Here is a 57,671-nt window from a genome sequence, read left to right on the forward strand (position 1 = left end):
AGAGCCAGAGCCAGAGCCAGAGCCAGAGCCAGAGCCAGAGCCAGAGCCAGAGCCAGAGCCAGAGCCAGAGCCAGAGCGCCAATTTTCGAGTCACCACTCAAGCTACGCAGAAATACGCGCGGCTGAGTTTGAGGTTCCTAACCTTGAGGATGTTCAGAAACTACTCAGTCGTTTAGAGGCGACCAATGTTGTTGATGAACTGAACCTTGATGAGTTGATGGATCAGAACACCCAGAAAATCGCCCAGCAAGCAGATATGCAAATGTTTGATGCCGCGGTTGAGTCTGTTCAAGTGTTCGAAGAACCAGAGATTCAGGATTGGAATCTTCCAGAACCCGATTTATCAATTGTTGTAGAGCCACCTGTTGAATCGCAGCAAATTGAAGAGTTACAAGCTGAACCGTTAGCGACGGAACAAGCAGAAGTTAAGGCTGTTGAGCCTGAACTTGACGTTCCTGAGCCCGAGACAGTTATTGAACCAGAAACTCAAGCCGGAGGTGCTGACCAGTTTACCTCTTGGGAAAGTACGGTTCGCAAAGAAGACTTTCAAGTCTTGTATTTTGATGTAAACGGCGTGACCTTTGCGGTGCCACTTGATGAGCTTGGCGGCATCCATCGCCTTGAAGAGTTAAGTCATATCATTGGTAAGCCAGCTTGGTATTTAGGTTTACAAACCAACCGTGATAGTCAGCTAGATGTGGTCGACACCGCAAAATGGGTGATGTCTGAGAAACTATCAGGTGACGAATACAAAGAAAACTATCAATATATAGTGATGCTTGGAGAGAGCTTGTGGGGCCTTGCGGGTACTGAGCTAAAAGGCACCGAGCTACTTAATACAGATAAAGTACGTTGGCGAGAAATGGCAGGGAAACGCCCATGGCTCGCTGGTATGGTAAAAGAAAAAATGTGTGCTTTGATTCATGTTGAAGCATTAATCGCCATGCTAAACGCAGGGCTAGATGTAAAAGCATTAAGCTAGTCATAAGCATTAGGCTAACAATAAGCATCAAGTTAATAATAGTGGTCGGTAACGACGGCAAGAGGATTATCTATGTCTCATATGAGTGAAGTTGAAGTAAGAAAAGAGCAAACGAATGATGAAGTACTTCAATGGGTGACTTTCCAGCTAGAAGAAGAAACTTACGGCATCAACGTAATGCAAGTACGTGAAGTACTGCGTTACAGCGAAATTGCTCCAGTACCGGGTGCTCCAGATTACGTTCTAGGTATTATTAACCTACGTGGTAACGTTGTTACTGTTATCGACACTCGTTCTCGCTTTGGTTTGATGCAAGGTGAAATCACAGACAACACTCGTATCATCGTTATTGAATCTGAGCGTCAAGTAATTGGTATTCTAGTAGATAGCGTTGCTGAAGTGGTTTACCTACGTTCTTCTGAAATCGACACAACGCCAAGTGTTGGTACTGATGAAAGTGCTAAGTTCATCCAAGGTGTAAGTAACCGAGATGGCAAGCTGCTTATCTTAGTAGATCTAAACAAACTACTAAGCGAAGACGAATGGGATGAGATGGCTCACCTGTAATGTTTGAAGCGCTTCCTTTAAGCCCTGCTGCCCTGATATCAGGCGTTGGGGTTTTTACGTTATTCATCGTGATTTTGATTAGCAAAGTAAAACGTGCGATTCAAAAGCAGCTCGATCAGTCACGTCTGCAAGTTCGTAACTTGGATAAAGAGCTTCAAAAATCGAGTAAGCAATTACTTGAGGTTCGCTCTGTTGTGGTTGGCCTTGGCCAGAAAGTGACGGAACAGCAAGATCTGATAAAGCACTTGAATGAACGTATTGTTGAGCTGGAACATGCTGACACCGATGGACGCTTGTACACACGTGCAACGAAAATGGTTCAGCTTGGTGCCGGGATTAACGAACTGATCGAAGAGTGTGAATTACCTAAAGCGGAAGCTGAGCTGATGATGTCTCTGCAGAATAAGCTCGCGGGTAAGGAAAAAATCCCTTCGTTAAGAAGTAATCCTTCATCGTACGATGAGCAACCCGATGCCTCTCGCGAGCGCAGAGACCCGCCTCGACGTCGTTAAAATGAGCGCTTAATTCGTATTGAGCAATTGATGTTTATTACGTATTCCTCTTAAAAGAAGCTTCGGCTTCTTTTTTTATGTCTAATCGATCTATATAGAACGATGTTTATAAGTGCTTGTATCTACGACAATATCTTGTTTGTTGATGAAAATGTGTAAATTGTGATGCGGTGGTAACAGTTTCTTACCGACTTTGTTCTATCGAAAACGCCTAGTCCTGTTTTGTCACCATGTTGGTGTGCTACTATAGCGCTCTCATTACTCGACTAAATTTACCTATGCTAGAAGTCTCAAATTTAACTGCTATTCGTGACGACAGGGTTCTGTTTGAATCGTTGTCTTTTCAATTGAAACCAGGTGAGCTGGTTCAGGTTGAAGGTCGTAACGGTACTGGGAAAACGACACTCCTTAGGATTATTACTGGTTTAGGCGATCGCGATGACGGCACTATCTCTTGGGACGGTGAGTCTATTGAATCGAGTCGAGATGTTTATCATCAAAATTTACTTTTTCTTGGTCACCAAACAGGCGTAAAGCGCGAGCTTAGTGCTTATGAGAATCTGAGCTTTTATCAGTCTATTCACAGTGGCGGTACCAGCAAAGAAGAGCTTTACCACGCGCTGGCTCAAGTGGGGCTTGCGGGCAGAGAAGACGTACCTGCAGGGCAACTTTCAGCAGGCCAACAACGCCGAGTTGCGTTGGCTCGCCTTTGGTTGAGCAAGCAAATGTTGTGGATTCTCGATGAGCCGCTGACTGCCATTGATAAGCAGGGCGTGAAAGTTCTCGAATCTCTTTTTTCTCAGCATGCAGACAACGGTGGCATTGTGCTATTAACTACGCACCAAGATATGTTTGCTGATAGCCCGAAACTAAGAAAAATTAAGTTGGGTGAGTAATATGATCTCTTCAATGACCACGATTATCCGACGCGAGCTGCTTATCGCGTTTCGACGTCAAGCGGATATCTTTAACCCTTTGTGGTTCTTCATCATTGTTATAACTCTATTCCCTTTGAGTATCGGCCCTGAGCCAAACCTACTTGCGCGCATTGCTGCGGGTATTGTTTGGGTGGCAGCTTTGCTCTCTGCACTGCTCTCTTTAGAGCGTCTTTTCCGCGATGATTTCCAAGATGGCGCCCTTGAGCAGATGATGCTGATGCCCATCCCGTTGCAGTTGGTAGTATTGTCCAAGGTCATAGCACACTGGTTGTTGACCGGGTTACCATTGATTTTAATCAGCCCATTGTTGGCTGTTTTGTTGTCTTTAGATTTTGATACTTGGCTCTCAGTTGTGTTGACCTTGCTGGTAGGAACACCCGCATTGAGTTTTATTGGTGCGATTGGTGTTGCGTTAACCGTTGGGTTACAGAAGGGCGGAGTCCTGTTAAGCCTGTTAATCTTGCCGCTTTACATCCCCATTTTGATTTTCGCGACGTCAGCGATTGACGCTGCGGCTTTGGGCGTTGCGTACAACGGCCAATTGGCGGTGCTTGGGGCAATGTTAATGGGTGCGATGACTATGACGCCTTTTGCGATCAGTGCCGCACTTAGAGTGAGTGTGAACTGATTGGGGTTCCGTTATCGTATAGCCAATGTGAACCAAACGTGTCGATTGGACTCATAGAGTCAGTAAAACTGAAAGTAAGACAAATAAAATTATTATAATTATAGCTTTAATAGCTGTAAGCAAAATGAAGTAAGAGTGAGATTACAACATGTGGAAATGGCTCCATCCCTATGCCAAAGCAGAAACCTCTTATCAGCTTGCTGGTAAACTTTTGCCATGGTTTTCGATCCTAGCGCTATTGTGTCTATCCGTCGGTACCGTGTGGGGGCTTGCATTTGCGCCTTCTGATTACCAACAAGGCGATAGCTTCCGTATCATCTACATCCATGTTCCGTCTGCAATCTGGTCGATGGGCGTATACATGTCGATGGCGATTGCTGCCTTTATCGGTTTGGTATGGCAGGTAAGGCTATCAGATATGGCCGCACTGGCGATGGCGCCTATTGGTGCTGTGTTTACCTTCATTGCGTTACTAACCGGCGCTGTTTGGGGTAAACCAATGTGGGGTGCTTGGTGGGTTTGGGATGCGCGTTTAACCTCGGAGCTGATTCTTCTATTCTTGTACTTGGGTGTGATTGCACTTCACCATGCTTTTGACGACCAAAAAACAGCAGCCAAAGCGGCAGGCATTTTGGCTATCGTTGGTGTCATCAACCTACCTATCATTCACTTTTCAGTAGAGTGGTGGAACACACTTCACCAAGGCGCGACGATCACTAAGTTCGACAAGCCTTCTATTTCAAGTGACATGTTATGGCCGCTTCTTCTTAACATCTTCGGCTTCGCCTTTTTCTTTGGTGCTGTGACTATGGTTCGTTTCCGTAACGAAATCATCAGTAAAGAAAGTCACCGTCCATGGGTTCGCAAGCTTGCGGCTGAAAAAGCGTAGTAGGGTAGGTAATTATGTATTTTGAATCTTTGAGTGATTTCTTTGCCATGGGAGGCTATGCCTCGTATGTATGGAGTGCATTTGGAATCACATTCCTCGCGATGATCATTTTACTGGTCGTAAGCGTTCGTCGTGGTAAGCAATTACTAAATGAAGTACAAGCTAAGATTGATCGTCAAGCTCGTATCGATGCAGCAAAAAATATGGAGAACACTCTATGAACCCAAGACGTAAAAAGAGGCTGGGCATTGTCTTAGCGATCTTTTTTGGTATCAGTGCGACTGTTGGATTGATGGTTTACGCACTTAACCAGAACATGGATCTGTTCTACACACCAACTGAGCTGGTCAACGGCAAAGATGGTAAGAAACCTGAAGTTGGTCAACGCCTACGTATTGGTGGCATGGTCGTAGTCGGCTCTGTAAGCCGTGACAATGAATCACTACGTGTTAGCTTTGATTTGCAAGATGTAGGCCCTAAAGTAACAATTCTATACGATGGCATCCTTCCTGATCTTTTCCGTGAAGGCCAAGGTATTGTTGCTCAGGGTGTTCTTAAAAATGCAACGACAATCGAAGCGTTTGAGGTGTTGGCAAAGCACGATGAAGAGTACATGCCTTCTGAAGTTGCGGAAGCAATGAAGAAAACCCATGAGCCTTTGCAATACACGACTGAACAAAAAGAAGGAAATGCTCAATGATAGCCGAGATCGGCCATTTTGCGATGATCCTGTCCTTGGGACTTGCATTGCTGCTAAGCGTGCTCCCATTGTATGGAGCCGCTCGAAATAACACATTACTGATGAACAGCGCACGACCGTTGTCGTGGGGTATGTTCGGATTCTTAGCGATTTCGTTCTTTATCTTGTGTTACGCGTTCTACACAAATGATTTTACGATTCAATACGTAGCAAGTAACTCGAATAGCCAACTGCCTTGGTACTACCGAATTACTGCGGTTTGGGGCGCTCACGAAGGTTCATTATTGCTTTGGGTTCTTATCCAAGCGGGTTGGACGGTTGCTGTAGCGACGTTTAGCCGTGGTATGCCTCAAGAGTCTGTGGCTCGCGTACTGGCTATCATGGGTTTGATTACGGTCGGCTTCTTGCTGTTCATTATCGTAACGTCTAACCCGTTCCTACGTACATTGCCTTTCTTCCCTGTAGATGGCCGAGACTTGAACCCACTACTGCAAGATCCGGGTTTGATTATTCACCCGCCAATGCTTTACATGGGTTATGTAGGTTTCTCTGTTGCGTTCTCTTTCGCAATCGCTTCTCTAATGAGTGGTCGTCTTGATACGGCATGGGCTCGTTGGTCGCGTCCTTGGACAATCGCAGCTTGGTTATTCCTAACGGTAGGTATCGCACTAGGTTCATGGTGGGCTTACTACGAACTTGGCTGGGGCGGCTGGTGGTTCTGGGATCCAGTAGAAAACGCTTCATTCATGCCTTGGTTAGCTGGTACTGCACTGATGCACTCACTAGCGGTAACCGAAAAGCGTGGCACATTTAAAGCTTGGACAGTATTGCTGGCTATCTCGGCATTCTCGCTAAGCTTACTAGGTACATTCTTAGTTCGTTCGGGCATCTTGGTATCGGTTCACGCATTCGCGTCGGATCCTGCTCGTGGTATGTTTATTCTAGGTTTCCTAGTCTTTGTTATCGGTGGTTCACTGCTGCTGTTCGCCGTTAAAGGCGCATCGGTTCGTGTTCGCGGTAACTTCGATCTGGTTTCTCGTGAAAACGCACTGCTTGGTAACAACATCTTACTGATTGCAGCGCTTGTCGTTGTATTAGTCGGTACGCTACTGCCATTAGTTCACAAACAGTTAGGCTTGGGCTCGGTATCTATCGGTGCACCATTCTTTGATATGTTGTTCTTCTGGTTAATGATCCCGTTCTCGTTCTTGCTTGGTATCGGTCCTCTGATCCGCTGGAAACGTGACAACCTGTCTAAGCTTGTTAAACCAATGCTGATTTCAGGTGCATTCTCACTTGGTTTGAGTGCGCTAATGGTTGCTCTACTGGCTGACCGCTTCAGTGGTACTGCGTTTGCTGGTTGGGTAATGGCGTTCTGGATCATCTTCATGCACGGCTTTGAGCTGCATGAGCGTGCGACTCACCGTCATACATTCCTGAAAGGTCTAACTAAGCTACCTCGTAGCCACTGGGCAATGATGTGTGGTCACATTGGTTTAGCCGTGACAGTTATTGGTATCGCGATGGTGCAAAACTACAGCATCGAACGTGATGTACGTCTGGCGCCAGGTGAAAGCTACCAGCTTGAAGAGTACAGCTTCCTGTTTACAGGGGTTCGTGACAAAGATGGTCCTAACTACGATGGTTACATTGCTGACTTTGAAATTACTAAAGAAGGCAAATACATCAACACGCTTCACGCTGAAAAACGTTTCTACACCACAGCTAAGTCTATGATGACAGAAGCAGCGATTGACCGTGGCGTAACGCGCGACCTTTACATCGCAATGGGTGAACGTTTAGACGACAACAAGTCTTGGGCTGTTCGTATCTACTACAAACCATTTGTACGTTGGATCTGGGCTGGTTCTTTGATCATGTCGATTGGTGGCGCTATTGCTATCAGTGACCGTCGTTACCGTTTCCGTAAGCCAACAAAAAAGTCGGCTGAAGAGCAGGAGGCTTAATTCGAATGAACAAGAAGATTTTATTCATTCCATTGATTGCGTTCATGGTTCTAGCTGGAATCTTTGCAACGCAATTAATGCGCAACCAGTCGGGCGATGACCCGACTAAGCTTGAATCTGTATTGATTGGTAAGCCTGTTCCTGAGTTCGGTCTAGAAGACTTAGAACAACCAGGTAAGTTTCATGATCAAGCGATCTTTAAAGGCGAGCCACTGCTTCTTAACGTGTGGGCGACTTGGTGTCCTACTTGTTATGCAGAGCACTCTTACCTGAACAAGCTCGCGGATCAAGGCGTTAAGATAATTGGTCTTAACTACAAAGATGATCGCAACAAAGCGGTTGGTTGGTTAAAAGAGCTGGGTAACCCGTACCTAATTAGCCTGTTTGACGGTAACGGCATGCTAGGTCTTGACCTTGGCGTATATGGTGCACCTGAAACTTTCCTAATCGATGCTAACGGCGTGGTTCGCTACCGCCATGTTGGTGACGTGAACCCAACTAACTGGGCATCGACGCTTGAGCCGATGTATCAAGAGTTGTTGGAGGAATCGAAATGATTAGAAAGGCACTGATTACTCTATTCGCTACGTTCGCAATCTCAGCGACAGTTTCTGCTGCGCCTATCGAGTTTCATGAATTTGAAACTGTGGATCAAGAACAGCAGTTCAAAGAGCTGAGCAATACGCTGCGTTGTCCTAAATGTCAGAACAACACGATTGGTGATTCGAACGCTGAACTAGCGGTCGACTTACGCCAAAAAGTGTACGAGATGACAAAAGACGGCAAGTCGAAGCAAGATATCATTGATTACATGATTGCTCGCTACGGTAACTTTGTGACTTACAATCCACCACTGACACTAGCAACATCGATCCTTTGGATTGGACCGTTTGCGGTGGTTGTGTTTGGATTTGGTTTGATTATTTTACGAAGCAGAAAGTCAAAATCAAAAGCAGCAGTAGAGTCAGATAAAGACTGGGATGCAGACAAAGAAGCTCGCTTAAAAGCGTTACTCGATGAAGAGAACGACGGAGATAAGAAGTAATGACTCTATTTTGGATTTCTACCATTATCCTTTCGCTAGCGGCAATTTTCTTAATTGTTCTGCCTTTCATTAATAAGAAGGCAAACAATGATGAAATGCTTCGCGACGAGTTGAACAAAGCATTCTATAAAGACCGTCTTGTCGAGTTAGAAGTAGAAGCAGAGGAAGGTCTTGTTGATAACCAACAAGAACTGATCGCTGATTTGAAACAGTCTCTGCTCGATGATGTTCCTGCACAAGAAGAGATGAAGAAGACTCAAATCTCTACGCTTGGTGTGGTTGTACCTTCGATCATCCTTGTCGTCGTTGTGACTTATGGTATGTACTTTAAGTTCGGTGCATTGGACAAAGTTCAGCACTGGCAAGAAGTGAGCTCGAACCTTCCTGAACTGTCTAAAAAGCTGATGTCATCGGAAGGTGGTGCACTAACGGATGATGAGCTGGAAGATTTGACTCTAGCGCTTCGTACTCGTCTGCATTACCAGCCAAAAGATTCAACAGGTTGGTTGCTGCTTGGTCGTATTGCACTGGCTAACCGCGACGCTGAAACAGCAAAAGATTCTATGGAAAGAGCTTACAAGCTTGAACCTAAGAATGAAGATGTTCAGTTAGGTTTCGCACAAGCTCTGATGCTTTCACCTGATGAAGCTGATCAAAACCAAGCTCGTTTGATTTTGAGCCGTTTGATTCAAAACGATTATGTCGACCTTCGTGTGTTCTCACTGCTAGCGTTCGATGCGTTTGAGCGTCAAGACTACCCGGGTGCTGTGAAGTACTGGAGCATCATGCAGCAGATGATTGGTCCACAAGACAGTCGCTATGAAATGCTTTCGCGCAGTATTGAAAGTGCTCAGAAGAAAATGGGCGACACTATGGGTGTTGACCAAGGTAAGACTGTTGCTGTAACGCTCGATCTATCTGCAGACGTGAATGCTGACCCTAACTCAGTGTTAATTGTGTCAGTGCACAGAGCTGATGGTTCTCCAATGCCTATCGCAGCGGCACGCTACCCACTAGGGACTTTCCCGCGTACTGTTGTTCTTGATGACGGCAACAGCATGTTGGAAGGACAAGAGCTGTCTAGCCTTGAAACTCTGATGGTTAGAGCTAGGCTTGATACAGACGGCAACGTTTCAACTCGCGAAGGTGATTGGTACGGTGAAAGTGAAGTGGTTGAACTGGGTGCTCCAGTGACCATTGATATCAATAAGCAATATTAATCATCACTTTGCATAGGTGTTAGCTATTCCGATTTGCAGATAAACGGTATAGACTTAGCCAAACAATTGAGGCCAGCGATTGCTGGCCTTTTTTATTTTTTGAATTCCTTATGGAAAAGGTGATATGTCTGCCAGTGTTTTAAGACTCTCGAGTTTACTTTTTATCACAAGCTTAACGGTTGGGTGTTCAAGTGCGCCGGACGAAAGTGTTGACGATGATAACCTCGAAACCTCTGAATACGTCGAAGAGTCCCACCCGAATGATCCTTTTGAAGGTTTCAACCGAGCGATGTGGGATATCAACTACGAATATCTAGATCCTTATTTAGTTCGCCCTGTTTCCCTCGCTTATGTTGACTACACCCCTGTGCCAGTGCGTTCTGGTATCTCCAATTTCCTAGCCAACTTAGACGAACCATCAAGCATGGTGAATAACCTTATTATGGGCAATGGTGAAAAAGCACTCGACCATTTCAATCGTTTTTGGATTAACTCAACGATTGGTTTGTTAGGCTTGATCGATATTGCCAGCGAAGCTGGGATCACAAAATACGACGATAAGTCGTTCTCTGATGCGATTGGCCATTACGGGGTAGGGAATGGTCCGTACTTCATGGTGCCGGGTTATGGTCCACTAACGACGCGAGAAGTGACTGAAACCGTCGATGGTTTGTATGTGCCTCTGTCGTTCTTGAACTTCTGGGCAAGCTTAGGCAAGTGGGCATTTGAGGGCATGGAAACACGTGCTCAGTTAGTGTCACAAGAGGCGCTGTTGGATAATTCTCCTGATCCATATGCATTAACGCGTGATGTTTACATTCAACGTCGTGATTTCAAAGCCGAGATTGAACCTGAAGAGGTCGACCTTGAAGAAGAAGACTTCATCGATGGTTATCTAGAAGATTACTAGAAACACGATTTAGAGAACCGATAAAAGAAAGGCTCGATGTTGAAAACAACATCGAGCCTTTTTAATGATTATGACTTTAGATTAAGTCAAACAGATTAGAAGCGGTAGTTAGCTTGGATACCCACTAGCCAAATACTACCAGTTACTTCACCTTCGAAGTCACCACCAAATGGCGCAGAACTTGCGTCATCTTCAACCATTTTTGCGTCTTTCGCTAGGATGTAAGTGAAACCAGCGTCTAGTGTTAGTTGCTCAGACCATTGGTAGCCAGCACCAATACTTAACCAAGTGCGGTCTGTTTCCGGAATCGTCGCAGTACGGTGTTCATCGCTTACCGCTGAAGTGTCGTACGCAATACCAGAGCGCAGAGCTAACTTAGGTGTCATTTGGTAAGTTGTACCGATCGCAAAGCGGTAGTTGTCTTCCCAGTTCTCTTGCTTGATATCTTGAGTTCGAGCAGGACCGAATTCAGGGATGTCAGCTACTAGTTCTTCAAAGCTGCTCCAATTAGTCCAGTTAACGCTCGCATGTACAGCGACTTTATCTGATAGTTGATGGAAGCTTGCAAGCTCGGCGGTTGCTGGCAATGCAAGTTGCATTGAGCCGTTATATTTTGACTTCACAGGAGTACCTAAAGCGCCAGCAACAGCATCAAAAGCGACACCATTTGCGTGCCCCTCAAGCGTTAGGTCTACTTCTGACTTGTAGGTAAAACCAAGGCGGTTGTTTTCATTGATCTGCCAAGCGGTACCAACTTGCCAGCCCCACGCTGTGTCATCACCTTCCATGTATTTTAAAGCTGTACCTTGAGGCATAGGAACTAGAGAGTTAACTGTAGATACCGCTCCAAAGCTACCTTCAGCCATGATGTAACGAATACCACCACCAATAGATAAGCTTTCAAGTACTTGGTAAGCCGCGTTTAGGTTTAGCTCCATTGTGGTAACACTTGCTTCGTTACCGTGGTTTGCGCCACCAAAGTCTTTACCTAGGTCTGTTTCCATACCGTAGTTAGTGCCAGCAGCAAAGCCTAATGCGAACTTGTCGTTGTACTTATGAGAAACATAAAAGTTTGGGATTACTGCACTGTGCGCAAAATCGCTAGAATTTGACGAAGTAGATTGTCCCATCATGGACGTAGAAGTACCGTCGATATCGATGTTAGGGTCAACATAGATAGCACCAACAGAAACCTGAGTGCCTTCTAGGTAAGTCAGCATAGCAGGGTTGCGCCATTGTGCGTCTGCACCGTCAGCCATTGCAGCTTCACCCGCGTATGCGCGGCCTAGGCCTGTTGCCGAGTATTCTGCTAGTTGAAAACCTGCCGCGTGAGTCACAGTAGAAGTCGAAAGTAGTCCAACTGCCACTGCAGCAGATAGAAGAGTCTTATTCATTTTCATTATTATGTTCGCTGAATCATAAGTATTTAGTGGCGTGATTCTACTTTTAGAGTCATTACTTTAAAAATGAAATTCGAATAAAACAGTGTTTTAGGGATTTAATGAGTAAATGTGTTTAATTATTAGAGAAATAATCTAAATGTTTCGGCTGTGTTGCGAAGTTTGAGCGTACACTTGTAGTCATATATTGACCTTGCAGGCTACAGTTGTAAGCTTAAATTGAAGTGGGTCAGTGGTTTAGGTAATAAAAAAGGGTCGCATAATGCGACCCTTTGGGGGTAACTTATTAACTTATATTAGAAGCTACGGCTGTACTGCAGGCCTAGTAGGATTGCATCAGCGTGTGTAGTCGCACTAACTGACGATGCTGTAACTGGAACGCCAGGTGCAACTTCAACTACAGTTGATTCATTAACTTTAACGTCATCACCTAATAGGTATGTAAAGCCAAAGTCAACGTTTGACTTATCATCAATATGGTAAGTAAAACCAGCTGACAACCATTGGCGATCTGAATCTGGTACAGAGATTGAGGTCAACTCATCTTGTGCGCTTGTGTCATACATGTAGCCAGTACGAAGAGTCCAAGTATCGTTCAGGTAGTATGTGCCGCCAATTGCATAGTGCCAACCATCTTGCCATTGGTATTGTTTTTGGTAACTAGAGCCAAGTGGTGAGCCGTCTAGGTTATCAAAGTCGATTTGGTCAAAGGCGCTCCAACCAATCCATTGAACAGAATAGTGAACAGCAAACTTAGTGTCTTCAATTTTGTGGTAACCAGAGAACTCAGCCATGTCTGGTAGAGGAAGAGTGATCTCTTGTCCTTTATCATCTTTAGCTGTGATCTCAGGGCTGTAACGGTAAGAAAGACCGAAGCGGTTGTTTTCATCTAACTCATAAACGGTACCAACGTTAAAGCCTACCGCCCAACCGTCAGCTTCATCTACGTTCACAAGATCTACTCCAGCTAGACCAGGAAGAGTTTGACTACCAGTGCGTTTCATTGTGCCTTGACCGTAGATAAGATCTAAGCCTGCACCAAAGCTCCACTGATCGTTTAGACGGTATGAGCCTGCTAAACCGAAGTTTATGCTCATTACATCTGTTAGACCGCCGTACTCAGTAGCAACATAATCGTCAGAAAACTCTGTTTTAGTACCAAAGTTTGAATATGCGTTAACGCCCCAAGCAAATTTTTCGTTCACTGGTACTATTAGGTGAATATTCGGAGCAATAGAAGTATCACCTACATCATCAGTATTACCTACTGCTACAGGTTGGTTACCATTACCTAAAGATGTGTATTCAGCATCTTTAACTTCGATCATAGAAGTAATGCTTTCAAAACCAAGAGAAAGCTCAGTTTTGTCAAACAGTGCCATTGCTGCAGGGTTACGTGCCATTACTGACGCGTTATCTGCGATTACTGCATCACCAGCGAAGGCACGGCCGATGCCGGTAGCTGATTGTGCGTTAAGTTGGAAACCTGCTGCCATCGCTTGTGAAGACGCCAGTGTAATTGTTACTGCTAAAAGAGACTTTTTAAACAGACGCGTGTTGTTGGTAGTCATTTATTCATTCCTTTATATATCCGCCTCTACAGGGCGATTAATTTGAGCAATTGCTCAATGGTGGCTGATCCTATTCGCAAGTATACGATATACAAATCCGACCATTGGAAATTTTGAGTGGAAAATTATGGAAATGACGCCTATCTGGCACGAAAATGGTGCGAAATACTGTTTTTTAGAGTTTTAACTCTAGAGGTATTGGTGGTGTGAATGGTTTTTCGGTTTATTTATAAATAAAGCCCAGCAATATCAGTAATATAATTGCTGGGCCTTTTGTGGCGGGGCTTTAAGAGCGAATTAGCTCATTGGTTTGATCATTTTTGTCAGCTTTTCGGCGATTTTGGAAACATCCTCACCATTTTCACCCACAAGGATTAAGCTGCTACCATCGACGGGTGTTACCGAGCCGGACATGCCTTTTTCATCAAAGTCGATAGGTTTATCTGTCGGAATACTGGTTAAAAACAACGTTACTTTGCCTTTTGCGCCTTGGAAGACCATATGTACTGCGTTGGATTTACCAAAGCCACAGTGGTTTAGGTAATAGACGTGGTAAGGGAAAGCATCATCAAACTGAAAAGCAAATGGGTTCATTTTTGCGTTGATTTGCTGCGATGTGACCTGTTCATCGATGGAACTAACAAAACTCTTTTCATCAACAACATGCTTCATCGCTGTATCAACCAAACTAGCTTGAGCTGGTGAAACGAATGCGTTGCCCCAATTCACTTGGCCAACTAATAAACCAGCAACAAACGCTACCGAGGCAGCCATTGCCATTGCTCGTCTCGCAAACGTAGGCCTTACTACTTTGCTTTCTTCGCTTGAGGTCTGATTGAACAGAATACGATCAGCAAGATCGTCTGGCACATCCACATTCATCGCAGAGTGGATCTGTTTATCAAGCGCTAGTACATCGTCTAAGAAGTTACTATTGGCTTCACTATTCGCGGCCGCATCAACAATATCTTGTGTACGTTGTTTAGGTTCCGACAATACACGACGACGAAATTCCAAATCATCCATTATGTTGCCCCCTCTCTGCCTCTTCTGTATCCAACAGCTCTTTCAACTGATTTCGAGCTCTGAATAAACGTGTCATCACCGTGTTTTTGTTGAGATCGAGAATATCGGCAATCTCATCACCACTAAAACCACCAATCACTTGCAAGAAGAGAGGTTCACGGTAATCAATTTCAAGTTTCATGATCTGGGCTTGCAACCACTGATGCTGATGGTGCGGGTCATCACTGACACTAGCATCGTTACCGTGATCGTCGATATCAACCAGATCAAACTGTTTGCGTTCAAAACGTCGAGCGTTCTCGCGTCTCAAGATAGTAATCAGCCAAGATTTAGCGGCTTTTTCGTCTTGAAGGCTATCGAGTGATTTCCATGCACGAAGGCAAGTTTCTTGAACTAAGTCTTCGGCAATGCTTTTGTCTTTGCATAACCAATAGGCGTAGCGAAAGAGGTCACGATGATAGGCACGCACGAGTGCTTCGTATTTTCTTTGTTTGTCCATATCAGAGTTGACCGGACGCTTGGCTGTTTTCTTTCCAAACATTTTTATTATTGACACACGAGCCTCCATAATTGCTCTGCGTATAGCTGTCCTCTATACGTTGTGCTTCGTTTTTATATTTTTAGAGCTAACGATCGGCAGGAAATCGTAAAATCACATTAAAATTGATCTACTTCAAAATCTAAGGCCTCGAACCCGTTATAGTACACCTTGTCGTCTAGTTAGTCATTCGTGGCTAGCATGTTGAGCAAGACGACACTTCCTTTTGAAGGCTGACTTTACTTTCTCCTAATCAGGAAACTGATTATTTCAATTGGCGCTAAGTTAATTGCTTTATATACATTCCGACCACACAGCTTTGTGTGGTTTTTTTTTGCCTCAAGAAAACCATTCTCTACATTGCGATAGCAGTCCTGGCTTACAATCGTTTAGTCTCTTACGACAACCTTTCCCCCAAAAAGGTTCGCCTGAATGTGCAGTTATATTTTCAAACAGTGAGATACTCGTATCACGTTTATTTAAACGCCCGTTTGATTTAATTAACAACTTCTTTACAATGCTTCAGGTCAGACCTCTTAACTTTAAGGAGAAACCATGGGCAAACAGGAAGTCAAAACGCGTTCTGGAGAACGTGTTGCCGTTGTCGCTGGATTACGAACCCCATTCGCTCGTCAGAGTACAGAATTTAGCCAAGTGCCTGCGGTTGACCTAGGCAAAATGGTTGTGAGCGAAATGCTTGCAAGAACGGATGTCGATCCTGCGCTTATCGAACAAGTTGTGTTCGGCCAAGTCGTGCAAATGCCAGAAGCGCCGAATATTGCGCGTGAAATCGTGTTGGGCACAGGCATGGACATCAATACCGATGCCTACAGTGTCACACGAGCATGTGCGACCAGCTTCCAAGCGGCAGTTAACGTGACTGAAAGCATTATGGCTGGCACGATTGATGTCGGTATTGCAGGCGGTGCGGACTCTTCTTCTGTATTGCCTATCGGTGTATCGAAAAAGTTAGCGGCAAATCTATTAGCGCTGAGCAAAACGAAAACTATGGGTCAAAAGCTGAAGATTCTTAAAACGCTTTCAGTAAAAGATTTGATGCCAGTACCACCTGCAGTTGCAGAGTACTCGACCGGTTTATCCATGGGACAAACGGCTGAGCAGATGGCGAAGACCCATGGTATTACTCGCGAAGCTCAAGACGCACTTGCTCACCGTTCTCACTCTTTGGCTTCTCAGGCATGGAAAGAAGGCAAGATTAAAGACGAAGTGATGACGGCATTCCCGGCGCCTTACAAAAAGTACTTAGCGGAAGACAACAACATTCGCCACGACTCAACGGTTGAAGGCTACGCTAAGCTGCGTCCTGCTTTTGATAGAAAATACGGCAGTGTAACGGCAGCCAATGCTACGCCGCTGACTGATGGCGGCGCTGCGGTGATGTTGATGCGCGAAGGTAAAGCGAAGGAGCTAGGCTTAGAAGTACTCGGCTATATTCGTGGCTACGCATTCTCAGCGATTGGTGTTGAAACAGATATGTTGATGGGGCCGACTTACGCGACCTCTCAAGTATTGAAGAACACGGGGCTAGAGTTGTCAGACCTAACGCTTATCGAGATGCATGAAGCGTTTGCAGCTCAAGTTCTGGCGAATGTAAAAATGTTTGCGAGCGATGAGTTTGCTCAGAAGAATCTTGGCCGTGACAAAGCGATCGGTGAGATTGATATGGAGAAGTTCAACGTGCTGGGTAGCTCAATTGCTTACGGACACCCGTTTGCTGCAACTGGTGCGCGCATGATGACTCAAACATTACGTGAATTGAAACGCCGCGGTGGCGGCTTGGCACTGAACACAGCGTGTGCGGCTGGTGGTTTAGGTGCAGCAATGATCTTGGAGGTAGAATAATGTCTACGACTCTTGATGCAACAACAGAAAAAGAAACAGTCGCTCAACCAGATTCAACGTCTGCGACTGAATCAACCCAAAAGAAAACGACAGCATTTTCTCTTAACATCGATGACCAAGATATTGCTTGGTTGGCGATTGATGTGCCAAACGAGAAAATGAACACGCTACAAGCGGCTTTTGCTGAAGAAATGAAAGCGATCTTCGAGCAACTTAAAGAAAAGCAGAGCCGAGTTAAGGGCTTAATCGTTCATTCTCTTAAGCCAGATAACTTTATCGCTGGCGCTGATGTAAGAATGCTGGATGCTTGTAAAACGGCTGATGAAGCGCAGTCTTTAGCTCGCCAAGGTCAAGAGATGTTCCAAGCGTTATCTGATCTTCCTTACCCAGTTGTTGCTGCGATTCATGGCCCATGTCTTGGTGGCGGTTTAGAGCTCGCATTAGCGTGTGACTACCGTGTGTGTACCGATTCAGATAAGACGCGTCTTGGTCTACCTGAAGTGCAACTAGGTTTGCTACCAGGTTCTGGTGGTACGCAGCGTCTTCCTCGTTTGATTGGTTTGCTACCGTCACTCGATCTAATCCTAACGGGCAAGCAACTGCGCGCTAAGAAAGCGAAATCACTTGGTGTTGTGGATGCTTGTGTCCCTGATACCATTTTGCTTGAAGTAGCAAAAAGCTATGTTGAAAAGAATACGGGCAGTAAAAAAGGTAAGCGTCTGGCGTCGAAAAGCCAAGCGTCGACTAAAGAAAAGCTGATTTCACGCACGGGCCTTGGTCGCAAAGTGATTTTTGAACAGGCTTCAAAGAAGACGAATCAGAAAACACGCGGAAATTACCCAGCAGCAGATGCGATTCTAGACGTCATTCGTTATGGCCTAGAGAACGGCTTTGATAAAGGCCTTCAGTACGAAGCGAAGCGTTTCTCTGAACTAGTGATGACCTCTGAGTCAAAAGCCCTTCGTTCGATTTTCTTTGCAACCACCGAAATGAAAAAAGAACATGGCGCAGACGCAGATCCAAAGGCAGTTAAGCGTGTTGGTGTACTGGGTGGCGGCCTTATGGGCGCAGGTATTAGTCATGTAAGCGTTGCAAAAGCGAAAGTACCTGTTCGTATTAAAGACGTATCAAATGAAGGCGTTTTGAACGCGCTGAACTACAACTTCAAGTTGTTCGATAAGCAGCGTAAGCGTCGCATTCTGAGCCGAGCTGGTCTTGAAAGTAAGATGCTTCAGCTTTCTGGTGGTATCGACTTTACAAGCTTTAACCACACCGATGTGGTGATTGAAGCGGTGTTTGAAGACCTCGATCTTAAGCAATCAATGGTTGCGGACATCGAAGCCAATGCCAAGCCAGAGACGATTTTCGCGACGAATACTTCTTCACTGCCGATCCATAAGATTGCGGAGAAGGCGCAGCGACCAGAAAATGTGGTTGGTCTTCACTACTTCAGTCCTGCTGAGAAAATGCCACTGGTTGAGGTTATTCCTCATGAGACAACCTCAGAAGAGACGATTTCAACGGTTGTAGCATTAGCGAAGAAGCAAGGCAAAACGCCGATTGTTGTTAAAGATACGGCAGGTTTCTATGTGAACCGTATTCTTGCTCCGTACATGAATGAAGCCGCGCATTTGTTATTAGCGAACGAGCCGATTGAAAAACTCGACAGCACGTTATTGGACTTCGGTTTCCCGGTTGGCCCAATTACCTTATTAGATGAGGTCGGTGTGGATATCGGCGCGAAGATTATTCCTATTCTAGTGAATGAACTTGGCGATCGTTTCCAAGGCCCAGATGTGTTTGATATTCTATTGAATGACAACCGTAAAGGTCGTAAGAGTGGTAAAGGTTTCTACACCTACAAGGGTAAGAAGAAGGAAGTCGATAAGTCAGTTTACAAGTTGCTTAAACTGCAACCTGAACCTAAGTTGAGCGATAACGATATCGCAATGCGCTGTGTGTTACCGATGCTAAACGAAGCGGTTCGTTGTCTAGATGACGGCATTATCCGTAGCCCTCGTGATGGCGATATTGGTGCTATTTTTGGTATCGGTTTCCCTCCGTTCTTAGGTGGTCCGTTCCGTTACATGGACCAAATCGGTATTAAGTCACTGGTTGAGATGATGAACGATTTTGCTGTGAAGTACGGTGATCGTTTCGCGCCATGTGATGGCCTACTGACGCGTGCTGGTTTGGATGAGTCTTTTTATAAGTAACTCTCTAACTCATTGATTACGAAGCCTACATCAAGCGATTGATGTGGGCTTTATTTTTATGCAGACATATTAGAGGTATGAGATTCCCGACTCAGTCATTCTTCCTTCTCGAGAATGACGTGGGAGAGTGATGTGTTCTGTCTGGTAGCGTTGGCTTGGTGTGGGAGATTCCCGATTCGGTCGTTCTTCCTTTTCGGGAATGATGTTCGAGAGATAAAAAGTAAGTTATTACGTTGATTAGAAAGGTGGTCAAACATACGTCAATCAAAACTATCGTCATCTCCTAAAGCGACGAAGGAGCGTAATAGGAGATCTGCTTTTATGTTGCATCCAATAAAAAAGGTTGATGCTTTCACATCAACCTTTGATTTCTAAAACACTCTTATCAACCAAGCTCAGTATCTTTCGGGCGCAACTGGAACTCATCAATAGAGCCAATCTCCACACCTGCCGACAACTTCTCTTCCTCATGATGGGCATTACCGTGCGCATGCATAATTAGACGATTTGCGGTGCGTGGTTTTAGTTGGCTCACCACAAAACGCATCATGTCTGAACGAGTTAACCCTTTAAGATCTTCCAACACACGCTCTCTCTGATTGAATTCCAAGTCCTTATTGCCTATCGCAACCCATAAGCGTTGAGCTCGTCCTCGCAAAGTCGTATCTGGTGTCGAAATCTGATTCCAGAGACCGCGTTTACTGCTGTGCCATTGGTAGTCGTTAAGCTCTAACAACACCATATAAAAGGCATTGAGGAACTCGTCTATCGAGGCTAATAAGTCTGCTGGAGCAGCATTCGGTGATTGTACATACAACACAATACCTGGGTGTCGGTTGAGTGGCATATTACCTGTGCCGACCATGTAACCTAGCTGCTGCTTGGTACGGATCTCATGGAAGAAGGTGGCTGACATCAAATGGTTCGCCAATGAATACAGCGCAATGTTTTTAGGAGAAATATCAGCGCACTGGTAATAAACCACGATTGCCGAATCATCTTGGTTACACACCACTTCACGCTGGAAGCTGCCGTTTTCACCTAGCATAATTAACGGGCGCAATGACTCTTCGTAGGCTTGGTCTTGAACACGTAGGGCATCTTTTAGCGTTTCCGCCATTTTATGTGCGTCGGCTTTTTTCCAGTCGCCATACACAAACATTTCTACGTGCAGTTCAGCCAAGATTGCTTGAACAAAAGAAGAGAGTTCATCGACCTCTATCGTTTCCAGCGCTTCAATTAATACAGAATAGGGCGGGTTATTTGGCTGAAGTATCCCTGTCATCGCATTAAACAGCTGCGAAATAGGGCGGTCTTGCGACGCATTATTCCAGTTTCTTAGCAATTGATGCTTAATCGTTTCGAAGCGTGTTGGACTAAAGTCGCGTGCTTGAAAGCGTTCAAGGATCATATTAAGCAATTGTGGTTGCTTCTCACTGAATCCAGAAAGTGTGAGTGTAACGCCGCCCTGATGGGTATACATGTTGTAACCCATTCCGGCGATTTCAGCTTGATAGGTATCTTTTTCAAGCGAGTCTAAGAACATTTCTACACACAAGCGCGTTTTAACGATATTTCTTGGGCTAGCGACTGAGTGTGGGCTGTCGATAGCAACATACACCACACCTTTAGGCACTCGAAATTGATGGTCTTGCAGGTGCCATAGCTTAAAGCCATCGAGCTCTTCTAACAGTTGTGGGAACTTAGCGTCACCTTCGAGTTCAGTAGGGTCTAGATCGTAGCAAATAAACGGGTTTTTGCTTGGGAGTTCAAACTGCCAACCGGGGTTAATGCATGCAAAGCATTGAACTTGTTCAGCGCTAAATGGTGTGACCGAGTAGGGCGTAAAATACCACTTCGCTTCTCTGTCATACTCGAATCCCTGAGCAACAATGGTCGCACGCATGTTGTCGACGGTTAAGTAAGGAAGCAAAGAGCGTTGCAACTCGTCATCGAAATGCGACATCTTGTAATCGCCATACACCACATCTTGCTCTTGATAGTGCTGCATATTGATAACAAGGTGGCTAACCACATCTAGTGGCCTTGCTGGCTCTTGAAAGCGGAAAGCAGACTCTAATACGGCACGTTTTTCTAGATAGCGCCACTCTTCTATGCCTTGTTGCTCGACTAATTTGATGTACTGAAATATCGCTTGGATGATGTTATCGGTTTTGGTTAAACCTTCAATGGTCAACGAGCAACTGACTGTGAAATCACGGTAGTTACTGCCGCTTGCGCCACCACCCGCAGAGAGGGATGTTATCCAACCTTTCTCTTTAAGTTGCATCATCAAACTGCCTTCACCTTCGTAACCTAACAGGTGGGCAAAGAACGACAATGGCTTAACGCCATAGTGCTCGTCCATGCTTGGCATAGGGAAGGTTAAGATCAGTTTGCGAACTTCTTTAATTGGCTCAACGCGGACTTGAACGCCAGTGCTTAACTCGCCAACAATTGGTACTTCAACCTTCTTGCCTTGTAGGTTGTGATTGGTGATCGAGCTAAAGCGATCCTCAACCCAGTTTTGCATTTCATCTAAAGATTGATTGCTAGACAATGTCAGCGTCATTAAGTCAGCAGAGTATTGTTGCTGGTGGAAAGCTAAGATCTCTTGTCGAATCGTCTCGCCGTTTCTGTCGCCCAACGTATCGATATTACCGACAGAAAACTTCGAGAATGGGTGATTGTGATTCACCAGTTCTTTGGTAACTTGGTACAAGCGTCGCGAATCGTCGTTGAGTTTCATCTTGTATTCGGAATCAACGGCTTGGCGTTCTTTATCTAATGCTTCTTCGTTGAACAGCGGAGCGGTAAAAAATTGGCTGAAGCGATCGAGTGCGGTTTCAAAGGCATTCAATTCAACATCAAAAAAGAAGCAGGTATGTTCTGTTCCTGTCCAAGCATTGTTGCTGCCGCCATGTTGGCTGATAAAACTTTGGAACTCTCCGACCTTTGGATACTTTTCAGTTCCTAAAAATAGCATATGCTCTAAGTAGTGAGCTAAACCCTCTCGGTCTGTAGGGTCATCAAAATGCCCCACATTGACGGCTAATGCGGCTGCTGATTTTTGAGCATTCTGATCTTGAACTAACAGTACACGTAACCCGTTATTTAAGGTTATGTAGCGGTATTGATGTTCATCATTTGGGCTTAAGTGCACAGGAGCATCTCCAGAGAAGGTGGTTTTTAAATTATGTACCCGATGATTCGGCGTGCAAACCTTGTGATCATATTTTGGGATATGAAGTGCTTTTTGGCGATTTCTAAATCAATTTTATCGATTTTTATCAGTAATTTATTTTCTTTTAACAAGATTGTTAAGAAAGTCGAACTCTTTGGCAAGTGACTTGATATAATTATTTATATTGACTGCGGTTTCTCTGGATTGAGAGCCAAACCTAAGTAGCGTTTCGCTGATATATGGGATATATCGACTTTCGACATGTTACGAAGACAGGATTGAACATGAAAATATTCATTATGCGCCACGGTGAAGCAGAACATTTTGCGAACTCGGATGCAGAACGAGCGTTGACCAAGCGCGGGAAAATGGCTTCTCTTGCAGTAGCACAAGCTGCAAATGAACAGGGGATTAGTCAATTCGATAAAGTGCTGGTGAGCCCATATTTAAGGGCACAAGAAACGTGGTTAGAGATCTCTCAGGCGTTTTCTGGAAAGAAAGTAGAAACCTGTGATGATATTACGCCTTATGGAATGTCCGACGATGTGTTTGATTTGACCTTAGCAATGGCTGAAGTAGAAAAACTAGAGACCATTTTATTTGTTTCTCATTTACCTCTAGTGGGCTACCTAACGGCAGAGTTTGCAACAGGCATGGCACCGCCTATGTTTCCCACTTCGGGCTTAGCGTGTATCGACTTCAACCTTGAGACACAAAAAGGTGAGTTGCTTTGGAACATCAATCCATAAGCTCGTTGAGCTCTGTTTGATGACAAAGTTGCAGACAATTAGAAAGGGCATCTCAATATGATTGGGATGCCCTTTGTTGTTTTTTGGTGAGAGAGAATTCGTAAACCAGAATTATTTCTCAGGAATCGATAATAGAACCAATAGTGCGCCATTGCCGCCAAACTCTAAAGGCGCTTGGTGGAAGGCCATCACATCTGGGTGCTGTGCTAACCACAAAGGCACCTTCTGTTTAAGGATGTGTTTACCGATACCGTGCTGAACACAGGCACACGCCACGCTCTCTTTTACGCAGTGCGCAATCATCGCGCCAAGCTCACGTTTGGCTTCTTGTTGAGTCATACCATGCATATCGAGATACACGTCAGGCACGTAGACACCACGACGGAGGCGCTTGACCTCATATTTAGAGACATCATCACGCGCATAACGTGTCGGACCGTCTTCGCTAAGATGCGGAATGAACTCATCCGAGAAATAAAACTCGCTATCACTGGCTTGTCTTGCCGTTCGAGTAATTTCTTTTTGCTTGGCATTTCTTTTTGGCTGCTGGACTATGGTATCCTGTTGCAACTTTTTAACGCCCTTTACTGCATCGTTGAACAGGGCGAAATCGTCATCGAAGTCGGTGTCTTTTTTGCTCATCAGGTTATGAATTCTAATTAGAAACGTAATTAGCAGTATTGTAGCGCTTTTCGGAGACAATTTTGGATAAGATTTTTGTAGAAGAAGCGGTATCAGAACTACACACGCTTCAAGATGTGATTCGTTGGACTGTTAGCCGCTTTAACGCAGCGGGCCTATTTTATGGTCACGGCACTGATAACGCGTGGGATGAGGCAGTACAACTTATCTTACCTACTCTTTATCTGCCGATTGATGTTCCTTCGCATGTGATGAACTCTCGTCTAACGAGCAGCGAACGTCTGCGTATTGTTGAGCGCGTAATCAAGCGTATTAATGATCGTACACCAACGGCTTACCTAACCAACAAAGCTTGGTTCTGTGGTCTTGAGTTCTTCGTTGATGAACGCGTTCTTGTGCCTCGTTCGCCAATTGGTGAGCTGATCGAAGCTCAATTCCAACCTTGGCTAACTGAAGAGCCAACTCGCATCATGGATATGTGTACGGGTAGTGGTTGTATCGCTATTGCTTGTGCTCACGCATTCCCTGACGCTGAAGTAGATGCGATTGATATCTCTACAGACGCATTGCAAGTTGCAGAGCAGAACGTTCAAGATCACGGCATGGAGCAGCAAGTGTTCCCAATCCGTTCAGATCTTTTCCGTGATTTGCCAAAAGAGAAATACAACCTGATCGTATCTAACCCACCTTACGTGGACGAAGAAGATATGAACAGCCTGCCTGATGAGTTTACTCACGAGCCAGAACTTGGCCTAGCTGCGGGTACAGACGGTCTGAAATTGGTTCGTCGCATCTTAGCTAATGCTCCAGACTACCTAACTGACGACGGTATTCTTATCTGTGAAGTAGGTAACTCAATGGTTCATATGATGGATCAGTACCCAGAGATTCCATTCACTTGGATTGAATTCTCTAACGGTGGTCATGGCGTATTCATGATCACTCGTGAGCAGCTTGTTGCTTGCGCTGATGAGTTCTCTATCTACAAAGACTAGGTTTCAATTATTAGGTTAGTGCCCCTCTCTTAGGGCTGTAAGCTTAGAACCTGAAATCTAGTAAGACGTTCGATTTGAAACGTTTTGTTTAAACGCCATGCATTGCTGCATGGCGTTTTTTATTGCCTAGATTAAAGATGTTTGTATTCATATCGAAGACGTTAAGTACAATATTTAGTTGATTAATATGAGGGCTTATTACATATTGGTGTTTAATATTTAGTCGTTTTAGTGAGTTAAGGAGGATTCACGATGAGCTTTGATACATGGATTTATTATTTATTAGCAGTGCTGATCTTAACGGCATCACCAGGCCCAAGTTCTTTATTGTGCATGACCAAAGGTGTGCAATCTGGCTTTAAATTATCGATATTTACCGCGTTGGGGAGCTTAACTGCGATTACTGGCATTCTAACCTTATCGTTTACCGGGCTAGGGGTAATTATTGCTTCGTCTGAAGTGGTATTTAATGTCATAAAATGGACTGGTGCGGCTTACCTTATCTTCATCGGCTGGAAATCTCTGCGCTCTAACCAACAAGATTATGACAAGTTACCGGATCAACAAGGCGGTGCTCAATCTGTCAAAGAAAGTGCTGCGCAGCATTACCTAAGTGGCTTTATTGTTGGCGCGAGTAACCCCAAAGCTATCTTGTTTTTTACTGCACTTTTTCCTCAATTTATTGACCCATCGATCGCTCTGGTTCCCCAGTTTACGGTGTTTGCTTTGACCTTCGCAGTCATGGAATTGTCTTGGTTACTGGTGTACGCCTACCTGGGGGCGAAGTCGTCAAATTGGTTGTTTGCGAAAGGTCGAGCTAAGGTCTTTAATCGTGTCACTGGAGGTGTCTTTATTGGGGCTGGTGCACTGCTTTCGACGACCAGTCGAGCATAACTTTCTGTTTTATCTGAGAAGTGAATGATTACAGAATATTCTTGATGCTGTCATAAAAGGTTAATATTAATATGCTTGCTGCTTTTGGCGAAAAGCCGATATATTGTAGTTACACCATCACGTTCTCAAGGAGAGACATATGCAGCATCAAGAAATGATTCAACACAGTAACTTTGGCGTAATCAGTCGTACTTGGATTTTCTCTACCCTTTCTCTAGTGGGTATTCTTGCTCTAATGTAGTCAGCTTCATGGCTCTATATTTTTAGTTTTTATTATGAAATCACTTGTTAAAAAGTCTTCAAAGTCAGAACTCTTTCTCTTATAAATGTGGCTTTTCTCATCAGGCTAGCCACTTAACTTTTTCTTAGTCATCTTCTTCTAGCAAGCTTCCCCCAATAATTTACTTCTAGTTGCCACTTTCTCGTTGTCACTTCTTGCCTTAAGTCACTACCTTCTTCCTGTGGACAGGTTTGTCACCTTATCTCTATAAACGAGCACCATCGCACTTCTGAAGTTGTTACGAAACTGTGATAATCTTAAGTTATCTTTTATCTACAGTGTATCTCTCATGTCTGTCTGGGATTCTATTTCATTTAACAATCGATTTACTGCATTACCTCGACTGTTCTATACCCCAATTCAACCTACACCGCTAAACAATGTTCAATGGCTCGCATGGAACCATAAGCTTGCGGATGAACTCGGCTTTCCGTCATTTGATGATGCTTCAGAAGAGTTGCTTGAAACGTTATCTGGCAATGTTGAACCTGAGCAGTTTTCGCCTGTAGCAATGAAATATGCAGGCCACCAGTTTGGTTCTTATAATCCGGATTTAGGTGATGGAAGAGGGCTGTTATTAGCTCAAGTTGTCGCGAAAAGTGGCGAAACGTTCGACTTACACCTCAAAGGTGCAGGTAAAACGCCTTATTCTCGTATGGGTGATGGGCGCGCTGTTATTCGATCAACGGTTCGTGAATACTTATGTAGCGAAGCGATGGCAGGGCTTAACATCCCAACCACACGTGCATTAGCCATGATGACCAGTGACACGCCAGTTTATCGTGAGAAGCAAGAGTGGGGAGCATTACTGGTGCGTGCATCTGAATCCCACATTCGTTTTGGTCACTTTGAACATCTGTTTTATACCAATCAGTTGGCAGAACATAAATTACTGGCTGATAAAGTTATCGAATGGCACTTCCCGGAATGCCTTGATGAAGAAAAACCCTACGCTGCCATGTTTAATGAGATTGTCGATCGCACTGCGGAAATGGTCGCGTTGTGGCAAGCGAATGGTTTTGCTCATGGCGTGATGAACACCGATAACATGTCAATTATCGGACAAACCTTCGATTACGGCCCATTCGCATTTCTTGACGAATACGACCCTCGCTTGATCTGTAATCACTCGGATTACCAAGGTCGTTATGCTTTTAACCAACAGCCAAGAATAGGGCTTTGGAACCTGTCGGCACTGGCACACTCACTTTCTCCGCTGGTGGATAAGGCCGACTTAGAGGCAGCTTTAGAGCAGTACGAACCGCAAATGAACGGTTACTTTAGTCAGATGATGCGTCGTAAGTTGGGGCTACTTTCGAAACAAGAAGGTGACAGTCGTTTGTTTGAATCTATGTTCGAGCTGATGTCGCAAAATAAAGTCGACTACCCAAGGTTCTTTAGAACGCTATCGAACCTAGACACCTTGTTGCCACAAGAAGTGATTGATCTGATAATTGATCGAGATGCAGCAAAACTTTGGGTAGATAACTACTTACAACGCTGTGAACTTGAAGAGAGCTCAGTGGCAGAGCGCTGCGAAAAGATGAGACAGGTAAACCCGAAATACATCCTCAGAAACTACCTAGCTCAGCTAGCAATAGATAAAGCTGAGCGTGGTGATAGCAGTGATATTGACGCATTAATGGTGGTGTTGGCCGATCCTTATGCGGAACACCCTGACTACGAACATCTTGCCGCGTTACCACCAGAGTGGGGTAAAGCGATGGAGATCAGCTGCTCGTCTTAAATAGGCTTATCAATGCAATACCAACAGATAGCGGTCGCTTAGTTGTGATCTCTATCTGTTTGTTCTTCTAATTTTATCAACATATCAATAATCAAATACTCGACCTGCCTATACACTATGTGAATAAGTTGTAAATTTAATAGGTTTGGGCGATGCCAACAAATACTCGAATTCTCGTGGTGGATGATGATCAAGAAATCCGCGAGCTGCTGGAAGAGTACCTGACAAAATCGGGTTTCGATGTCTCTTCTGTAGGAGACGGTGTTGAACTAGAAACTCATCTGCAAAACCAAGGTTACCCGGATCTGATTCTGCTTGATGTGATGCTGCCCGGTGACGATGGCTTTACCTTGTGTCAACGTGTCCGTAAGCAATCGAATGTGCCTATTATCATGCTGACTGCGGTGTCGGATGAAACCGACCAGATTATCGGGTTGGAAATTGGTGCCGATGATTATATTGCCAAGCCGTTTAGTCCACGTCAGTTAATGGCGCGTATCAAAGCGTTATTGCGCCGTGTTCAAGTGGTGGATGACAAGCCGAGTGATGCACTGCCAAAGCAGATTATTTTTGGTGATTGGACGCTTGATACGCTCGCACATCGAATTTCCCACAATGAACACTCAGAAGAGATGGACTTGTCGGGCAGTGACTTTTCTCTGTTGATGCTGTTCTTAACTCGTCCTAACGAAGTTCTCGACCGTGACACCATCTCTTTCGCTACCAGAGGCCGCGAAGCGTTGCCTTTTGAACGAGGCATTGATGTGCAGCTTAGTCGTCTGAGAAGCCGATTGGGCGACAGCGGCAAATACCCTCACTACATCAAAACCATGCGTGGCAATGGCTATATTCTCGCTGTGCCTGTTCAGTATGAGCACTGAGTATGATCTAATGTTTATCAAGTAATGCTAATGAAGTATCTCGTATGAAATGGTTAAGTCGATTAAAACCAAATTCCTTGGTCGCAAGAACCTTGTTGTTGACTCTGTTAGCGGTGGTGATTGCTCAAGGTATCGCAACCTCTATTTGGTATAGCGAATCTAAACATAAAGAACTGGAAGGGATTCGCTCAGCCTCATCTAGCATGGCGAACATGTTTGCTTCAACGGTGACTTTCTTTCAGTCTTTACCCGTCAAATATCGCCACATCGTGTTAGACCAAATTCGAAATATGGGTGGCACGCGATTTTTTGTCTCTTTCAATAAAGAGGCTTTGATTGTTGAATCGATCCCCGATACTCGCTTAAAAACCGCCTCGATTGAAGCGATAGAAAGTGTTTTGAGTAGCAAGCTCAATAAAGTGGAATCAGTCCGTGTTGATTTCTCTCGCCCTGAACATCTCCGTTTGCTTAAAAATGACATATATTTAAGCGATCTCCCGCGATCGTGGGCACATCATACTTTAACGTTAGAACCTCTGAATCCACCTATTTTGGTTGTTCAGATAGAGCTAGCCAGTCACGAATGGGTGTATATTGCCGCACTGTTACCAGCTCCCTATGTAAAACTTGATGACACCATTCTTGGTCGTGAACAGGTGATCTTTTTGCTCTCTTCAACGCTGATTCTATTGGTGTTGACCTACTTAATGATTCGCCGCCAAGTGCGCCCGCTTAAAAAGCTAGCAAGGGCAGCCAACGAAATGAGCATGGATATTCAGCAGCCTCCACTTAACGAAGAAGGGGCGACAGAACTGGTTACCGCAACCCGAGCATTCAACCGCATGCAGCAGCGGATTCGCCGTTATGTTGCCGACCGTGAGCACCTTTTCTCTGCTATTTCTCATGATTTAAAGACACCAATAACACGTCTTAGATTGCGGGCTGAATTGTTGGAGAGTGAAGTAAAGAAAGACAAATTCAATAAAGACTTGGATGAGCTGGAGATGATGGTCAAAGGTGCATTACAAGCGGTAAGAGATACTGACCTTCACGAAAACAACGCTATTATCGACCTCAATGAGATGATGCTCTCAGTGATTGAATTGCACAACCAACATCAAACCTTGGTTGAGTTTGAGCCCACTGTGGTTGAACCGCTAGTCGCTAAACCATTAGCCATTAAACGTGTGCTAACCAACCTTATCGACAACGCTGTGAAATATGGAACATCAGCTGAGGTCGTTATCAACAGTGATTCGGTGTGGGTTATCGTGACGATTCAAGACCACGGAAAAGGTATCCCTGAAGGCAAGTTAGAGTTGGTGTTTGAACCTTACTTTAGGCTTGCCACCGACGACCAAGGACACGGTTTAGGGCTCGGGATCTGCCGAAATATCCTGCACGGACACGGTGGAGATCTCATTATTCGTAACTCCCCTCAAGGCGGCTTAGAAGCCAAAGTCTATATCCCTAGAGGCCTAGAAGTGTAATGTAACAATTGTGTTACATTGAGCTTACCTTTTGTTTCAATCTTACAAATCAGAATAAGTAGACTCTGTATTGAACCGGACGTCGAGTCCGCTAAACATGGAAGATAATAATGAAAATCAATAAAACCCTACTTACTCTATCTCTTCTTGCTGCCTCAACATTTTCTCAAGCTGGTGAAGTGGAAGTGCTTCACTGGTGGACTGCTGGTGGCGAAGCAAAATCCGCTGCGGTACTGAAAGAGATGATTGAAGAACAAGGTCATACTTGGAAAGATTTCGCTGTTGCTGGTGGCGGCGGTGAAAGTGCGATGACCGTTTTGAAAACGCGAGCAGTATCAGGTAACCCACCATCTGCTGCGCAGATCAAAGGTCATGATATTCAAGAGTGGGGTGGTTTAGGTTTTCTTACGTCTCTCGATGCAACAGCAAAACAAGAACAGTGGGATGAGTTACTGCCAGAGGTTGTGACCAAAGTGATGAAGTGGGACGGAGAATATGTGGCTGTTCCTGTCAACGTTCACCGTGTTAACTGGCTTTGGGCGAATCCTGTTGTTTTAGAAAAATCAGGTGTTACCGTTCCAACCACATTAGATGAGTTCTTTGTGGCGGCAGACAAGATCAAAGCGGCTGGCTTCATTCCACTGGCTCACGGTGGTCAACCTTGGCAAGACGCGACAGTCTTCGAAGCGGTGGCGCTTGATGTACTAGGCAGTGAAGACTACAACAAAGCATTCGTTGATCTTGATATGGACGTTTTATCTGGCGACAAAATGGTGGAAGTATTCACCAAGTTTAAAAAGATGCGTGACTACATCGACAGCAACTCGCCGGGTCGTGATTGGAACGTAGCAACTTCAATGGTTATCAATGGTGAAGCTGCGATGCAGATCATGGGCGACTGGGCGAAAGGTGAGTTTACTGCAGCAGGTAAAGTACCGGGTAAAGACTACATCTGTGCACCAGCTCCGGGTACTGATGGCCAATTCACTTTCAACATCGATAGCTTTGCGTTCTTTGAACTAAGTGACAAAGAGAACCAAAAAGCGCAACAAGACCTAGCAAAAACCATTCTTACTAAAGATTTCCAAGAAGTCTTTAACCTAAACAAAGGTTCTATCCCTGTACGTCTCGATATGGATATGTCTAAGTTCGACCAATGTGCGTTGGACTCTATGGCAACCTTCAAAGCGAGTGCGGAATCTGGCGATCTTGTTCCGAGTATGGCTCACGGCCTAGCGACGACAAGTTACGCGCAAGGCGCAATTTACGACGTGGTAACCAACTTCTTCAATGAGAAAGATGCCGATCCAAAAGAAGCGGCAGCTAAGTTAGCGAAAGCAGTGAAAGCGGCTATCTAATCTAACTTGGTCTAACACCAAACCCCCAGGGTGGGTAGGCTCGTAGGGAGCCTATCTACTCTTCACTCCCAATTCTGATATGCGTGATGCTGATGTGGTGCCGAAAGGTAAGCCATTGGCTCGATTGTGCAACAAGGATAAGTTATGGAGCATGTTTTGACTGAGTCGACTCCAAAACCCACAAGGAGCCAGCCTGCACCGAAACCGAGTTTTGCTGACAGGTTGCAACATTGGCTACCTAAGATTGTGCTAGCGCCGACCGCGTTAGTGACCGTGGTGTGTATCTACGGCTACATTTTTTGGACGGCAGCGTTGTCGTTCACTAACTCTCGATTTCTACCGAGCTTCAACTTCGTTGGTTTAACCCAATATGAAAAGCTGATGGACAACGATCGCTGGATCACTTCAATCACCAACCTCGGCGTATTTGGTTTTCTATTTATGGCGATTGCTATCTTGCTTGGTGTCGGTTTAGCGGTATTGCTTGACCAGAATATCCGTCAAGAAGGAGCGATTCGCACTATCTATCTCTACCCAATGGCGCTGTCATTCATCGTGACAGGTACGGCGTGGAAGTGGATCCTTAACCCAGGTCTTGGCATTGAAAAGTTGATGCAAGACTGGGGATTTACTGACTTCAAGTTTGATTGGCTAGTCGACTCCGAAATGTCGGTATATACCTTGGTCATCGCAGCACTTTGGCAATCATCGGGCTTCGTGATGGCGATGTTCTTAGCGGGTTTGCGTGGTATCGATTCTTCGATCATTAAAGCTGCGCAAATCGATGGGGCAAGCTTACCCACTATCTATCTCAAAATCATTCTGCCTTGCTTGCGCCCTGTGGTTTTCAGCGCGGTGATCATCACGTCACACATTGCGATTAAGAGCTTCGACCTTGTGACGGCAATGACAGCAGGTGGCCCGGGTTATTCATCGGATCTTCCAGCGCTATTTATGTACGCACACTCATTCACTCGTGGACAGATCGGCCTAGGTGCTGCCAGTGCCATGATGATGCTTGCCGGTATCTTAGCGATTCTCGTGCCTTATCTTTACTCTGAACTTAGGGAGAAAAAGTCATGATGAATAACATCAATTTTGCTCGAATGTTTATCTATTCAGCACTGCTTTTCTTCTGTTTAGTGTACCTAATGCCACTGTTCGTAATGGTACTGACCTCATTCAAAACTCTGCCAGACATAAAGGCAGGTAACTTGATGAGCTTACCGAAAGAGTGGGTGTTTGATGCTTGGTATAAAGCGTGGGATACCGCTTGTACTGGCGTGAAATGTGAAGGCATCAAAGGCTACTTCTGGAACTCGTTCCAAATGGTGATTCCTGCTGTAGCGATATCAACATTGCTCGGCGCATTCAATGGTTATGTGGTCACTAAGTGGCAATTCCGAGGCTCAAATCTGTTCTTTAGTTTGTTGTTGTTCGGTTGCTTTATTCCGTTCCAAGTTGTGCTGCTGCCAATGGCAACCATGCTCGGCAAAATGGGTTTAGCAAACACAACTATCGGATTGGTGATTGTGCACGTTATCTACGGCATGGCGTTTACGACTCTGTTTTTCCGTAACTTCTATATCTCGATTCCTGATGAATTGATCAAAGCGGCAAAGCTAGATGGGGCGGGCTTCTTTACGATTTTCTTTAAGATCTTATTACCGATCTCCACGCCAATCATCATGGTGACGGTGATCTGGCAGTTCACCGCAATCTGGAATGATTTCTTGTTCGGGGTGGTCTATTCCGGCTCAGAAACTCAGCCGATCACTGTGGCATTAAACAACTTAGTCAACACCAGCACTGGCGTTAAAGAATATAACGTCGATATGGCTGCCGCGATCATCGCCGCACTGCCAACGCTGCTGGTGTATGTCTTCGCAGGAAAATATTTTGTTCGTGGCCTAACGGCAGGATCAGTAAAAGGATAATTACCCATGGCAACATTAGATTTAAAACAGATCCGTAAAACCTATCGCAACGCGGACAACGAAACGTTAAAGGGCATCGACATCAGTATCGATTCGGGGGAATTTTTGATACTTGTCGGCCCTTCGGGGTGTGGAAAATCGACCCTAATGAACACCATTGCTGGGCTAGAGAATATTAGCTCGGGTGAAATCGTGATTGATGGTGTCGACGTGGCACAAGTTGAGCCCAAAGATCGCGATATTGCTATGGTGTTTCAGTCTTACGCGCTTTATCCAAATATGACGGTACGCGGCAATATCGCTTTCGGTTTGAAGATTCGTAAGATGCCTCAGGAAGAGATTGATGCGGAAGTGAATCGAGTGGCTGAAATGCTGCAAATAGAGCAGTTGCTTGATCGTAAGCCGTCGCAACTTTCTGGTGGTCAGCGTCAACGTGTCGCGATGGGACGTGCTCTGGCTCGTCGCCCTAAGCTTTACCTATTTGATGAACCGCTTTCGAACTTGGATGCCAAGCTACGTGTTGAGATGCGTCATCAGATTAAGCGCTTGCACCAGAAGCTGAATACCACGATCGTTTATGTAACCCATGATCAGATCGAGGCAATGACACTGGCTGATCGCATCGCAGTAATGAAAGATGGTGAGCTGCAGCAGCTCGGCACACCGCAAGAGATCTACACCAAACCCAACAATATGTTTGTGGCTGGCTTTATGGGGTCACCGTCAATGAACTTCATTAAAACCATGGTGGATTTGGATGAGGAACAGAATCCGATCATTAAGGTGGTCGGTACCGCAGATCAAGAACACCACATTCGTTTGCCACAAAGTATGCGCGACCAAGATGGCAAAGAGTTGGTGATTGGGCTGCGTCCAGAACACATTACCGAACAGGAAGGTGATGATGTTTCTGCCTCCACAAAGCTAGACTTACAGCTGGAGGTATTGGAACCGACAGGGCCAGATACTATCGCTATGGTCAAAGTGAATGACCAAGAAGTCGCGTGTCGCTTGTCGCCGGAATTTGAGGTGTCGGTTGGGCAAATGGCACCACTGCATTTTGACCTATCCAAAGCTGTATTCTTTGATGCTCAGACGGAAGCGAGAATCGATTTCTAAGTGTTACTAGCAAGTTAGTTTCACCAAACACCTCATCGTTTGATGGGGTGTTTTTGTATTAAGACAGGTTAATTGTCACATTAATGATAAAAAACTCAGTAGAGTCTATGCTTGATGGGAGATTAATTTTTATAAAAAGGATGTCTGCAATGAGAGTCCAATTACTTGCAGGAGCAATGTCACTTGCTCTTCTTTCTTCTCCTGTATCTGCTGTTGTTAATCATGATTTGAGAGACAGTTATATTGTCGTTTTAAAACAGAGTGTATCGGAATCACGGGCGAATGATATCGCGCGCGAAGTTGCCAATGGGCGTGGTGTAGTTGGTCATCAATATAGCCATGCCTTGAAAGGGTTTTCTGTTAAGGTCCCAGAGCAAGCTCTCAAAGGTCTTAAAAATAGGTTCCCCGAGATTGATTACATTGAGCCTGATATCATCATGCATGCTTTACCGCGAGGAGGTAAACCTAATCGAGGCGGAGGTGGAGATAGTGTTGAGCGAGCTGTTCAGCAGGTTCCTTGGGGTGTAACCAGAGTCAACGGTGGTACTGTTGATATGAGTAATTCCTCATCTGTTGCTTGGGTTATAGACTCGGGTATTGACAGTAACCACCCAGATTTAAATGTAAACAAATCTAGAGGGGCAAACTTTACTCGCGGTAAGAAAAACAATACTAGCGATGGTAATGGTCACGGCACGCATGTAGCAGGAACGATTGGTGCGTATGATGACGGTTTTGATGTCGTTGGTGTTGCTCCTGGTGTACAGGTAATTCCAGTACGGGTGTTAGATAATAGCGGCAGTGGTTCAATGTCGGGCGTGATTGCAGGAGTTGATCATGTTGCTCGTTATGGTGACTCTGGTGACTGTGCCAATATGAGTTTGGGAGGAGCTGGATATTCAGCCGCCTTGGATAGCGCGATTAAAACGGCCGCTGCTCAAGGGATATTTTTCTCAATCGCAGCGGGTAATTCAGGGCAGGATGCCAGTGGGTTTACGCCAGCGAGTACCAACGGCACGAATATATTTACTATTTCCGCATTTGGTGAATCTAACGATAATTTCGCTTACTTTTCCAATTATGGCTCTGATGTAGATTACGCTCAACCTGGAGTCGATGTGTTATCGACCAAAACGGGCGGAGGAACAGTTTCTTACAATGGTACCTCAATGGCGGCTCCTCACTTTTGTGGAGTACTGTTAGCCACCGGAGGCTCATTCTCTTTGGATGGTGATGTGAATAATGATCCCGACGGGTCTCCTGACCCTATTGCAGTGAGTAATTAACTTGTTTGATAGTTTAAGTAGGTATAAAAATGCCGTTGTAGGCAATAAAAAGCGACCTGATGGGTCGTTTTTTATTGTGAATAATCATCGAGTAGACAGTTAATTATCATCAAAGCTGATATTTAGTGTGATGTGGCTATATAAAGCTGACGTAGAAACGCGTAGGATCGAGTCAACTTTAGACCAAATACTAGGTTGCACTTTGGTGCATAAACAGAAGAATACATGAAACTAACAGCAAAACCCTCAGCTAGTAACGCTTTACTTATTTCTATTACGACACCGGACTTCAAAGGTGACGAAGCAAAAGAGTCTCTTGCCGAACTTGCTCGCTTAGTAACAACCCTAGGGTTTAAAGTGGTTGGTACTCAATCGCAGCACCACAGTTCAGCTCAACGACAAAACGTGTTGGGTGCTGGTAAGCTTGCGGAAATTGCTCATCTAACTGGTTACCAAGGTTCGATTGAAGAAGCAGAAGATGAAGACTTCCTTGATGAATCAGGCCTATTTGATTCAGAAATCGACGAGCTAGATTTTGATGATCTTCCAACGGGCAATTTCCAATACGGCGCTGCTGATGTTGTGGTCTTTGACTGTGATTTAAGCCCATCTCAACTGCGCACTGTTGAGGCGAGTTTGGGTGTAGAAGTATTTGACCGTACTGGTATCATCATCGAAATCTTCAGCCGTCACGCTCGTACTCGTACTGCTCGTCTGCAAGTTGATATCGCTCGTCTAAACTACTTAGTGCCACGACTTCGTGAAACAGCTGAGGGTGATAAAGAGCGTCAAATGGGTCAGGGCGCCGGTGAAACTTCACTAGAGCTAGACCGTCGTAACGTACGTGACCAAATTGCTGCGCTTAAGCGTGAGCTAGTAAGCGTACAAGATGAAATGAAGACCCGACGCACAAGGCGCGCGGAGCTTTTCACTGTTGCTTTAGTTGGCTACACCAATGCCGGTAAATCTTCGATGATGCGTGCAATGACCGCAACCGAAGTGGTGGGTGAAGATAAACTGTTCGCAACGCTAGACACCACGGTTCGTGCGCTTCAGCCAATCACTCAACCGCGTATCCTTGTTTCAGATACAGTGGGTTTCATCAAGAAATTGCCACATGACCTGGTTGCTTCGTTCCACTCAACGCTAGCAGAAGCGCATGATGCTTCGTTGCTGCTTTATGTCGTTGATGCTTCTGACGTTTCATTCCGCGCACAACTTGATGTAGTGCACGACGTATTAGCTCAAGTGGGCGTTGAAGGCAGCGAAAAACTATTAGTGCTGAATAAGTGCGATAGATTGACTGAAGAGCAGCAATTAGAGCTGATCGAAGAATTCCCAGATGCGATGCTAACGTCAACTCGTGATCCTCTGGATATCACCAAACTGCACAAGTACATCGTTGGTGTTGCTGAAGAAGGCATGATCGAAGAAGAGATCACGATTCCTTATTCTGGCCAAGGCATCATCGGTGAGATTCGTTCAAACATGAGTGTGGTAAAAGAAGAGTACGACTACGAGTGTATTAAGTTGACCGTTCGCTCTAGTGAAATTGACTTAGCTCGACTGAAAAAGCGTATGCAGAAGTCTTAATCTTTTAGCTAGCTTAAGAAGAATGACCAAAAGAAAAGCGACCTGATAAGGTCGCTTTTTTTATTCGTTGAGTTAATTAACTCTGTATTGAAATGCCTACGCCATTCTTTGCGTCGGCTTCCAACGTGCTAGCTCTGGATCAAGCTTGATACCTTGTGAGGTCAGCAAGTTAACACGAGCCAAGTACGCCGCACCGTGCATCAAATGCTTAGCAAGATCGACCGCATTACGCTGTTGGTAATCGTCTAGGTAGCTGTCTTTCGCCCATGCGTTGAATGCGCCAAGTGCAGGGCCAGCCCATACTTGATAATCCATCTCACGACCTTGTTCGCCCGTGTTTGACCAACGGCTTGAAAGACCCAAGTACCAGCGGAAAATCAACGCCATTTTACGTTTTGGATTGCCTTCAGCACGTTCGATCTGTTTAGGGTCACGCTCGTTAAAGTGCGCCACAGTACCCGCCCAAATATCATCCAGAGTTGAACGGAATACCTGCTTCTCTAGCTTTTGACGTTCTTCAACTGGAATCGCTTCAATCGAGTCGTAACGTGTGTAGATCTCGTACAGCTTGTTTGCACGCATTGGGAATAAAGTACCGCGCTTAACCACTTGCAGTTTTACGCCCATTTCGAACATGTCTGCTGCCGGAGCCATAGTCACGTCAGCCATTTCGGTTGTCGAAAGCAGCTTACGTGTGTGCTCGCTCGCGCCAGCCTCAACACACGCTTGGTTGATAGAACCGGTAACTATGTATGCCGCACCCATGTTAAACGTTGCTAGAGCAGCGTCAGGCGTACCTACGCCACCACCACAACCGACACGTAGCGGTGTTTTGAATTGGTACTGAGCTTGGATTTGCTCTTTCAGGGCCAGAATCGTTGGTAGTAGAGTTACTAGCGGACGATTATCGGTGTGACCACCAGAATCGGCCTCTGCAGTAATGTCATCCGCCATAGGAACAAGCTGTGCTAGCTCCATCTGTTCTGCTGTGATTCGGCCTTCATCAACCAGAGCTTGCAGCATTTTCATAGGAGCAGGCTGCATGAACTTACTTGCGACTTCAGTACGGCTTACCTTAGCAATAACCTTGTTGCCAATCTGAATCTCACCTTTTGCATCGCGGCTAAGGCCCGCTGCACGGTAGTGAACGATTTGCGGTGTTAAACCTAAGAAAGCAGAAGCCTCAACCGTTTTCACTTTGTGCTTCAAAAACAGCTCAACACTGCCGCGTTCTAGCGCGGGTTCGCTTGGGCTGTGAATCAAATTAAACGCGTAAGGACCGTTTGGCAGTGCTGCTTGAATGCGGTTAATCGCTTGCTCAACACGAGACGGGATTAAGCCCGCCGCGCCAAATGAACAAAGAATGCCTGCCTGGCCAAGCGCAATCACCAACTCTTCAGATGAAATGCCATTTGCCATTGCGCCAGCATAGTAAGCGTATTTCACGCCGTGGCAGCGACGAAAATCTTCGTCGCCTAGGCTTTGCGTACCAAGAGCCGGAGCAAATGCGCTAACAGGTTGGCTGTTCGCCGAGCTTGCTGAATCGCCTGATGCAATCTCAGCTTGTTGGCTTACGCCCAAGCCTTTTTCTGGGTGGTTCACTACGTAACAAGCAAGGCTTAAATCTTTCAAGATTGTCGACATTGCTGCGTTATCGAAACGCGTTGTGTTCTCTTCGATCTGCCAAGGCCACGGAGATAGCTTTTCGTTATTGATTGTAGTTTGAGTTGTCATACTAAATTCTTTCCTAGTTCTCTGTCTCTGTCACTAATGGCGGCTTAAGCTCTACCGATAGCAGGGGCTTCTTCGATACAAATCGCGATGTCTTTCACTTCGTAAATACGCAGACCATCTTTACTCAGGTTTGCGTCGCCGACGATGATGCGTTTGCCGTCTTCGTCTTTAATCGCAGTGATGTGTACATCCAGAGACATCTGTTTGTTCAGAGGGTTAATCTGACCACGGTATTTCCATTTCACTTCCGATTGGATTTGACCAAATTTCGGATTGCGGAAACCAGCGCCAAGATCTTTGTTTAGCGCATAGGTTTGCATTAACTCGATGATCGCTTCGACACCTAGAGAGCCTGGCATTACCGGATCTTGATGGAAGTGGAACTGGAAGAACCAATCGCTTGGGTCAATTGTACGCTCAGCGTATAGGTAACCAAGGCCATCTTTACCACCATCGCTGGTGATCTGCACAGTATCGATAAAGTTCAAACGACCGCCAGCCAGTTGGTAGTGTTCTTGCACTTCACCAGTAGCAGAAACAGGTGCATTGAAGTAACGCGTCGTTTTGTCTAGCAGGTTGATGTTTACATCCGGCGTGCGGTTGTTATCAACGTGCCAAGGGTGAGTCACTTTACCGTTGTCCAAACCAAGTTGATCTTTCAGTGCAGCGCCTTTGAAGTAACCAAATACCGCTGTACCTTGGTAGAAAGGCACGCCGTCAGTGCTCAGTTCGAAGCTGAAGCTCTGTACGATGTTAGTGCCCATCATTACCGTTGAAAGTAGACGAGAATCGTTGGTAATCGTTTTGCCACGCAAGTCGACGTTACGCAGCATTTTGCCGCTGCCGTCTAGGTTACGGAAAAACAGCTCTTCACCTGGGAAGCCAAGCGTGGTGCCCATGTAGCCAGAGATAAATCCGTTTGGCTGCAGTGAAATCTCCATTAATACCGAATAAGGCATCAATGTGTGGTGGCTGTTTTCATCAAAGTACCATGCATTTTCTGGCACTTCGTATTCTGCGATACACGATGAAGGTTTCTTGAAGTCGCCACGCTTGCCATCAATCTCTACGACACGAGTGGTTAGCTGTAGGTCGCCACACGGAGTACGTGGTGGAATCATCCCACGGTAGATAGAGAAATCAGGGCCGAAACATTTCTCGATATCACCGGTTGCGAATTCGAACATGTGGTAAGGCGTGAACGGAACCGTATCGGGTGTGCGGTTCGGGTAATCAGGCGTAACCGGAGCTTCAACGTGTTGAAGTGGAATCACGCCTTTGTTTGGCGCTGTTGCTAGGTCTTCAATTTGAGCCATCAATGGCGCATTTGCTGAAGCTTGTTGGTTCACTGCTGGCGTATGGCCCAAGTTTTCGATAACAGGAGTCGCGACAGCTGTTTCTAAAGAAGGCAGGTAACGAGTACATTCGTCGTCTTCTTTGATCATCACACCCAAGTTTTGGAAATCAACAATCACTTTGCCGTTCAGTAAAATATCGATGTTAGCTTTCGCGTATGGGCGAGGGCTTAGACCAATCTCGGTCACTTCCATGCGGTAAGTCAGCTCTGCCGATTGTGGGAGAACTTGACCACGACAGCGTACTTGTTGAGGCGCATTTTCAAGCGGTTGGAAACGACCATTTTGAACAAGCGTATGCATGCCAAGGTGCATCATGAAGAATTGAAGCAGTTGACCACAACCTTCTGCCATCAAAGAGCCAGCCATTACTGAGTCATCTTTGAAGTGACAAGGGAAGTACCAGTGCTCAGGCTCTAGCTGCTTGTGACCTTCAATCAGACCAAGTCCCCATGTGCCGCCTTGCGGTTCAACACGGCTAACCTTTTCGATCATCATGAACTTCTCTGAGCTGAAGCACAAAGAAGGCTGGTGGCGATTGGATTGGTGAGTTGGACCAAAACACTCTGCAATGTTTGCAGTCAGTAGGTGGCGCAGTTCTTGGTGGTTAAACTGGGTTTTAGGACAATGCAACATAGGGTCGAAGCGTTGCTTAGTTGCCAGCTTACGAGCCTTGATTTCATCTTCAGTGTGAATCACACCTTTGCCATCGGCTAGCTCTTCATCAGTAAAGAAGCCTGCACAACCGTTATCCATTTTCAGGATCATCTTGTCGCCAACGAAACATTCGTACGAGAAGAAGAACAGCAGCGTGTCGCCATTGCGAGCAAAGCTGTTGATTGAGATGTCGTAACGCAGCGTATCGCCACCACGAGGCAAGTCGCCAAGGAAGGTCAGTGTACAATCAAGCAGGCGATAAACACGCTCGCCTTTGTTTTCAAAATCAATGCCTAAATAGCTGATTAGCATTAGGTCACACTGACCAGATTCTACTGCTACAGCCCAAGGGATCTGACCATCGACAAGATACGGCGCATCAACTGGGATGTCGTATTCGGTGGTCATGGTGCTTGGCTTGTATTCGTTAACGGTCGCGTTGAGCTTGGTTACACGAGATACCAATAGGTAGTCTGTGGTTGGTAGGCGAACGCGGCGCGAGTAGCTATCGATGATCGCGTAGTCAGGGCCAAATACATTGGCGATGTCGCCTTCAGCGTATTCAACCAAATCATCGTAATCCCAAATGCATGGTTTACGGATAGGTTTTACTGGTGCAGGTGTCGCAAGTACGTTTACTGGTACTGACTGAACCTGAGCTAGTTGAGCTTGAACAGGCTGAGTTGAAGTTTCGGCTGAGCTATCTAAACCAGACGTAATTGCGTTTAGCTGTGCTTTTAATAGCGCATCAGCCATCTGCATGCCTTGGGCACGTGTGTGCAGGAATGCTTTGTGTACTTGCTGTGCTGCTTGCTGGTTTTGAGCAAAAGCTTGGTTGTGTGGTGTTACAGACGGCTGTAATGCTGCATCCGTATTAGCGTCGATTTGAGACGCGCCATTTTTAGCGGATAGGACATGAGTCATATTGCTGTGGTTACCTGTTAGCTGACTGTGGCGAGTTGGCGCCAGAGTAGGGGATACTGATGTAGGAGTTTTGATGACTGGCTTTACCGCGTTCTGCGCTAATGCTTTCTTCTCTAACTCTTTTTGCGCAAGGGCTGCTTTGATGTTTGCTGTCGTTGGAATCGGCACCACTCTTGCGGCTTGTTTGCCAGAAGCTTTCTGTTGAATCGTTGCCAAGTTGGTCACTGGGGTTTGGGCAATATGTTGATAGATATCGCGACCACCAAGAGTTACTTGCTTAACCAATTGACGTTTAGCATCGCTCGCCAGTTCATTGCTTAAACGAACGGAAAGTGACTGAGATTCAACACTCGACTGGCTTAGTAGCAGCTGTGAACATTGTCCTTCGCTGATGTTGGCAACAATCGCATTTTTAGAGCTGACATTTGGATTCAGAGATTCAAGATTCAGGTTGAGCAGACCGTGTAGTAGGCTCGCCATGCCAGAAGCTGCAGAGCAGTGACCAACACGTTGGCTCGCCTGAGTCCTCTTTGTATTCGCTAAGCTTAGAGACGAAGACTGATCTGATGAAGACTCAGGTGCATGGTTAAGCTCGAGCAGAGAAACGTCATTAGAGCTCATGCCTACTTGAGTCAGTAACTCATCAGCAACGACGTTGTTATGCTCGCTTGAGCCAAAGGCCAAGGCGTTGATGCTGCCGTAAGCCGTATCTTGGTTGCTCGCTACTTGACTCTCTTCAACAAGAACAATTGCACCTGCGCCTTCGCCGACATTCCAATTGCCGTCTTGCGGTTGGCCGAATTTTGGAGAAAGTGACACTGGGCTGACGCTGTTCTTCAGAATCACATGCTCTGCACTGCCACTAAGGTCAACGGCTGCAATCACGACTGCGTCCATGGATTCTTGCGACATCAAGTTTTGTGCAACATCGATACAACGAGCAACCGACTGTTCAGCGGCTGAAATTGTAAAGGCAGGGCCGTTAAAGTCCCACAGTGAAGAGATTCGCGAAGCCATGATGTTGCCGATGAAACTGGTGTATTGGTTCAGCTTGGCTGCGTCCATCACACTGTCCATCGCGATGGTTTCTAGCGATTGGTATTCATCTTGTGTTAGCTCAATCCCCATGTTGGCAAAGCTGTCAGCCAATTGGCTATGCAGGTTTACGCGTCCACGGAATTGGTGCATTTCAAGCTCAGTTTCCATCGCGACTAAAACCGCAACCTTTTGGCCAGCAACAAGCTTGGCATCTTTGATCGCTTCGTCTGCCACTTTCATCAGTAGCAACTGCTGAGAGATCAAACGGTCATCTTCATTAGGCGGCACTTTGAAGCGTAGGAAGTCGAGATCGAATTGATCGATGTACGCTCCGTTTGGAATTCCGTGTAAACCAAACTGATTCAGCAGTTCTGGATGTTGATCTAAGCCTTTCCAGCGTTTCTTCGGCAATGCAATGAAAGCATCGTTGTTGGTCTCAATCGCAGTGCTCAGCGCATTGATGCTTTGCAGAGAACCGAAGTGAGATGCGAGACCAGTAATGCTTAAATTAGACGGTTGTAGGCTTGGAGATGCCGACTCTTGAGTCTGGTTTAGATGACTAGTATCTGAATACGCTTCAAGCAGTAAGTGAGCGTTACAACCACCGAAACCAAATACAGAAACACCCGCGCAGCGCTCTTGGTTGCCTGCTTTACTTGGCCAAGGTTGAACCTGCGTTGGCAGAGTCTGTGGGCCAAATAAACCTTCAGGCGATGATAGTGGCTTGTCCAAATTAATACTTGGAGGAAGCACGCCTTCTTTCATCGCAAAGATCATCTTCATGATCCCTGGCATACCCGCCGCAGTCAGTAAGTGGCCGAGGTTTGACTTCGCAGAGCCAATCAATGGCGGGTTAGAACCATTCAATTTGTCAGCAAAGAAACGCTCCATTGAGGTTAACTCAACCTTGTCACCTAATGGCGTGCCGGTTGCGTGACACTCAATCACTTCAATGCTGTCTGGTGATAGGTTTGAAGCCTCGTAAGCGCGTTCAAAGGCTTGTACTTGTCCTTTGCTATTTGGGCTTAATACGAACTGACCACGGCCATCGTTCGACAAGCCAATACCACTGACGACTGCGTAGATGTTGTCGCCATCACGTTCTGCATCAGCTAAGCGTTTTAGGACTAAAACACCCGCACCTTCGCCAGCAAACAGACCTTTACTGTTGCTATCAAACGGAACCGACACACCGTGGTCAGGGTAAGCGTGGAAGATGGAAAAACCCATGTTGATGAAGAATGGGTCAGCACCGGATACCGCGCCTGCCAACATCATGTCGGCTTTGCCTGTGTTCAGGTAATCACACGCTAACTTCAATGAATACACTGAACTTGCACATGCCGCATCTAGGCTAAGTTGTACGTTGCCTAGACCTAGCGCATCAGCCACTAACTTAGAGGCGTTATGCGCTGCAGCGCCATTGATCGGGTTGAGGTCTTGCGCGGTTTCATTGGTTGGTAGCAATGAAAATTGGTCATTAGCCAATTTAGCTTGCAGTGCTTTCTCGACCACCGAGTGATACATCGGCAAAAACAGATCGTTTGAGCGTGTGGTTGGGAACGAAAGGGCACCCATGATCACGCCTGTGCGCTCTAAAACATCGGCATTCAGATCAATGCCTGCGTCGACTAACGCCTTACGACTGGTGTCCAAAGCCCATAGGAAACTCTGGTCAACACCGTTGAACGACTCTGCTGTTAAGCGGTAGCCATTGCTATCGAAATTGAAGTTTTCGATGTAGCCGCCTTTGTCACAGTAAAAGCGGTCTGATTCACCTTGCACACCCTGATAGCTTTCAGGTTTTGCGCCTAACTTTTCAGCGCTTAATGTAGTTCGAGAATCTTTTTTATTCAGCAAGTTTTGCCAAAAGTCTTTTGGCGTATCCGCTTCGGGGTATTGGTTAGCAATACCAACAATCGCGATCTTATTGCACTTTACTTGCTGCTTGTTCTTAGTTTGAGCCTGATACTGGTTCGATTGAGAACTCATACTAGCTCTCCTTGATGATTCACTGCGCTGCCTTGAGACACACCACTTAATTGCTTAGCGGTGGTGATCTGTTGTTCTAGCCCTTGAATAAGTGGCTCGACAGACAATGGAATTTGATGAGTAATGAGCTGACCAATACACTTGATGAGCGTGACAACATCGTCACCGCCTTTGGCATTGGAAGCGATTGTGCAGTACTGGTCGGCTACGTCGTCGCTACGATTGATCTTGTCGATCAATGTGCTGGTTTGACGATCGGCACCTACTTCGACAAACAGGCGCGCACCTTGTTGACGCGCACTTTGGATCAACGCGGTGAAATCCAGCGTTGAACAGAAGGTGTCGGCAATCGAAAGGGCGATGCTGTCGCTATCGATATTGATTGGTGCGCCAGTCGGTAGACCTGCTGCGCTGATAAAGCGGATATGCTTTGGCAACTCGTCAAACAGTGGTTGCGTGTAAAACTCTCGCACTTGGCTATGTTGGCTTAATGCTGGTGTAGTGTGCATTGCAGTAACACGATTCGCGGCAATGCCACGTTTACCCAGTTTTTTGAGCAATGCACGACAGGTGCTTTCACAACCTGCCAGTACGCAAGTATCACCTTGGATGATAGCGAGATAAGCGCGCGGAAACTCTGGTAACAGAGCCTCAATCGCTTTCGCATCACTGCGAACCACAAAGCTGTTCCATTGGATGCTCTCGTCACCGTTCAGCTGCCAATCTTGACGCACTGCGGTGAGTTCGCCAGAAATTGCCGTGGTGAAGATAGGACTGGTTTGAGTCATCTCAATCAGCGCATGTGGGTTTTTCCAAACATTTAAGCTGGCCCACATGGAAGCTTCACCCTTGGAGTAACCCAAAGCGAAATCTGGCTGCACTTTGAATTCATCACATAGCAGTTGTGTTAACAGATAACTACTGCCGACGCCTGCAATTGCCAATTCACTGAGCGACATTTCTTGCGAGTTTTCTGCGTAGGTTTTGTCAGCCTGCAGCATCTCTTTCAAGTTACCTTCACGTTCTAAACGAGCAAATAACTGTGGGAAATGGTGGTGAAACTCGCGCAACATACCGGGATAAACCGTGCCAACACCAGGGTAAACAAATGCAACACCACCTTTGCTTTGAGGCATCGGTGAGAAACAACTGCCTGCTGGCGTTTTGTAGTGGCTATTGTCAGCCATTACTTTTGGCAACGCATTTTCTAGCGCTGTGATCTCTTGTATTGCAGCATTAATTGAAGCTGCCTGAATCACGATGTTCGCGCCACGGCCAGCATTGTGCTGAACGCTTTGGAAGTGACTTAGGTTTGAATGCATTAGGGCGGCGATAGCAAGTTCGCTGTCCGATGAATCACTAACGCATTTAAGCTCTTCTCTTAACGAGGTTAGCTGAGAAACCAATTCAGCTTGGTCATTGCCAGAAACCACAAACATCAAACGTTCGCTCGATAGCAAGGACTTTGGTTCTTGCAAACCGGTCGCTTGAGTCAATATCAGGCTGGTGGCTTTTTGGCTATCGTCACTGAAAGTTAACGCAGCAACACGCGCTTTGTTCGGCTCAGTGAACCAATAATGGCCCGGTAAAGAATGGTTTGGCAATGAACGGCTCGATATTGCATTCACCATATTCAGCAATTGACCGAACTGCTGCGAAGCAGATAGGGCAGAGTATTGCTGTTGATGGTTTAAATCTGTCGCGGGGCGGCGTGACATATCCAGAGCTAGCTGAATGCTATTTCCGGTAGCTGTATCTACAAAGCCCGCCAAATTCGCGTGTGGATGAATCTTATTCTGAGCAGCATTCAGCGCACTCAGCATCAACAATGATGGTGAGTGAGAATCCAAACAAAGCTTAACGACATTACCTTGATTGACTGTCTCGATGGCGTGAGCAAGTGCTTGATTAAAAGTGCCATCAACCACAACAGTTGTCATGTCTGGGAACGAGGGGAATAAGTCGGCAGAAAGCTCAGCCGCGTTTGCTGGCTGAGCTAAAAGAGCGATGCGCAATGGCATCGCTTTATTAGAAGGAACAGTCACTATGACAATTGCTCCTTTTCTGGGTTCTTAGTCGCCTCTTTCTTCGACACTGCTGAGCTAGACTTCGGCAAAAATGCGTCGTTTAAGCTCTTGCTGATGGTGACTTTTGCACCTTTCATTACCGCGCTTAAACGACCATCTTGGTGGTAAAGCGAGATATCAGCCTGCAGTGAACGAGCCGTGCTTTTTATCACGCTCAGCTCTAGCCAACCTTGGTCGCCATTGCGCATCGGTGCGTAACAAATAAACTCACCGATTGCAGACGGTAGGCTTGCTGCGCCGTACTTCAATCGAGCCCATACCAGCATTGCTTGCAGCAAATAATCTTCCGCAAATGGTTGGCTATCGCCAAAGCCTTGCTTAGGAATAAATGATCCGCAGTCTCTGTTTTCAATCTGAGGCAACTGGCATTGAGCCAATAAGCCTAAGTCGTCAAAGCGTTCAACTGAGGTAATACCTTGCAATCTTGGTCCATGAAACAGAGTGCCGTCACTGTATAGAGTTTGTGCCGTTGTTACAGGTGTTGAAGTGCTGGCCTCGAAGCGTTTTACTGACGCTTGTTGAACATCTTCAGACACTTGCACAGAGGCAACTTGCAACTGAGCTTGATACTGTGGTCGTTCTTGGCAACTGATCACTGCTTTTAGCTGGCCTTTTGATTTAGCATCAGAGGAAAGAACCAGTTTCAGCTCTTGCACTTCATCAGTATCAAAAATCACACCTTTCAGCAGTTTGTAGTTGTGAACGCTAACGTTCACACCTAACAGTTGCTCTGCGACTTCACGCATCCATTGGATGGCACACACTGTCGGTAACACTGGGTTACCGGCAATGCAGTGATCTTGAATGAAAGGTAATGCCTTTGGATCAAGATGACGTGTCACAGTGATGCTTGTATTCAGCGGACTCTCTGCAAGATGCACAGACTCCGCATTAAGCTTTTTTACAGCAGCTTCCTTGTTGTCAGAACCTTGCATGCTCGTGCCAACCAGCAGTTGAATGCCAGTTTTGTTCAATAGCTGAGAACTAAATAGCTCTGCGCCCGCTTGAAGAGGAATCACGTACACACCGCGCTCTGTAAACATACGTTTTAGTGCTGCGTTGACCATGCCACCGTCCCACGGTCCCCAGTTGAAGCTCATCACTTTCGCTTGAGGGTTACGAGCTGACAGTTGTAGAGCTGCTTTGTTTAGGATCTCGTTAGACATCGAGTAGTCACTTTGGCCTGTGTTTCCGTAGAAACCCGCCGCCGAAGAGAACATCGCAATCAGTTTTAGCTTGCTGCTATCAAGACCACCAAGAACGGCTTCTAGTCCGCCCACTTTGGTGCCGTAAACCATGTTCAGTTCATCAAGCGTTTTATCTTGAATATGTTTGTCAGCCAGTACGCCTGCACCGTGGATAAGACCCGTGATGCCGTCGAAGTTTGTCAGCGTTTTCGCTACTGACTCATGGTTCGATACATCTAGGCTTAGGTATTCAGCGCTCGCGCCAATCTCGTTGAAAGCGGCAAGTGCTGCGTTGATTTCAAGGCTGCTCAATACCGGTTTTAGCAAGGCATCAACTTTCTTCGGCGTTGGTTTGTCACCTGTTGCTTGTAGGTGAGCGATAGCTGCTGGTTTTAGCTCTTTCTCTTGCTTGCCTTGTGCCCACTGAGGTAGCTCAGCTGAAGTAATATGCTTACTACGACCGGCAAGAATGAAGTGAGACTTACATTGCTTAGCAAGCGTTAGTGCACATTCAAACGTCACACCTTTAGCGCCACCCGTCACCAGAACTTTGTCGCTCTTGGTGAGTTGAGCGCCTGTGTTTTTAGTTTGTGCAGCACCAGGTGTTGCAGCAATCAATGTTGCACGACCAGATTCACCGTTTTCCGCATGGCTAAGGCCGATTTCAACCGTGTTGGTATCGATATCGAACAGTTCGCCTGTGATAGCTTCAGCTAGGTGACGAGCATCAATCGAAGCGTCAGCATCCAATGCGCGGCAGAACACGTTTGACCATTCATGGCTCAGTGTCTTAGTGAGACCAGACAGCGCTGCTTGGTTAAGCTCTGCATTCGCTAATTGCTTAGTATCTAGGTAACCAAAGCCACCATCGATACGGCTTAGTGTGAAGAACACGCTACGACCAGAAACTGCATTCAGTTGACCATTTAGGTGCTTGGCGAATAAGAACGCTGTCGTCAGTGAAGTTCTTGAGTCTGCATTCAAGTTAACCGCTTGCTCGTTGCTTTGTTTAGCATCAACGATAGCTTGTAAATGAATGAAGCCAGCAATCACTTTGTTCGACGTTTTAAGGTCTGCTTCGATGTCGTTAATAACCGCAGTGACACCTGCATCATCGACACTGTTGAGTGTATAGCTTGCGATTTCACTGTTTAAAGGTGATGCGGCAGAAAGAGCACTACGCACTACAGCAACTTGGATGCCGTTAGCGGTCAACTTTTCTGCTAGAACACCAGCGTTGTGACCATCATCTGTGATCACGACACAAGCGTCTTTTGAGAAACAATCGACGAGTTTATCTGCCGCTGGTAGCTTTTTTAGCGCTACCTCATTGTGTGGAGGAAGTTCCGCTGTCGCTTTTTCTGCGATAGGCGTTACTGATTCAGCTTTTGGAGTCGCTACGGGTGCAGCTGCGGATAGCTTGCTTTGCATATAAGTAACGATTTCACCAAGCGTACGACACTCAGCTAGGTCTTCAGGGTTCAGTTCTGGCAGCGTTGGTAGCTGGTCTTGAACTGTACCTAGGATCTCAACGCGTTTGATAGAGTCGATACCAAGGTCTGCTTCCATGTCCATCGCTAGGTCGAGCATTTCTGCTGGGTAGCCAGTTTTATCGGCAACCACTTCCATCATGGTTGATTGAACATGAGCAGGGTTTAGGTCGTTGCTTGCGCTTTCTGCAGCGGCTGTAGCGGCTGTAGCGGCTTCTGGAGCAGACGCTGCGTTAGGATCTTCATTAGCGCCTAGCTTGCTGTTCATGTAAGCAACGATTTCGCCTAGTGTACGACACTCAGCTAGATCTTCAGGGTTCAGCTCTGGCAAGGTTGGTAGTTGGTCTTGAACCGTACCAAGGATCTCAACACGTTTGATTGAGTCGATGCCAAGGTCTGCTTCCATGTCCATTGCTAGGTCTAGCATTTCTGTTGGGTAGCCTGTTTTATCAGCCACTACGCTCAGCATTGTGCTTTGAACTTGTTCTGCATTTAAACCGTTTGAGATTGCTTGCGCTGGTGCAGATACTTGAGCAGCTACTGGAGCAGAAGCCGGAAGCTTGCTGTTCATGTAGGCTACGATTTCACCTAGAGTGCGACATTCAGCTAAGTCTTCAGGGTTTAGCTCTGGAAGAGTCGGTAGCTCGTCTTGAACTGTACCTAGGATTTCAACACGTTTGATTGAGTCGATACCAAGGTCAGCTTCCATGTCCATTGCTAGGTCTAGCATTTCAGTCGGGTAGCCCGTCTTCTCTGCGACTACTTCTAACATGGTTTTTTGAACGACAGCCGCATCTAGTCCGTTGTTAGCTGCTGCTGGCGCCACTACTGCAACTGGTGCAGAAGTCGGAAGTTTACTGTTCATGTAGTCAACAATTTCGCCAAGAGTACGACACTCAGCTAAGTCTTCAGGGTTTAGCTCTGGAAGAGTCGGCAGTTCATCTTGAACCGTACCAAGAATCTCAACACGCTTAATTGAGTCGATACCAAGGTCTGCTTCCATATCCATTTCTAGATCAAGCATTTCCGTTGGGTAACCTGTTTTCTCAGCAACCACTTCTAGCATGGTTTGTTGAACGACTTTTGCATCAAGACCGTTAGCAGCTTGAACAGGAGCAGTTGCGCTTGGCTGTGCTGCCACAGGCGCAGATGCAGGCATCTTGCTGTTCATGCTTTTACTGTTCATGTAGCCGACGATTTCACCAAGAGTACGACACTCAGCTAAATCTTCAGGGTTCAGCTCAGGTAGGTTTGGCATTTCATCTTGAACGGTACCAAGGATCTCTACGCGCTTGATTGAGTCGATACCAAGGTCTGCTTCCATGTCCATTTCTAGATCAAGCATTTCCGTTGGGTAACCCGTTTTCTCAGCGACCACTTCTAGCATCACTTTTTCAGCATCGGCTGATTGTACTTCTACTGGTGCAGCGACAGGAGCCGGTTGCGCTTTAACTGGCACAGGCTGAGCTGCAACTGGTGCTGCTGCTTGAGCCACTACTTGTGGTGCTGGAACGGCTTTCTGTACTGGAGTTTGTTGAGCTGCTGTCTTTTGAAGCGGTGCAGCTTGAACTGGCGCCGCTTGTACAGGAGCAGTTTGCACTTGAGCTACAGGCTGTTGAACGATAGCTGTTGGAGCAGCTGGAGCTTGAATCGCTGGTTGAGCATTTGCTGGCGCAACGAAGGTTGGTTGTGTCGTTTGTACTGAACCTTGCGTCAGCATATTAAGTGCTGAGTTGTTGCTGTGCGCTTGCATTTCTAGGTAATGAGCGTGCGCTTTTAGCGTTTCAGCTTGGTGCTGGTGGAACATCTCCATAGAACGCTGTAGGTTCTCAGGAATTGCTACGCCTGCTGTTGCCATTTTCGCTTGCTCAGACATTAGGGTATTGAACGTATCACCGTATTGCTGAGGAATCGCCAAGAATTGCTGATGTACTTCTGCTGCTTGTTGTTGAGCATTGAAGAACGACTGCAGTGAAGACTCATCAACAGTAACTTGAGCTGCTGACTGAATAGTCGCTGGAGCCGGTTGTGACTGCTGAGCTGCTGTTGTTACTTGTATGCTTGGTACAGGTGCAACTGATGGTTGTGCATTTGAAGCTTGAGGAGCAGCCACAGGTACTTCAACGATTTCTGTTTTAATCACTTCTTTTTCCACGATTTTCTCGACTTCAACTTTCACTTCAACAATCTCAGTCTTTTCGGTGACGTTGCCCGAAGCCAATGATTGATCCATTTTCTTACGAGTAGCAGGGCTGATGTAGTTGGTTGCATTCAGCTTGATGTTCATTGGTGATGCCTTTGCAGGTTCAGCAATGTCAGCTTGGTAAGGGTCAATGTTGTCTAATGAAACACCAGCCACGCACAGTTGAACCGCAGCTAATCGAAGCTGTTGGTCACTGTCACCTTTAGGGCTTGGGTTGATGCTGATTGCGTAAAGCTCTTCGTTCTTATCAGCCAATGTTTTTTCAACCAGCTTTTGAAGAATGTTTTTAGGACCGAACTCAACGAATACACGCGCGCCTGTTTCATACATCGCTTCAATTTGCTCACTGAAACGAACCGATTGCAGCATATGTTGCTTGAACGCTTTCTTGATCGCTTTAGCGTCTTTGCTGTGCAGCTTGCCCGTTGCGTTTGAGTAAAGCGGCAGCGTTGGAGCGCTGAATGAAGCTTTATCAATTGCCGCAACAAATGGTTTTTGAGCGTGAGCAACAAGCGGTGTGTGGAAAGCACCAGACACTGGCAGAGCAATTGCTTTGAAGCCTTGTTCAGTTAGCGCTTGTGCTGCTTGTTGAACCGTCGCAGTTGGACCTGCAATAACCAGTTGAGTCGGAGCGTTGTAGTTGGCAATACTCACGCCTTCGAATTGGCTGATGCAGCTTTCAACGGCTGGAAGTTTGTCTGCGTCAAGGATGACCGCAAACATAGTACCGCTGTCGCCTTGTTCAGGTGTCGCAGCCATCGCATCGCCACGAGCGAAAGCTAGCTGGTAGTAATCGTCTTGCGAGATAACACCCGATGCACATAGTGCACTTAGCTCACCAAAGCTGTGGCCTGCGACCATGTCGGCTTTGAAGCCTGCTTGAGTCATGATGTCGAACTGACCCATAGACACAGTACCAATTGCACTTTGCGCATTGGCCGTGTTGGTTAACACCGCTTCTTGAGCTTTGGTTGCTTCTGGTGTGAAAGTTGGAATTGGGAACAGAATTTGGGACAGAGCCGTCTTCTTGTGCTGACCAAACACTTGATCCGCTTGAGCAAGCTGTTGGCGCATCTCTGGGTAGTGACATGCAAGCTCGCGACCCATGTTTAGGTATTGCGAACCTTGACCTGCAAATAGCGCTGCCACTTTACCTGCACCGTTTTCAGCAATCAGTGCTGACTCACGGTAGCTAGTACCGTTTGGCATCTGCCAATGTGTTTTGGTTTGGCTCTCAAGCATAGAAACCGCTTGAGTCAGTTGAGCTTGAAGGTCTTCTTGGTCAGTGACAACTAAACCAAGACGAGCGTGTTTAGCGTCAATTTCGCGTAGAGCGTGTTGCTCAGCAAGTGCTTCTAATTTGAACGCAGCATCGGTAACTTGAGTCGAAACCTGCTTCAATTCATTGATCAATGCTTGACGAGATTCTGCGCTGAATAACAGAGTTTGCGGCACTTGGCGTTGACGGTATTTGTCACCGCGAGCGTGCTCTGGCGTGTACTCTTCCAATACAACGTGGAAGTTAGTGCCACCAAAACCAAATGAGCTAATACCTGCACGGCGTGGTGTGCCGTCGACACGTTTCATCCAAGGACGAGTTTGTGTGTTTAGGTAGAACGGCGAGTTTTCGATATCCAGTTTAGGATTCGGAGCCGATACGTTGATCGTTGGCGGCAGTACTTTGTGGTGCAGTGCCAACGCAGCTTTGATTAAACCTGCAGTACCCGCAGTTGATTTGGTGTGACCAATCTGAGATTTCACAGAGCCTAACGCAATGTGTTGCTTCTCTTCATTGTTCTCGCTGAATACCGAGTTCAAACCACCAAATTCAGCAACGTCACCCGCTGCAGTACCTGTACCGTGCGCTTCTAAAAGGCCAAGCGTGTGCGGTGCGAAACCAGCATCGTCGTAAGCACGTTTAAGTGCTTTTGCTTGTCCTTCAGGGCGAGGCGCGTAAATACTCTTGAACTTACCATCCGAAGAAGAACCGACACCTTTAATCACTGAGTAGATACGGTCGCCATCGCGCTCTGCATCTTCAAGGCGCTTAAGAGCAACCATGCCGATGCCTTCACCAATCATCATGCCTTTTGAGTCGATATCGAAAGGTTGAATGGTTTCATTAGTGGTAAATGCAGGTGTTTTAGAGAAGCTCATGTACATGGTTGGCGAGTTATCTGTACACACACCACCTGTGATCATCATTTCACTGCGGCCTTCAACCAGCTCACTCAGTGCCATGCGCATTGCGGCTAGAGAACCAGCACACGCAGCGTCTACCACACAGTTGATGCCACCAAGGTCAAAGCGGTTAGCAATACGACCTGAAATTACGTTACCCAATGAGCCAGGGAATGAGTTCTCTTCCCAGTGGATGTATTGGTCTTGGAATTTTTTGATCAGCATTTCGCTGTCTTCGTCGTTGATGCCACTGCTCTTGAAGACTTTCTTAAGAACAGGGTATTGGAGACGAGCATTTAAGCTTTGAGCGATCTTCTGACCACCGCCTACACCGAGCGTAATACCGATCTTATCGCGATCGTAACCTTCAGGAAGTTTCGCATCTTCAAGTACTTCTTTTGCCACGATCAGAGAAAGCAGCTGTGAAGTATCCGTCAGTTCTAGGATATTTGGCGGAAGACCGAACTCCATTGGGTTGAAGTCAACTTCTGGGATGAAACCACCGCGCTTACAGTAAGACTTGTCTGGCGTAGTGCGATCTGAATCGTAGTAGTCTTCTGGGCGCCAGTGTGTATCAGGCACTTCGGTAATTGCATCGATTTTTTCGCTGATCAAATCCCAGAATTTGTTTAGGTAGCGAGAGTTCGCAAACATGCTTGCCATACCAACGATAGCAATTGGCATGTCTTTTAGGCGTTTATTAAGTCGAGTGTCGTCGACTGATTCCGGTGTATTTTTTTCGGGTTGGCTCATTATGAGTCTCCACTTGAAATCACTGAGGGCGATGTCGTGTTTTGAGGCTGCGCTTTTAAATAAATCGAAAATAAATCTGAGACAGATTTGGGCAAACGCAGCTGAAGAGTAAGGCTACCGAAAGTCGGCCACCTGACTGAAATAGGGGGTGCTAAGTATAGTGACTTGCAGGGGTTGATTACGTTTTTCATGCGAGAAGAGGGCATTCGAATGTGAGGTTAATGTCCATTTAAATCCTGTCCAAAGTACTGCTTTATGCAAAGCAGGTATCCGCAATAAAAACGTGTGATTTTGTTTAATGGTTGAGCAGGCTACCCGAGGTGAGTGGCCGATACAATGCTCCCAGAGGCCACTATGATCTGTTCAGACCAGATGATTTTACTGAACTTTTGTTTTTTGTATTTTTAATGTAATTAACTTATTGATAATTAATGGGTATGAGTGGTTTTTTAGTGTTTATGCTCTATTTTTTGACTTGGTGAGATCTATGTCAGATTTTTGTAAGTAACATTTAATAGATGTCTGTTCCGTAAGGTGGAGTGTGATCTGTGTTTTAATTTGTTATTATTTTAAAAGTTAGTTTTAAGTCCCTATATGAAGGGTGTTTCCTGCGCAAATTCTCTATGTTTATCTCAAATCATAGGTGACTTAAATTTGTTCGTTTTGATGGTTTTTTGATAAGTGGTTTGAAGAAGTGAGCGTGAGTAAATTGGAAAATCCAATCGTTGATTTGTGGCTATGTTCTTTGAGTGATTTGCGTGATGATGTAGGCAGTAAGTCACACCTCAAACAGACACTCACAGCTGATGAAATAGCGAAAGTCGAGCGGTATCGAATGCCCTCATCTCAAGTTCAAGCCCTGTATGTTCGCAACTACCTAAGAAAGGTGTTGTCTAGCTATTCTGATTTAATGCCCGAAGCGTGGCGCTTTGAATATGGCGAGAAAGGAAAGCCCAGTTTAGTCGCCGAACAGCAACTCATTACGGGGTTGAATTTCAATATCAGTCATAGCAAAGAACATTTGTTAATCGCGGTTTGCCAGAGAGTCGGGAAGCCAGTTCAATTAGGTGTCGATATCGAACATGCAAGAAGCTCGACCAATATCGATTCGATCATGAAGCACTATTTTTCAAATAAAGAATTAGCGGATTTACTTGAACTTAGTAAAGAGCTGCAGAGAGAGCGTTTTTTCGATCTGTGGGCGCTGAAGGAGTCGTACATCAAAGCGACGGGCAAGGGGCTAGCCACATCGTTGCGAAGCTTCTCGTTCGATTTCTCTAATTTGACCAAGCGAACATTTTTGACCAAGCAAGCATTGGAACTCAGTTCGTCAGGCTTTCAATCAGGCTTGTATAACGAAATCAGGCTACATAGCGGGATTGGGTTGAATTTGGATTCTGCTCAACAAGACGATAGTTCTACAGATTGGCAGTGTTGCTTAGGGCGGCTGGATGAACAGTATCGCTTTGCGGTGACGCTTGGCGGAAATTTGCTACCCATGCAGATAGAGATGAGAACCTTTTCGTCGTCTCATCTCTTTACGTTTATGTAGATAAAATAAAGCTAGCTCGACTCGCCAAGCATCGCTTTTAATACTTCAGCAGGCACGGGTTGTAGTTGCTTGTCTTTATCTAAACAGACCATTTCGATATCACCAATCACCGCAGGTTTGGTTGCATCTTTACGCCACACTTCTTGTCGCCATAGCGTTTTGTATTTGCCATCGAGTTCAAAAGAGGTTCGGATGTCGCAGATCTCAGCGAACTCAACCCCATCTTGAAAAGTCATGTTGGCTTTATAGACCGCAAAACCTAGTCCGTGCTCATTCCACAATTCCGCCAGTTTATCGCTGCCCAAGACATGCTCGCGCGCACGCTCGAAGTATTTAAGAAAGTTAGGGTGATAAACCACACCAGAGTGATCGGTATCTTCATAGTAAATTTGTACTGGGTGATGGTAGATCTGACTCATTGGTATCAACTCTTATTAAGTGTAAATCTGACTAAGTTGTGCAGCACTCTACAGGATAGGTCGAAATTACTTCAAGGTATCATCGGTAATGTGGCTTTTGGTCAGACCTCATTCATCACTAATACATTGGTCAGCTTTCACCCATTTACAAATATTCTATGTGTCATTTTCCACCCATTTATTTTTGCAGCGAGTTAGCGACAACTGCAGGCAGATCTGATGAAGCCTTGTGGTTAAAGGCTTGTTAATGAATTGTGTCAATGTGGCGCGCTAATTGCTTTAGTGAAAGCACGCAGTTCCCATTGAAGGGCTGCTTTGTTTACTAAGGAGAATAATAATGTTTAAGCCTCTTACCCTGCTGTCTGTATCTGCTCTGGCGCTCACTAGTTTTAATGCTGCTGCAAACTGTGACCCTGGTGAAATCGTGATTAAATTCAGTCATGTAACCAATACCGATAAGCACCCGAAAGGCATCGCCGCTTCTTTACTGGAAGAGCGAGTAAACACGGAAATGAATGGCAAAGCTTGTATGCAAGTTTTCCCTAACTCAACACTTTACGATGATAATAAGGTACTGGAAGCCCTGTTAAATGGTGATGTTCAAATGGCGGCGCCATCGCTGTCAAAATTTGAGAAGTTCACTAAGAAATACCGCATTTTTGACCTTCCTTTCCTATTTGAAGACGTAGAAGCCGTTGACCGTTTCCAAAACTCAGAATCTGGTGAAAAGCTGAAGAACGCGATGAAGCGTCGTGGCCTGCAAGGCCTTGCGTTTTGGCACAATGGCATGAAACAGATGTCGGCGAACAAACCTCTTATCAGCCCTGAAGATGCAAAAGGTTTGAAATTCCGTGTTCAAGCATCGGATGTATTGGTGGCTCAGTTTGAACAACTAGGCGCTAACCCACAGAAGATGTCTTTCAAAGAAGTGTACGGTGGCCTGCAAACTAAGGTTATCGATGGCCAAGAGAA

40 protein-coding genes (1 of these 40 running past the window's edge) are annotated in these 57,671 nt (G+C 45.9%); 29 read left to right on the top strand and 11 right to left on the bottom strand.

Annotated features, from left to right (window positions below):
• From MSG36_RS20530 to MSG36_RS20590, 13 genes are all read left to right on the top strand, one after another.
• Positions 1–982, top strand: a 982-nt coding sequence (locus tag MSG36_RS20530) for a chemotaxis protein CheW (protein WP_248369550.1), incomplete at its 5' end; no start/stop codon positions are given.
• A 72-nt stretch (positions 983–1,054) separates the two neighbouring features.
• Entirely contained in the window at positions 1,055–1,549 is a 495-nt protein-coding gene (locus MSG36_RS20535; RefSeq protein ID WP_017064109.1) for a chemotaxis protein CheW, read from the top strand.
• Positions 1,549–2,061, top strand: a complete 513-nt coding sequence (locus tag MSG36_RS20540; protein ID WP_050644988.1) for a DUF2802 domain-containing protein — start codon at positions 1,549–1,551, stop codon at positions 2,059–2,061. The genes MSG36_RS20535 and MSG36_RS20540 overlap by 1 nt, the downstream gene beginning before the upstream one ends.
• 278 nt (positions 2,062–2,339) lie before the next feature.
• Positions 2,340–2,957: a cytochrome c biogenesis heme-transporting ATPase CcmA gene (gene ccmA, locus MSG36_RS20545; RefSeq protein WP_048607846.1), complete on the top strand. Its 618-nt coding sequence runs from the start codon at positions 2,340–2,342 to the stop codon at positions 2,955–2,957.
• 1 nt (position 2,958) lies between these two features.
• Positions 2,959–3,627: a heme exporter protein CcmB gene (ccmB, locus tag MSG36_RS20550; RefSeq protein WP_017060658.1), complete on the top strand. Its 669-nt coding sequence runs from the start codon at positions 2,959–2,961 to the stop codon at positions 3,625–3,627.
• Between the two features lie 148 nt (positions 3,628–3,775).
• The gene (locus MSG36_RS20555; RefSeq protein ID WP_017064107.1) at positions 3,776–4,516 is read left to right on the top strand and encodes a heme ABC transporter permease; all 741 of its coding nucleotides are present in this window, start codon (positions 3,776–3,778) and stop codon (positions 4,514–4,516) included.
• Positions 4,517–4,530: 14 nt separating this feature from the next.
• On the top strand, positions 4,531–4,737 hold the full coding sequence (gene ccmD, locus MSG36_RS20560; RefSeq protein ID WP_009848525.1) for a heme exporter protein CcmD: 207 nt from the start codon (positions 4,531–4,533) through the stop codon (positions 4,735–4,737).
• Positions 4,734–5,216, top strand: coding sequence for a cytochrome c maturation protein CcmE (ccmE, locus tag MSG36_RS20565; protein WP_017064106.1), 483 nt, complete (start codon positions 4,734–4,736; stop codon positions 5,214–5,216). The genes ccmD and ccmE overlap by 4 nt, the downstream gene beginning before the upstream one ends.
• The gene (locus MSG36_RS20570; protein WP_017060654.1) at positions 5,213–7,183 is read left to right on the top strand and encodes a heme lyase CcmF/NrfE family subunit; all 1,971 of its coding nucleotides are present in this window, start codon (positions 5,213–5,215) and stop codon (positions 7,181–7,183) included. The genes ccmE and MSG36_RS20570 overlap by 4 nt, the downstream gene beginning before the upstream one ends.
• 5 nt (positions 7,184–7,188) lie before the next feature.
• Positions 7,189–7,740, top strand: a complete 552-nt coding sequence (locus MSG36_RS20575; RefSeq protein ID WP_017060653.1) for a DsbE family thiol:disulfide interchange protein — start codon at positions 7,189–7,191, stop codon at positions 7,738–7,740.
• Positions 7,737–8,228, top strand: a complete 492-nt coding sequence (locus MSG36_RS20580; RefSeq protein WP_048607850.1) for a cytochrome c-type biogenesis protein — start codon at positions 7,737–7,739, stop codon at positions 8,226–8,228. Before MSG36_RS20575 ends, MSG36_RS20580 begins: the two co-directional genes overlap by 4 nt.
• Positions 8,228–9,448 carry a c-type cytochrome biogenesis protein CcmI gene (ccmI, locus tag MSG36_RS20585; protein ID WP_050621064.1) on the top strand — a complete coding sequence of 407 codons (1,221 nt, stop codon included), beginning with the start codon at positions 8,228–8,230 and terminating at the stop codon, positions 9,446–9,448. Before MSG36_RS20580 ends, ccmI begins: the two co-directional genes overlap by 1 nt.
• Before the next feature lie 124 nt (positions 9,449–9,572).
• Positions 9,573–10,358, top strand: a complete 786-nt coding sequence (locus tag MSG36_RS20590; RefSeq protein WP_086775687.1) for an MlaA family lipoprotein — start codon at positions 9,573–9,575, stop codon at positions 10,356–10,358.
• Between the two features lie 95 nt (positions 10,359–10,453).
• On the opposite strand, the gene MSG36_RS20595 is transcribed toward MSG36_RS20590, so the two are convergent.
• From MSG36_RS20595 to MSG36_RS20610, 4 genes are all read right to left on the bottom strand, one after another.
• A complete protein-coding gene (locus tag MSG36_RS20595; protein WP_248369552.1) occupies positions 10,454–11,758 on the bottom strand; it encodes an outer membrane protein transport protein in 1,305 nt (434 codons plus the stop codon).
• Between the two features lie 296 nt (positions 11,759–12,054).
• On the bottom strand, positions 12,055–13,329 hold the full coding sequence (locus tag MSG36_RS20600; protein WP_248369553.1) for an outer membrane protein transport protein: 1,275 nt from the start codon (positions 13,327–13,329) through the stop codon (positions 12,055–12,057).
• A gap of 297 nt (positions 13,330–13,626) precedes the next feature.
• A complete protein-coding gene (locus tag MSG36_RS20605; RefSeq protein WP_048613142.1) occupies positions 13,627–14,355 on the bottom strand; it encodes a DUF3379 domain-containing protein in 729 nt (242 codons plus the stop codon).
• Positions 14,348–14,896 carry a sigma-70 family RNA polymerase sigma factor gene (locus MSG36_RS20610; RefSeq protein WP_017060646.1) on the bottom strand — a complete coding sequence of 183 codons (549 nt, stop codon included), beginning with the start codon at positions 14,894–14,896 and terminating at the stop codon, positions 14,348–14,350. The genes MSG36_RS20605 and MSG36_RS20610 overlap by 8 nt, the downstream gene beginning before the upstream one ends.
• Before the next feature lie 552 nt (positions 14,897–15,448).
• Here MSG36_RS20610 and fadI point away from each other — a divergent pair.
• Together fadI and fadJ are read left to right on the top strand one after the other, a co-directional pair.
• Positions 15,449–16,756, top strand: coding sequence for an acetyl-CoA C-acyltransferase FadI (fadI, locus tag MSG36_RS20615; protein ID WP_048607862.1), 1,308 nt, complete (start codon positions 15,449–15,451; stop codon positions 16,754–16,756).
• On the top strand, positions 16,756–18,972 hold the full coding sequence (gene fadJ / locus MSG36_RS20620) for a fatty acid oxidation complex subunit alpha FadJ (protein ID WP_248369554.1): 2,217 nt from the start codon (positions 16,756–16,758) through the stop codon (positions 18,970–18,972). Before fadI ends, fadJ begins: the two co-directional genes overlap by 1 nt.
• A 385-nt stretch (positions 18,973–19,357) precedes the next feature.
• Here the strand turns inward: fadJ and MSG36_RS20625 are convergent, their stop codons facing one another.
• Positions 19,358–22,135, bottom strand: a complete 2,778-nt coding sequence (locus MSG36_RS20625) for an insulinase family protein (RefSeq protein ID WP_248369555.1) — start codon at positions 22,133–22,135, stop codon at positions 19,358–19,360.
• A 305-nt stretch (positions 22,136–22,440) separates the two neighbouring features.
• Here MSG36_RS20625 and sixA point away from each other — a divergent pair, with 305 nt between their 5' ends.
• Entirely contained in the window at positions 22,441–22,905 is a 465-nt protein-coding gene (sixA, locus tag MSG36_RS20630) for a phosphohistidine phosphatase SixA (protein WP_017064097.1), read from the top strand.
• Between the two features lie 111 nt (positions 22,906–23,016).
• Here the strand turns inward: sixA and smrB are convergent, their stop codons facing one another.
• On the bottom strand, positions 23,017–23,547 hold the full coding sequence (gene smrB / locus MSG36_RS20635) for an endonuclease SmrB (protein WP_017633130.1): 531 nt from the start codon (positions 23,545–23,547) through the stop codon (positions 23,017–23,019).
• A 62-nt stretch (positions 23,548–23,609) separates the two neighbouring features.
• On the opposite strand from smrB, the gene prmB reads away from it, so the two are divergent.
• From prmB to hflX, 11 genes are all read left to right on the top strand, one after another.
• Positions 23,610–24,542: a 50S ribosomal protein L3 N(5)-glutamine methyltransferase gene (gene prmB / locus MSG36_RS20640; protein ID WP_017060640.1), complete on the top strand. Its 933-nt coding sequence runs from the start codon at positions 23,610–23,612 to the stop codon at positions 24,540–24,542.
• A 252-nt stretch (positions 24,543–24,794) separates the two neighbouring features.
• Positions 24,795–25,436, top strand: coding sequence for a LysE family translocator (locus MSG36_RS20645; RefSeq protein ID WP_248369556.1), 642 nt, complete (start codon positions 24,795–24,797; stop codon positions 25,434–25,436).
• A gap of 569 nt (positions 25,437–26,005) precedes the next feature.
• A complete protein-coding gene (locus MSG36_RS20650) occupies positions 26,006–27,463 on the top strand; it encodes a protein adenylyltransferase SelO (RefSeq protein ID WP_248369558.1) in 1,458 nt (485 codons plus the stop codon).
• A gap of 152 nt (positions 27,464–27,615) precedes the next feature.
• Positions 27,616–28,344, top strand: a complete 729-nt coding sequence (locus MSG36_RS20655; protein WP_048661490.1) for a response regulator transcription factor — start codon at positions 27,616–27,618, stop codon at positions 28,342–28,344.
• A gap of 44 nt (positions 28,345–28,388) precedes the next feature.
• Positions 28,389–29,834 carry an ATP-binding protein gene (locus tag MSG36_RS20660; protein ID WP_248369560.1) on the top strand — a complete coding sequence of 482 codons (1,446 nt, stop codon included), beginning with the start codon at positions 28,389–28,391 and terminating at the stop codon, positions 29,832–29,834.
• 110 nt (positions 29,835–29,944) lie between these two features.
• On the top strand, positions 29,945–31,192 hold the full coding sequence (locus MSG36_RS20665; RefSeq protein ID WP_048664276.1) for an ABC transporter substrate-binding protein: 1,248 nt from the start codon (positions 29,945–29,947) through the stop codon (positions 31,190–31,192).
• A 144-nt stretch (positions 31,193–31,336) separates the two neighbouring features.
• The gene (locus tag MSG36_RS20670) at positions 31,337–32,275 is read left to right on the top strand and encodes a sugar ABC transporter permease (protein ID WP_009848503.1); all 939 of its coding nucleotides are present in this window, start codon (positions 31,337–31,339) and stop codon (positions 32,273–32,275) included.
• A complete protein-coding gene (locus MSG36_RS20675) occupies positions 32,272–33,129 on the top strand; it encodes a carbohydrate ABC transporter permease (protein ID WP_048661487.1) in 858 nt (285 codons plus the stop codon). Before MSG36_RS20670 ends, MSG36_RS20675 begins: the two co-directional genes overlap by 4 nt.
• 6 nt (positions 33,130–33,135) lie before the next feature.
• Positions 33,136–34,248 (top strand): sn-glycerol-3-phosphate ABC transporter ATP-binding protein UgpC, encoded by a 1,113-nt coding sequence (gene ugpC, locus MSG36_RS20680; RefSeq protein WP_081230565.1) that lies wholly within the window; start codon positions 33,136–33,138, stop codon positions 34,246–34,248.
• Between the two features lie 140 nt (positions 34,249–34,388).
• On the top strand, positions 34,389–35,534 hold the full coding sequence (locus MSG36_RS20685) for a S8 family serine peptidase (protein WP_248369580.1): 1,146 nt from the start codon (positions 34,389–34,391) through the stop codon (positions 35,532–35,534).
• Between the two features lie 225 nt (positions 35,535–35,759).
• Positions 35,760–37,127: a GTPase HflX gene (gene hflX, locus MSG36_RS20690; protein ID WP_017056924.1), complete on the top strand. Its 1,368-nt coding sequence runs from the start codon at positions 35,760–35,762 to the stop codon at positions 37,125–37,127.
• Positions 37,128–37,223: 96 nt separating this feature from the next.
• Here hflX and pfaD read toward each other — a convergent pair whose 3' ends face one another.
• From pfaD to MSG36_RS20710, 4 genes are read right to left on the bottom strand one after another with little or no spacing between them, the layout of a single operon-like run.
• Positions 37,224–38,861 carry a PfaD family polyunsaturated fatty acid/polyketide biosynthesis protein gene (gene pfaD / locus MSG36_RS20695; protein ID WP_248369562.1) on the bottom strand — a complete coding sequence of 546 codons (1,638 nt, stop codon included), beginning with the start codon at positions 38,859–38,861 and terminating at the stop codon, positions 37,224–37,226.
• A gap of 44 nt (positions 38,862–38,905) precedes the next feature.
• On the bottom strand, positions 38,906–44,827 hold the full coding sequence (locus MSG36_RS20700; protein WP_248369564.1) for a beta-ketoacyl synthase N-terminal-like domain-containing protein: 5,922 nt from the start codon (positions 44,825–44,827) through the stop codon (positions 38,906–38,908).
• Positions 44,824–46,872, bottom strand: coding sequence for a PfaB family protein (locus tag MSG36_RS20705; RefSeq protein WP_248369566.1), 2,049 nt, complete (start codon positions 46,870–46,872; stop codon positions 44,824–44,826). Before MSG36_RS20705 ends, MSG36_RS20700 begins: the two co-directional genes overlap by 4 nt.
• Complete coding sequence (locus MSG36_RS20710) at positions 46,872–54,728, bottom strand: type I polyketide synthase (protein ID WP_248369568.1); 7,857 nt, start codon at positions 54,726–54,728, stop codon at positions 46,872–46,874. Before MSG36_RS20710 ends, MSG36_RS20705 begins: the two co-directional genes overlap by 1 nt.
• Before the next feature lie 709 nt (positions 54,729–55,437).
• Here MSG36_RS20710 and MSG36_RS20715 point away from each other — a divergent pair.
• Entirely contained in the window at positions 55,438–56,280 is an 843-nt protein-coding gene (locus MSG36_RS20715) for a 4'-phosphopantetheinyl transferase superfamily protein (protein ID WP_248369570.1), read from the top strand.
• A gap of 11 nt (positions 56,281–56,291) precedes the next feature.
• On the opposite strand, the gene MSG36_RS20720 is transcribed toward MSG36_RS20715, so the two are convergent.
• Complete coding sequence (locus MSG36_RS20720) at positions 56,292–56,699, bottom strand: thioesterase family protein (RefSeq protein ID WP_048607892.1); 408 nt, start codon at positions 56,697–56,699, stop codon at positions 56,292–56,294.
• Positions 56,700–57,036: 337 nt separating this feature from the next.
• On the opposite strand from MSG36_RS20720, the gene MSG36_RS20725 reads away from it, so the two are divergent.
• On the top strand, positions 57,037–57,671 hold the 5' portion of the coding sequence (locus MSG36_RS20725; protein ID WP_016788636.1) for a TRAP transporter substrate-binding protein. 361 nt of this gene lie beyond the right edge of the window; the window shows 635 of its 996 coding nt (coding positions 1–635); the start codon lies at positions 57,037–57,039; its stop codon lies off the right edge, out of view.

It is taken from the genome of Vibrio sp. 1CM8B (assembly GCF_023161685.1).
GTDB classification, from domain to species: Bacteria; Pseudomonadota; Gammaproteobacteria; order Enterobacterales; family Vibrionaceae; genus Vibrio; species Vibrio coralliirubri.

Bases quoted from the DNA above. Each gene is read 5' to 3' on its own strand.
- MSG36_RS20535 (WP_017064109.1), top strand. From the start codon at position 1,055: ATGTCTCATATGAGTGAAGTTGAAGTAAGAAAAGAGCAAACGAATGAT.
- MSG36_RS20540 (WP_050644988.1), top strand. From the start codon at position 1,549: ATGTTTGAAGCGCTTCCTTTAAGCCCTGCTGCCCTGATATCAGGCGTT.
- ccmA (WP_048607846.1), top strand. From the start codon at position 2,340: ATGCTAGAAGTCTCAAATTTAACTGCTATTCGTGACGACAGGGTTCTG.
- ccmB (WP_017060658.1), top strand. From the start codon at position 2,959: ATGATCTCTTCAATGACCACGATTATCCGACGCGAGCTGCTTATCGCG.
- MSG36_RS20555 (WP_017064107.1), top strand. From the start codon at position 3,776: ATGTGGAAATGGCTCCATCCCTATGCCAAAGCAGAAACCTCTTATCAG.
- ccmD (WP_009848525.1), top strand. From the start codon at position 4,531: ATGTATTTTGAATCTTTGAGTGATTTCTTTGCCATGGGAGGCTATGCC.
- ccmE (WP_017064106.1), top strand. From the start codon at position 4,734: ATGAACCCAAGACGTAAAAAGAGGCTGGGCATTGTCTTAGCGATCTTT.
- MSG36_RS20570 (WP_017060654.1), top strand. From the start codon at position 5,213: ATGATAGCCGAGATCGGCCATTTTGCGATGATCCTGTCCTTGGGACTT.
- MSG36_RS20575 (WP_017060653.1), top strand. From the start codon at position 7,189: ATGAACAAGAAGATTTTATTCATTCCATTGATTGCGTTCATGGTTCTA.
- MSG36_RS20580 (WP_048607850.1), top strand. From the start codon at position 7,737: ATGATTAGAAAGGCACTGATTACTCTATTCGCTACGTTCGCAATCTCA.
- ccmI (WP_050621064.1), top strand. From the start codon at position 8,228: ATGACTCTATTTTGGATTTCTACCATTATCCTTTCGCTAGCGGCAATT.
- MSG36_RS20590 (WP_086775687.1), top strand. From the start codon at position 9,573: ATGTCTGCCAGTGTTTTAAGACTCTCGAGTTTACTTTTTATCACAAGC.
- MSG36_RS20595 (WP_248369552.1), bottom strand. From the start codon at position 11,758: ATGAAAATGAATAAGACTCTTCTATCTGCTGCAGTGGCAGTTGGACTA.
- MSG36_RS20600 (WP_248369553.1), bottom strand. From the start codon at position 13,329: ATGACTACCAACAACACGCGTCTGTTTAAAAAGTCTCTTTTAGCAGTA.
- MSG36_RS20605 (WP_048613142.1), bottom strand. From the start codon at position 14,355: ATGGATGATTTGGAATTTCGTCGTCGTGTATTGTCGGAACCTAAACAA.
- MSG36_RS20610 (WP_017060646.1), bottom strand. From the start codon at position 14,896: ATGTTTGGAAAGAAAACAGCCAAGCGTCCGGTCAACTCTGATATGGAC.
- fadI (WP_048607862.1), top strand. From the start codon at position 15,449: ATGGGCAAACAGGAAGTCAAAACGCGTTCTGGAGAACGTGTTGCCGTT.
- fadJ (WP_248369554.1), top strand. From the start codon at position 16,756: ATGTCTACGACTCTTGATGCAACAACAGAAAAAGAAACAGTCGCTCAA.
- sixA (WP_017064097.1), top strand. From the start codon at position 22,441: ATGAAAATATTCATTATGCGCCACGGTGAAGCAGAACATTTTGCGAAC.
- smrB (WP_017633130.1), bottom strand. From the start codon at position 23,547: ATGAGCAAAAAAGACACCGACTTCGATGACGATTTCGCCCTGTTCAAC.
- MSG36_RS20645 (WP_248369556.1), top strand. From the start codon at position 24,795: ATGAGCTTTGATACATGGATTTATTATTTATTAGCAGTGCTGATCTTA.
- MSG36_RS20650 (WP_248369558.1), top strand. From the start codon at position 26,006: ATGTCTGTCTGGGATTCTATTTCATTTAACAATCGATTTACTGCATTA.
- MSG36_RS20655 (WP_048661490.1), top strand. From the start codon at position 27,616: ATGCCAACAAATACTCGAATTCTCGTGGTGGATGATGATCAAGAAATC.
- MSG36_RS20660 (WP_248369560.1), top strand. From the start codon at position 28,389: ATGAAATGGTTAAGTCGATTAAAACCAAATTCCTTGGTCGCAAGAACC.
- MSG36_RS20665 (WP_048664276.1), top strand. From the start codon at position 29,945: ATGAAAATCAATAAAACCCTACTTACTCTATCTCTTCTTGCTGCCTCA.
- MSG36_RS20670 (WP_009848503.1), top strand. From the start codon at position 31,337: ATGGAGCATGTTTTGACTGAGTCGACTCCAAAACCCACAAGGAGCCAG.
- MSG36_RS20675 (WP_048661487.1), top strand. From the start codon at position 32,272: ATGATGAATAACATCAATTTTGCTCGAATGTTTATCTATTCAGCACTG.
- ugpC (WP_081230565.1), top strand. From the start codon at position 33,136: ATGGCAACATTAGATTTAAAACAGATCCGTAAAACCTATCGCAACGCG.
- MSG36_RS20685 (WP_248369580.1), top strand. From the start codon at position 34,389: ATGTCTGCAATGAGAGTCCAATTACTTGCAGGAGCAATGTCACTTGCT.
- hflX (WP_017056924.1), top strand. From the start codon at position 35,760: ATGAAACTAACAGCAAAACCCTCAGCTAGTAACGCTTTACTTATTTCT.
- pfaD (WP_248369562.1), bottom strand. From the start codon at position 38,861: ATGACAACTCAAACTACAATCAATAACGAAAAGCTATCTCCGTGGCCT.
- MSG36_RS20700 (WP_248369564.1), bottom strand. From the start codon at position 44,827: ATGAGTTCTCAATCGAACCAGTATCAGGCTCAAACTAAGAACAAGCAG.
- MSG36_RS20710 (WP_248369568.1), bottom strand. From the start codon at position 54,728: ATGAGCCAACCCGAAAAAAATACACCGGAATCAGTCGACGACACTCGA.
- MSG36_RS20720 (WP_048607892.1), bottom strand. From the start codon at position 56,699: ATGAGTCAGATCTACCATCACCCAGTACAAATTTACTATGAAGATACC.